51 protein-coding genes (1 of these 51 cut by a window edge) are annotated in these 57182 nt (G+C 70.6%); 36 read left to right on the top strand and 15 right to left on the bottom strand.

Features of this window, described 5'->3' with window-relative positions; all coding sequences use genetic code 11:
• Together ACH4S7_RS00760 and ACH4S7_RS00755 are read left to right on the top strand one after the other, a co-directional pair.
• On the top strand, nt 1-460 hold the 3' portion of the coding sequence (locus ACH4S7_RS00760; protein ID WP_398518876.1) for a response regulator transcription factor. The gene continues 197 nt to the left of window position 1, outside the view; the window shows 460 of its 657 coding nt (coding positions 198-657); the start codon falls outside the window, past its left edge; the stop codon is at nt 458-460.
• 269 nt (nt 461-729) lie between these two features.
• A complete protein-coding gene (locus ACH4S7_RS00755) occupies nt 730-1908 on the top strand; it encodes a sensor histidine kinase (protein ID WP_398518875.1) in 1179 nt (392 codons plus the stop codon).
• A gap of 261 nt (nt 1909-2169) precedes the next feature.
• On the opposite strand, the gene ACH4S7_RS00750 is transcribed toward ACH4S7_RS00755, so the two are convergent.
• Together ACH4S7_RS00750 and ACH4S7_RS00745 are read right to left on the bottom strand one after the other, a co-directional pair.
• Complete coding sequence (locus tag ACH4S7_RS00750; protein WP_398518874.1) at nt 2170-2826, bottom strand: MBL fold metallo-hydrolase; 657 nt, start codon at nt 2824-2826, stop codon at nt 2170-2172.
• A 180-nt stretch (nt 2827-3006) separates the two neighbouring features.
• A complete protein-coding gene (locus ACH4S7_RS00745; RefSeq protein WP_398518873.1) occupies nt 3007-3717 on the bottom strand; it encodes a maleylpyruvate isomerase family mycothiol-dependent enzyme in 711 nt (236 codons plus the stop codon).
• A gap of 242 nt (nt 3718-3959) precedes the next feature.
• Between ACH4S7_RS00745 and uvrA the strand changes: the two genes are divergently transcribed.
• Nucleotides 3960-7139 (top strand): excinuclease ABC subunit UvrA, encoded by a 3180-nt coding sequence (gene uvrA / locus ACH4S7_RS00740; RefSeq protein WP_398518872.1) that lies wholly within the window; start codon nt 3960-3962, stop codon nt 7137-7139.
• Between the two features lie 267 nt (nt 7140-7406).
• Here the strand turns inward: uvrA and ACH4S7_RS00735 are convergent, their stop codons facing one another.
• Nucleotides 7407-8312 (bottom strand): carbohydrate kinase, encoded by a 906-nt coding sequence (locus ACH4S7_RS00735; RefSeq protein ID WP_398518871.1) that lies wholly within the window; start codon nt 8310-8312, stop codon nt 7407-7409.
• 147 nt (nt 8313-8459) lie between these two features.
• Between ACH4S7_RS00735 and ACH4S7_RS00730 the strand changes: the two genes are divergently transcribed.
• Nucleotides 8460-8891 carry a Rieske (2Fe-2S) protein gene (locus ACH4S7_RS00730; protein WP_398518870.1) on the top strand — a complete coding sequence of 144 codons (432 nt, stop codon included), beginning with the start codon at nt 8460-8462 and terminating at the stop codon, nt 8889-8891.
• A 129-nt stretch (nt 8892-9020) separates the two neighbouring features.
• Here ACH4S7_RS00730 and ACH4S7_RS00725 read toward each other — a convergent pair whose 3' ends face one another.
• On the bottom strand, nt 9021-9950 hold the full coding sequence (locus ACH4S7_RS00725; RefSeq protein WP_398518869.1) for a hypothetical protein: 930 nt from the start codon (nt 9948-9950) through the stop codon (nt 9021-9023).
• A gap of 261 nt (nt 9951-10211) precedes the next feature.
• On the opposite strand from ACH4S7_RS00725, the gene ACH4S7_RS00720 reads away from it, so the two are divergent.
• The 16 genes from ACH4S7_RS00720 (at nt 10212) to ACH4S7_RS00645 (ending at nt 30559) form a co-directional block, all read left to right on the top strand.
• The gene (locus ACH4S7_RS00720) at nt 10212-10838 is read left to right on the top strand and encodes a papain-like cysteine protease family protein (RefSeq protein ID WP_398518868.1); all 627 of its coding nucleotides are present in this window, start codon (nt 10212-10214) and stop codon (nt 10836-10838) included.
• A 5-nt stretch (nt 10839-10843) separates the two neighbouring features.
• The gene (locus tag ACH4S7_RS00715; protein WP_398518867.1) at nt 10844-11695 is read left to right on the top strand and encodes a hypothetical protein; all 852 of its coding nucleotides are present in this window, start codon (nt 10844-10846) and stop codon (nt 11693-11695) included.
• A gap of 313 nt (nt 11696-12008) precedes the next feature.
• Nucleotides 12009-14294, top strand: a complete 2286-nt coding sequence (uvrC, locus tag ACH4S7_RS00710) for an excinuclease ABC subunit UvrC (protein WP_398518866.1) — start codon at nt 12009-12011, stop codon at nt 14292-14294.
• The gene (gene rapZ, locus ACH4S7_RS00705) at nt 14291-15229 is read left to right on the top strand and encodes an RNase adapter RapZ (RefSeq protein WP_398518865.1); all 939 of its coding nucleotides are present in this window, start codon (nt 14291-14293) and stop codon (nt 15227-15229) included. The genes uvrC and rapZ overlap by 4 nt, the downstream gene beginning before the upstream one ends.
• Nucleotides 15226-16257 (top strand): uridine diphosphate-N-acetylglucosamine-binding protein YvcK, encoded by a 1032-nt coding sequence (gene yvcK, locus ACH4S7_RS00700; protein WP_398518864.1) that lies wholly within the window; start codon nt 15226-15228, stop codon nt 16255-16257. Before rapZ ends, yvcK begins: the two co-directional genes overlap by 4 nt.
• Complete coding sequence (gene whiA / locus ACH4S7_RS00695; RefSeq protein ID WP_360873779.1) at nt 16248-17237, top strand: DNA-binding protein WhiA; 990 nt, start codon at nt 16248-16250, stop codon at nt 17235-17237. Before yvcK ends, whiA begins: the two co-directional genes overlap by 10 nt.
• Nucleotides 17238-17934: 697 nt before the next feature.
• Nucleotides 17935-20949: a M14 family zinc carboxypeptidase gene (locus tag ACH4S7_RS00690; RefSeq protein WP_398518863.1), complete on the top strand. Its 3015-nt coding sequence runs from the start codon at nt 17935-17937 to the stop codon at nt 20947-20949.
• A 211-nt stretch (nt 20950-21160) separates the two neighbouring features.
• Nucleotides 21161-22168, top strand: a complete 1008-nt coding sequence (gap, locus tag ACH4S7_RS00685) for a type I glyceraldehyde-3-phosphate dehydrogenase (protein WP_398518862.1) — start codon at nt 21161-21163, stop codon at nt 22166-22168.
• Nucleotides 22169-22297: 129 nt separating this feature from the next.
• Nucleotides 22298-23509, top strand: a complete 1212-nt coding sequence (locus tag ACH4S7_RS00680) for a phosphoglycerate kinase (RefSeq protein ID WP_398518861.1) — start codon at nt 22298-22300, stop codon at nt 23507-23509.
• A gap of 7 nt (nt 23510-23516) precedes the next feature.
• Nucleotides 23517-24293 carry a triose-phosphate isomerase gene (tpiA, locus tag ACH4S7_RS00675; protein ID WP_398518860.1) on the top strand — a complete coding sequence of 259 codons (777 nt, stop codon included), beginning with the start codon at nt 23517-23519 and terminating at the stop codon, nt 24291-24293.
• Between the two features lie 115 nt (nt 24294-24408).
• Nucleotides 24409-24639, top strand: coding sequence for a preprotein translocase subunit SecG (secG, locus tag ACH4S7_RS00670; RefSeq protein WP_398519977.1), 231 nt, complete (start codon nt 24409-24411; stop codon nt 24637-24639).
• A 135-nt stretch (nt 24640-24774) separates the two neighbouring features.
• Nucleotides 24775-25110 (top strand): RNA polymerase-binding protein RbpA, encoded by a 336-nt coding sequence (locus ACH4S7_RS00665; protein WP_079110552.1) that lies wholly within the window; start codon nt 24775-24777, stop codon nt 25108-25110.
• Between the two features lie 262 nt (nt 25111-25372).
• The gene (pgi, locus tag ACH4S7_RS00660) at nt 25373-27025 is read left to right on the top strand and encodes a glucose-6-phosphate isomerase (RefSeq protein ID WP_398518859.1); all 1653 of its coding nucleotides are present in this window, start codon (nt 25373-25375) and stop codon (nt 27023-27025) included.
• A 4-nt stretch (nt 27026-27029) separates the two neighbouring features.
• Nucleotides 27030-27542: a PH domain-containing protein gene (locus tag ACH4S7_RS00655; RefSeq protein WP_398519976.1), complete on the top strand. Its 513-nt coding sequence runs from the start codon at nt 27030-27032 to the stop codon at nt 27540-27542.
• Nucleotides 27543-27844: 302 nt separating this feature from the next.
• Nucleotides 27845-29299 carry a PH domain-containing protein gene (locus tag ACH4S7_RS00650; protein WP_398519975.1) on the top strand — a complete coding sequence of 485 codons (1455 nt, stop codon included), beginning with the start codon at nt 27845-27847 and terminating at the stop codon, nt 29297-29299.
• Nucleotides 29300-29650: 351 nt separating this feature from the next.
• The gene (locus ACH4S7_RS00645; RefSeq protein ID WP_398518858.1) at nt 29651-30559 is read left to right on the top strand and encodes a poly-gamma-glutamate hydrolase family protein; all 909 of its coding nucleotides are present in this window, start codon (nt 29651-29653) and stop codon (nt 30557-30559) included.
• Between the two features lie 127 nt (nt 30560-30686).
• Here ACH4S7_RS00645 and pgl read toward each other — a convergent pair whose 3' ends face one another.
• The 5 genes from pgl to tkt are packed head-to-tail and all read right to left on the bottom strand — an operon-like array spanning nt 30687 to nt 37316.
• Nucleotides 30687-31466, bottom strand: a complete 780-nt coding sequence (pgl, locus tag ACH4S7_RS00640; protein WP_398518857.1) for a 6-phosphogluconolactonase — start codon at nt 31464-31466, stop codon at nt 30687-30689.
• Entirely contained in the window at nt 31463-32539 is a 1077-nt protein-coding gene (opcA, locus tag ACH4S7_RS00635; RefSeq protein WP_398518856.1) for a glucose-6-phosphate dehydrogenase assembly protein OpcA, read from the bottom strand. Before opcA ends, pgl begins: the two co-directional genes overlap by 4 nt.
• A complete protein-coding gene (zwf, locus tag ACH4S7_RS00630) occupies nt 32536-34068 on the bottom strand; it encodes a glucose-6-phosphate dehydrogenase (protein WP_398518855.1) in 1533 nt (510 codons plus the stop codon). Before zwf ends, opcA begins: the two co-directional genes overlap by 4 nt.
• A gap of 5 nt (nt 34069-34073) precedes the next feature.
• Nucleotides 34074-35192, bottom strand: coding sequence for a transaldolase (gene tal, locus ACH4S7_RS00625; RefSeq protein ID WP_398518854.1), 1119 nt, complete (start codon nt 35190-35192; stop codon nt 34074-34076).
• Nucleotides 35193-35228: 36 nt separating this feature from the next.
• Entirely contained in the window at nt 35229-37316 is a 2088-nt protein-coding gene (gene tkt / locus ACH4S7_RS00620) for a transketolase (RefSeq protein WP_398518853.1), read from the bottom strand.
• 313 nt (nt 37317-37629) lie between these two features.
• On the opposite strand from tkt, the gene ACH4S7_RS00615 reads away from it, so the two are divergent.
• Together ACH4S7_RS00615 and ACH4S7_RS00610 are read left to right on the top strand one after the other, a co-directional pair.
• A complete protein-coding gene (locus ACH4S7_RS00615) occupies nt 37630-38571 on the top strand; it encodes a heme o synthase (protein WP_398518852.1) in 942 nt (313 codons plus the stop codon).
• Nucleotides 38572-38967: 396 nt separating this feature from the next.
• Nucleotides 38968-39279: a hypothetical protein gene (locus ACH4S7_RS00610; RefSeq protein ID WP_398518851.1), complete on the top strand. Its 312-nt coding sequence runs from the start codon at nt 38968-38970 to the stop codon at nt 39277-39279.
• Between the two features lie 118 nt (nt 39280-39397).
• Here the strand turns inward: ACH4S7_RS00610 and ACH4S7_RS00605 are convergent, their stop codons facing one another.
• From ACH4S7_RS00605 to ACH4S7_RS00595, 3 genes are all read right to left on the bottom strand, one after another.
• Entirely contained in the window at nt 39398-40366 is a 969-nt protein-coding gene (locus tag ACH4S7_RS00605) for a heme A synthase (RefSeq protein WP_398518850.1), read from the bottom strand.
• Between the two features lie 117 nt (nt 40367-40483).
• Nucleotides 40484-41251: an ABC transporter permease gene (locus ACH4S7_RS00600; RefSeq protein ID WP_398519974.1), complete on the bottom strand. Its 768-nt coding sequence runs from the start codon at nt 41249-41251 to the stop codon at nt 40484-40486.
• Between the two features lie 65 nt (nt 41252-41316).
• The gene (locus ACH4S7_RS00595) at nt 41317-42243 is read right to left on the bottom strand and encodes an ABC transporter ATP-binding protein (protein WP_398518849.1); all 927 of its coding nucleotides are present in this window, start codon (nt 42241-42243) and stop codon (nt 41317-41319) included.
• A gap of 351 nt (nt 42244-42594) precedes the next feature.
• On the opposite strand from ACH4S7_RS00595, the gene ACH4S7_RS00590 reads away from it, so the two are divergent.
• The 9 genes from ACH4S7_RS00590 (at nt 42595) to ACH4S7_RS00550 (ending at nt 52953) form a co-directional block, all read left to right on the top strand.
• A complete protein-coding gene (locus tag ACH4S7_RS00590; RefSeq protein WP_398518848.1) occupies nt 42595-46194 on the top strand; it encodes a S8 family serine peptidase in 3600 nt (1199 codons plus the stop codon).
• 141 nt (nt 46195-46335) lie between these two features.
• A complete protein-coding gene (locus ACH4S7_RS00585; protein WP_398518847.1) occupies nt 46336-47085 on the top strand; it encodes a helix-turn-helix transcriptional regulator in 750 nt (249 codons plus the stop codon).
• The gene (gene sufB / locus ACH4S7_RS00580; protein ID WP_398518846.1) at nt 47082-48503 is read left to right on the top strand and encodes a Fe-S cluster assembly protein SufB; all 1422 of its coding nucleotides are present in this window, start codon (nt 47082-47084) and stop codon (nt 48501-48503) included. Before ACH4S7_RS00585 ends, sufB begins: the two co-directional genes overlap by 4 nt.
• Before the next feature lie 96 nt (nt 48504-48599).
• A complete protein-coding gene (gene sufD, locus ACH4S7_RS00575; protein WP_398518845.1) occupies nt 48600-49781 on the top strand; it encodes a Fe-S cluster assembly protein SufD in 1182 nt (393 codons plus the stop codon).
• The gene (locus tag ACH4S7_RS00570; RefSeq protein WP_398518844.1) at nt 49778-50095 is read left to right on the top strand and encodes a non-heme iron oxygenase ferredoxin subunit; all 318 of its coding nucleotides are present in this window, start codon (nt 49778-49780) and stop codon (nt 50093-50095) included. The genes sufD and ACH4S7_RS00570 overlap by 4 nt, the downstream gene beginning before the upstream one ends.
• A 7-nt stretch (nt 50096-50102) precedes the next feature.
• On the top strand, nt 50103-50867 hold the full coding sequence (gene sufC, locus ACH4S7_RS00565; RefSeq protein WP_398518843.1) for a Fe-S cluster assembly ATPase SufC: 765 nt from the start codon (nt 50103-50105) through the stop codon (nt 50865-50867).
• Nucleotides 50864-52132, top strand: coding sequence for a cysteine desulfurase (locus ACH4S7_RS00560; protein ID WP_398518842.1), 1269 nt, complete (start codon nt 50864-50866; stop codon nt 52130-52132). The genes sufC and ACH4S7_RS00560 overlap by 4 nt, the downstream gene beginning before the upstream one ends.
• A gap of 12 nt (nt 52133-52144) precedes the next feature.
• A complete protein-coding gene (sufU, locus tag ACH4S7_RS00555) occupies nt 52145-52618 on the top strand; it encodes a Fe-S cluster assembly sulfur transfer protein SufU (protein ID WP_398518841.1) in 474 nt (157 codons plus the stop codon).
• Complete coding sequence (locus ACH4S7_RS00550; RefSeq protein ID WP_398518840.1) at nt 52615-52953, top strand: metal-sulfur cluster assembly factor; 339 nt, start codon at nt 52615-52617, stop codon at nt 52951-52953. Before sufU ends, ACH4S7_RS00550 begins: the two co-directional genes overlap by 4 nt.
• A gap of 85 nt (nt 52954-53038) precedes the next feature.
• Here ACH4S7_RS00550 and ACH4S7_RS00545 read toward each other — a convergent pair whose 3' ends face one another.
• The 3 genes from ACH4S7_RS00545 to ACH4S7_RS00535 are packed head-to-tail and all read right to left on the bottom strand — an operon-like array spanning nt 53039 to nt 53867.
• Nucleotides 53039-53377 (bottom strand): hypothetical protein, encoded by a 339-nt coding sequence (locus tag ACH4S7_RS00545; RefSeq protein WP_398518839.1) that lies wholly within the window; start codon nt 53375-53377, stop codon nt 53039-53041.
• Nucleotides 53374-53538 (bottom strand): hypothetical protein, encoded by a 165-nt coding sequence (locus ACH4S7_RS00540; RefSeq protein ID WP_398518838.1) that lies wholly within the window; start codon nt 53536-53538, stop codon nt 53374-53376. Before ACH4S7_RS00540 ends, ACH4S7_RS00545 begins: the two co-directional genes overlap by 4 nt.
• On the bottom strand, nt 53535-53867 hold the full coding sequence (locus ACH4S7_RS00535; protein ID WP_398518837.1) for a hypothetical protein: 333 nt from the start codon (nt 53865-53867) through the stop codon (nt 53535-53537). The genes ACH4S7_RS00540 and ACH4S7_RS00535 overlap by 4 nt, the downstream gene beginning before the upstream one ends.
• Before the next feature lie 151 nt (nt 53868-54018).
• On the opposite strand from ACH4S7_RS00535, the gene ACH4S7_RS00530 reads away from it, so the two are divergent.
• The 5 genes from ACH4S7_RS00530 (at nt 54019) to dapD (ending at nt 57038) form a co-directional block, all read left to right on the top strand.
• Nucleotides 54019-54843: a Scr1 family TA system antitoxin-like transcriptional regulator gene (locus tag ACH4S7_RS00530; RefSeq protein ID WP_398518836.1), complete on the top strand. Its 825-nt coding sequence runs from the start codon at nt 54019-54021 to the stop codon at nt 54841-54843.
• A 32-nt stretch (nt 54844-54875) separates the two neighbouring features.
• Complete coding sequence (locus ACH4S7_RS00525) at nt 54876-55055, top strand: DUF397 domain-containing protein (protein ID WP_398518835.1); 180 nt, start codon at nt 54876-54878, stop codon at nt 55053-55055.
• A gap of 95 nt (nt 55056-55150) precedes the next feature.
• Entirely contained in the window at nt 55151-55471 is a 321-nt protein-coding gene (locus tag ACH4S7_RS00520) for a DMT family transporter (RefSeq protein WP_398518834.1), read from the top strand.
• A complete protein-coding gene (locus ACH4S7_RS00515; RefSeq protein ID WP_398518833.1) occupies nt 55471-56010 on the top strand; it encodes a TetR/AcrR family transcriptional regulator in 540 nt (179 codons plus the stop codon). The genes ACH4S7_RS00520 and ACH4S7_RS00515 overlap by 1 nt, the downstream gene beginning before the upstream one ends.
• A 44-nt stretch (nt 56011-56054) precedes the next feature.
• The gene (gene dapD, locus ACH4S7_RS00510) at nt 56055-57038 is read left to right on the top strand and encodes a 2,3,4,5-tetrahydropyridine-2,6-dicarboxylate N-succinyltransferase (RefSeq protein ID WP_398518832.1); all 984 of its coding nucleotides are present in this window, start codon (nt 56055-56057) and stop codon (nt 57036-57038) included.
• The last annotated feature ends 144 nt before the right edge of the window (nt 57039-57182 follow it).

Below are 57182 nucleotides of genomic sequence, written 5' to 3'. Positions count from 1 at the left end.
GGCGGCGTCCGACGCCTCGGCCCGGGTGCTGATGCTCACGGCCGCCGCCGAGGTCGCCGACCGGGTCGCCGGCCTGAGCATCGGGGCCGATGACTATCTGGCCAAACCGTTCGCCTTCTCCGAACTGGCGGCCCGGGTCCAGGCGCTCGGGCGGCGCTCACGGCCCGCGGTACCGCCCGTGCTGCGCCGGCGGGGCATCACCCTGGACCCGTCCCGCCGCGAGGTGTTCCGGGACGGGCGGTACGTACCCCTGTCCCGCAAGGAGTTTGCGGTCCTCACCGAGCTGATGCGCGCCGACGGGGTGGTCGTCTCGGCCGAACAGCTCCTGGAGAAGGCGTGGGACGAGCACGCCGATCCGTTCACCGGGGCGGTCCGGCTCGCGGTACTCAAACTCCGCCGCAAGCTCGGTGATCCGGCCGTCGTGGAGACCGTGACCGGAGCGGGGTACCGGATCCGATGAGTACGGCAGCCTCGCGTCGTGACAGTCGTGACAGTCGTGACAGTCGTGACAGTCGTGACAGTCGTGACAGTCGTGACAGTCGTGACAATCGTGACAGTTGGGCCAGGTGGTCCCGTCGGTCCCGGTCGTTACCCCCGACGCCCGAACCCTCCGGATCAGCCACCACGGATACGGAGCCGGGGGGCCACGGATCGCCGCGGTCCGGCCCCCGCCTACTGCTGCGCACCCGGCTCACCATCATCTACGGGGGACTCTTCCTGGTCGCCGGGGTGGTGCTGCTCGGCGTCACCTACGTCCTCTTCAACCAGCAGCTCGTCGGTGGCGATATGAAGATCGTCGGGCGACCACCCGGCGCCGCGACCCCCGTACCGCAGACGGTCACCCCCGTACCGCAGACGGTCACGCCGCCGCCGACGACCGCCCCACGGCCGGGAAGTTCGGCCCCCACCGTGATCATGAAATCCGGTGCACAGGGCACCGAGGATTGGATGAAGGACGGACGGGAGGCGCTGCGGAACGCCGCGACGACCTCCATCCTCACGCAGGGCGGCCTCGTGCTGCTGGTGGTCGGCTGCACCGCCGCCGGATTCGGCTGGCTGGTCGCCGGCCGGGTGCTGGCGCCGCTGCACCGGGTCACGGAGACCGCCCGGCGCATCGCCGCGGCCCCCGCGGCCGGCCGTGGCCTGCACGAGCGCATCGCGCTGCGCGGCCCGGACGACGAGGTGAAGGATCTCGCCGACACCTTCGACACCATGGTCGAACGGCTGGACCGCTCCTTCGACGGCCAGCGGCGCTTCGTCGCCAACGCCTCCCACGAGCTGCGCACCCCGCTCACTCTGGGGCGGGCGCTCGTGGAGGTGGCCATGCACCGGAAGTCGGCGTCGGACGATGTGCTCCGACTCGGTGAGAATCTGCTGGAGATCAACATCCGCCATGAGCGGCTGATCAGCGGGCTGTTGCTGCTCGCGGACTCGGAGAACGAGATCGCCGACCGGCGGCCGGTCGATCTGGCGGACGTGGTGACGCATGTAGTGGCCCGGCTCATACCGGAGGCCAGGCGGGCCGCGATCGTCGTCGAGGAGGTGGCGGACGAGGCCCTGACGACCGGGGACGCGCTGCTGCTGGAGCGTCTGGTGCACAACCTCGTGGAGAACGGCATCCGGCACAACGCCTCGACAGGGGGCCTGCTGCGGGTCGTCAGCCGTACCCGGCCCGACGGCCGTGCCGAGATCGAGGTGAGCAATACCGGTGCCGCCGTGGCCCCGTACGACATTCCGGCACTCTTCGAACCGTTCCGCCGCCTGGGCGCGGACCGGCTGGTCAGCTCGGAGGGCGCGGGGCTGGGCCTCTCGATCGTCCGGGCCGTGGCCCACGCCCACGGGGGCACGGTCGCCGCCCGCCCGCGCGACGGCGGCGGACTGGTGGTCACGGCGACGCTGCCGCCGTGAGGTGGGGCCGTACGGGACCGGTGGTGCGTACGGGGCCGGTCGGGCGTACGGGACTGGTGGTGCGTACGGGATCGGTCAGGCGTACGGGGGAAGATGCGGGGGCGGGTGCCGTGCGGGGCCCGTACAGCCCGGACATGACTGCGGGCGGGGGCGCGTGCGGGCCGGAGGCGTGCGCGGCGGGGTGGGCGCCGGGGGGTACGGATGCGTACGGGGGCGTGTGCGGCGGCGCCGGGCGCCGCAGCCTCAGGGTCCGGTCCTGAGCTACCAGCCGCGGGCGCGCCACTCCGGCAGGTGCGGCCGTTCGTCGCCCAGGGTGGTGTCCCTGCCGTGCCCCGGGTAGACCCAGGTCTCGTCCGGCAGTGCGCCGAAGAGCTTCGTCTCAACATCGCCGATGAGGCTCGCGAACGCCTCCGGGTCCTGACGGGTGTTGCCCACCCCGCCCGGGAAGAGACAGTCGCCCGTGAACAGGTGGGGATGGCCGTGCGGATCGTCGAAGACCAGGGCGATCGAGCCGGGTGTGTGGCCCACGAGGCGGCGCGCGGTCAGCTCGACCCGGCCGACCCGGATGACGTCTCCGTCCTCGACCGGCACATCCGTGGGGACGAGGATGCCCTCGGCGTCGTACGCCCCCGCGTAGGTGCGGGCACCGGTCGCGCCGACCACCTCGGCGAGCGCCTGCCAGTGGTCGCCGTGCCGATGGGTGGTGACGACGGAGGCGATCGAGTCCTCGCCGATCAACTGCAGCAGGGTCGCGGGGTCGCTGGCCGCGTCGATCAGCAGTTGCTCGCCGGTGGCCCGACAGCGCAGCAGATAGGAGTTGTTATCCATCGGACCGACCGCGACCTTGGAGATCATCAGATCGGTCAGTTCGTGCACATCCGCGGGGCCGCCGACCGTTACCACTCCGCTGTACGTCATGGGGTCAGCCTATAGCGACGATGCGGGCGGGAGGGTGGCCCCCGGCAGGGCTCCGGTGACGTGATCCGACTCGTCCTGCACCGAGCGTGAGGGCCCGCCCCACCGCGGGCCCACGAGCCCCCCGGCAAGGCCGGGCGCAGGGGGAGCGAGGGGGCTCGCGCGGGCCACGGAGGCCACGACCTACAGCGGGGGAAGGGCGGGCGGGCGGGCTCCGTCGGTGGCGCCCCGGACCGTCAGGTCGGCCAGGTCCACCCCGGAGCCGCGCCCGGCGAGCCAGCCGACCAGGGCGGCCACCGGGCCGCTGACCGTCACCGGGTCGCCCGTGGCGGAGCCCGTGGACCAGCGGCCCGCTTCGTCCGCCGCGACGATCCGGGTCGGCGGGACGTCCGGATGGCCGGCGAACCGTTCGGTGAGAAAGGCGATCTCGCGCAGCACGAAATCCTGCGGCAGATCACCCAGCTCGTAGCCGATGTCGAGATCGACATGGTGCAGCTCGACCTCGACGAGGCGGCGGAAGGGGATCCGGGAGGCACTGTCGGTGACGCCGTTGCGCAGGGCGACCGTGCGGTTCCAGTCGGCGGGGAGGGCGGCCACGGACTGGAGGCGGCGGGCGCTGTCGCCGACGTCGGCGAGCTGGACGTCGAGCGGGCGCGGGGCGTCGCGCTCGATGTCCGCGTCGCGCGCCGACGCGCTCTCGTACATCGGGCGGCCTTCGAGAACATTGACGAGCGCGTCGGCGTTACGGGAGAGATGGGCGAGGACATGACCGCGGCTCCACCCCGGGAGCCGTGACGGCCCGGCGAGCCGGGCGTTGTCCAGGGCGTCGGCCGCGGAGAGCAGTCGCTCGGTGGCTTCGCGTACAGAGACCAGGTCACGCTTGGCGTCGATCATGGAGCCGACGATAGCCCCGCCACTCGATCGGGTGAAGGTGGCCGCCGGTCACCGGAAATCGAATGTGCGTGCTATAGCCTGGAGCCAGGCATCCTTGGATGTCGGGCACCTCCTCCGGGCACTTCCCCGGGCCGCCGTCCGACACCCATCGCTCTGGTGGCCCCCTAGGCTGGAAAGGTCTGGGACCGGGGCCCGTGCCCCCGCTTCTCCCCCCGACTTCTCTAGAAAGGTGCGGACCCGGCGTGGCCGACCGTCTCATCGTTCGCGGCGCTCGTGAGCACAATCTCAAGAACGTCTCGCTCGACCTCCCCCGCGACTCCCTCATCGTGTTCACGGGGCTCTCCGGGTCGGGCAAGTCCTCGCTCGCCTTCGACACGATCTTCGCCGAGGGCCAGCGCCGCTATGTGGAATCCCTGTCCTCGTACGCCCGCCAGTTCCTGGGGCAGATGGACAAGCCGGACGTCGATTTCATCGAGGGCCTCTCCCCGGCCGTCTCCATCGACCAGAAGTCGACCTCGCGCAATCCGCGCTCCACGGTCGGCACCATCACGGAGGTCTACGACTACCTCCGGCTGCTGTTCGCCCGGATCGGCAAGCCGCACTGTCCCGAGTGCGGGCGCCCCATCGCGCGCCAGTCGCCGCAGGCCATCGTCGACCGGGTGCTTGAGCTGCCCGACGGCAGCCGGTTCCAGGTGCTCTCGCCGCTGGTGCGCGAGCGCAAGGGCGAGTTCGTCGATCTCTTCGCCGACCTCCAGACCAAGGGGTACAGCCGGGCCCGCGTCGACGGCGTCACGATCCAGCTCGCCGAGCCGCCCACGCTGAAGAAGCAGGAGAAGCACACCATCGAGGTGGTCGTGGACCGCCTCACCGTCAAGGAGGGCGCCAAGCGGCGGCTGACCGATTCGGTCGAGACCGCGCTCGGACTCTCCGGCGGCATGGTCGTGCTCGACTTCGTGGACCTCCCCGAGGACGATCCCGAGCGCGAGCGGATGTTCTCGGAGCACCTGTACTGCACATACGACGATCTGTCGTTCGAGGAGCTGGAGCCCCGGTCCTTCTCGTTCAACTCCCCCTTCGGCGCGTGCCCCGACTGCACCGGCATCGGCACCCGGATGGAGGTCGACCCCGAGCTGATCGTCCCGGACGAGGGGAAGTCCCTGGCCGATGGCGCCATCCACCCGTGGTCCCACGGACACACCAAGGAGTACTTCGGGCGGCTCATCGGCGGCCTCGCCGATGCGCTGGGGTTCTCGGTCGACATGCCCTGGGGCGGACTGCCCCAGCGCGCCAAGAAGGCCCTGCTGCACGGCCACAAGACCCAGGTCGAGGTCCGCTACCGCAATCGGTACGGCAGGGAGCGGGCCTACACCACCCCCGCCTTCGAAGGCGCCGTCCAGTTCGTCCGCAGGCGGCACCAGGAGGCCGAGAGCGACACCAGCAGGGAGCGCTTCGAGGGCTATATGCGCGAGGTGCCCTGTCCGACCTGTGAGGGCACCCGGCTGAAGCCGATCGTCCTCGCGGTGACGGTCATGGAGAAGTCCATCGCCGAGGTCGCCGCGATGTCGATCAGCGACTGCGCCGAGTTCCTCGGCCGGCTGAAGCTGAACGCCCGCGACAAGAAGATCGCCGAGCGGGTCCTCAAGGAGGTCAATGAGCGGCTGCGGTTCCTGGTCGACGTCGGCCTGGACTACCTCTCGCTCAACCGCGCGGCCGGCACCCTCTCCGGCGGCGAGGCCCAGCGCATCCGGCTCGCCACCCAGATCGGCTCCGGTCTCGTCGGCGTGCTCTATGTGCTGGACGAGCCCTCCATCGGTCTGCACCAGCGCGACAACCACCGGCTGATCGAGACCCTCGTCCGACTCCGTGACATGGGCAACACCCTCATCGTCGTGGAGCACGACGAGGACACCATCAAGGTGGCCGACTGGGTCGTGGACATCGGCCCCGGCGCCGGTGAGCACGGCGGCAAGGTCGTGCACTCCGGCCCCTTGAAGGAGCTGCTGACCACCAAGGAGTCGCTGACCGGGCAGTACCTCTCCGGGAAGCGGTCCATTCCGACGCCCGAGCTGCGCCGGCCGACCGACCCGGGGCGGCGCCTCACGGTCCACGGCGCCCGGGAGAACAACCTTCGGGACATCGAGGTCTCCTTCCCGCTCGGTGTGCTCACCGCCGTCACCGGTGTCTCCGGTTCCGGTAAGTCCACGCTGGTCAACGACATCCTCTACACCCACCTCGCCCGCGAGCTGAACGGCGCGAAGTCCGTACCGGGCCGCCACACCCGGGTCGACGGCGACGATCTCGTCGACAAGGTGGTGCACGTCGACCAGTCGCCCATCGGTCGCACGCCGCGTTCCAACCCCGCGACGTACACCGGCGTCTTCGATCATGTCCGCAGGCTCTTCGCGGAGACGATGGAGGCCAAGGTCCGGGGTTACCTCCCCGGCCGGTTCTCCTTCAATGTGAAGGGCGGTCGCTGCGAGAACTGCTCCGGTGACGGCACGATCAAGATCGAGATGAACTTCCTGCCGGATGTCTACGTCCCGTGCGAGGTCTGCCACGGCGCGCGGTACAACCGGGAGACCCTGGAGGTCCACTACAAGGGCAAGTCCATCGCTGAGGTGCTGGACATGCCGATCGAGGAGGCCCTGACCTTCTTCGAGGCGGTTCCGACGATCGCCCGCCACCTCCGGACGCTCCATGAGGTCGGTCTCGGCTATGTGCGCCTCGGTCAGTCCGCGCCGACGCTCTCCGGCGGTGAGGCACAGCGGGTGAAGCTGGCGTCGGAGCTGCAGAAGCGCTCCACCGGCCGCACGGTCTATGTGCTGGACGAGCCGACGACCGGTCTGCACTTCGAGGACATCAGCAAGCTGATCACGGTCCTCTCCGGCCTGGTCGACAAGGGCAACACCGTCATCGTCATCGAGCACAACCTCGACGTCATCAAGACGGCGGACTGGGTCGTGGACATGGGCCCCGAGGGCGGCAACGGCGGCGGTCTTGTCGTCGCCGAGGGCACACCGGAGGAGGTCGCCGGGGTGCCGGCGAGCCACACCGGCAAGTTCCTGCGGGAGGTCCTGGACGCGGAGCGGATCAGCGAGGCGGGGATGTCGGGGACGCGCTCCCCGGCGAGAAAGCCCGCGGCGAAGCGGACGAAGGCTGTCGCGAAGGGTGCGGCGGCCGGTAAGGCCACCGTCGCCGCCGCTTCCGGCGCGAAGACGGCAGGAGCCAAGGCCGCGGGAGCCAAGGCCGCGGGCACCGGCGCCGCCGCGCGGAAGACGGTCACGCGGAAGGCCACCGCGCCGCGGACGGCCGCGGAGAAGGCTGTTGCCAAGAAGGCCGCCGCGAAGCCGGTCGCCAAGAAGGCGGCGGCGAAGAAGACGGTGACCGCCAAGGGCACGACGGCTCGGGCGCGCCGGGCCTGACGCCGACCGAAGGGGCACTCGCCCGCACCCCGAGGGGCGCGGGCGGGTGCCCCTCGGCGTTTCCCGGCGCGGAGGTGGTCGGATGCGGTCGGAGTGGCTGGTGGGCACCACCGGGTGGCCCCCCCACCGGCAGAGGTGGCCGGAAGGGATCCGTGGCTGCCGTGTGGGAGCGGCGCCCGAGGCCGTCGGCGGGCTCGGCTCGGCCTGGTGCGGGAGTCCCGGGCGGTTCGGGCCGCGTGCTGCTCCGCAGTGGGGCGGGGGACGGGTCTACGGATGGAGTTCGTAGGCGTACGGAGGTTCCGCACCCGCCCTGGAACAGGTGGCCGCCGCCGCCCGCGCAGCGAAGTGGAGCACCTCGCGCCAGTCCTCCGGACCCAGCTCCGGCAGCGCTTCGGGAGACAGCGCGTCGCGCGCCGCCAGACCGTGGAGCAGCGCGGCGTTCACCGTGTCGCCCGCGCCGATCGTGTCCGCGACCCGCACGGGGACGGCCGGTACGGAGACCTCCAGGCCGCCCCGGGTCCGTACGGTCAGCCCGTCCGCACCCCGGGTTAGCACCACCGCGGCGGGCCCCCGGGGCACTCCGCCCAGCCGGCCCGCGTCGTCCTCCGAGAGCTTCAGCAGCGAGACGTCCGGCAGCCAGCTCTCGAATCGTCGCCGGTAGGCGTCCGGGTCCGGGATCAGGCCGGTCCTGACGTTCGGGTCGAGCAGGGTGAACAGTCCCCGCCCGGCCTCCCTCCGCAGTAGTTCCTCGTACGCGCTCGCGCCCGGCTCCAGCACCAGGGAGAGGGTGCCGAAGGCCACCGCCCGTACTGGTTCCGGCAGTGGTGGTGGCAGTTCGAAGAGCCGGTCCGCGGTGCCCAGCGCATAGAAGCCGTAGCCCGCCGAACCGTCCGCGCCGATGGAGGCGACGGCCAGGGTCGTCGGCTCCGGGCCGCGCGCGACCAGGGAGGTGTCCACCCCGGCCGTCCGCAACCCGGCGAGCAGGGCCTCCCCGAAGCCGTCCGTGGAGATCCGGGAGCAGAAGGCGGCCCGTCCGCCGAGCCGCCCCAGCGCGACGGCCGTGTTGTAGGGACCGCCGCCGGGGCGGGGCGACAGCGGCGGCAGGGGCTCGCCGTGCCCTCCGGGGGCCAGCGGGACCAGGTCGATCAAGGACTCTCCGGCGACGACGATCACGGGCCAGAACGTAACCCATGACCGCGCCGCGCGGGAGGGAGCCCGCCATCGGGACGGCTCGTTCACGTCGGTATTGTCGGGTGGGTCGCCCATGTCCGATCCCCGTGGCGCCCCCACCCGATCGACACCCTGAACAGTGGAGTTCTCATGTCCGGCCTCTCCTCAGCCGCCCGTCGCACCGTGCTGAAAGGTGTCGCCCTCGCGGGTGCGGCCGGTCTCGGGGCCGCCGCCTGCTCGACCGACTCCAAGCTCGGCCGTGCCAAGGACCCGGTCCTGGACAAGCCCGTCGACCTCGGGGCGGCCGATGCTGTCCCGGTCGGCGGCGCCCGGCTCTACCGCGAGCAGCGTGTGGTCGTGAGCTGCCCGGCCGAGGGCGAGTACAAGGCGTTCCTGGCCCAGTGCACCCACGCGGGCTGCCCCCTGGACAAGGTCGAGGAGCTGGAGGGGAACTGCCCGTGCCACGGCAGCCGCTTCGACGTCACGACCGGGAAGGTGCTGGTGGGCCCGGCGACGGTGCCGCTCCATGAGGTTCCGATCACGGCGAAGGCCGGAAAGCTCGTCGCGGGTCCCGAAGCGTAGCCCCGGCCCGTACCGGGATCCTCGGCGCGCGATCCCCGGCCCGTACCGGGGCCCTCGGCGCGCGATCCCCGCTCCAGGCCGGGACCTCCAGGTCAGGGCTCCGTGATCGACGGCCGCCACGCCGGCCCGTCAGTCCCAGTCCCAGTCGATCCCGAGGATGCCCGGCCGAACGCCCTGCTCCACCAGATGGACCGTACGGTGCCGGCCGCTCAACGTCAGATCGGTGCGGGCGCCCCGCGGGGCGCCCGTCGTGGCCTGGGCGAACCGTCGGCACCGCACCGGCAGCGCGCCGTCGTCGAACCGCACCTGCAGTACGTACTGTCCGCCGGCGTAGGTGAAACCGCGCACGTACTCGGTGCTCGGGCCTCCGGTGCCGTCCTCGAAGCCATAGCCGAAGAGATACGTTTCCCCCGCCCGTAGCCGAGCGTCGAAGAGCAACTCGGCGACGACCACCCCGGTCTCCCCGTCCGAGCGCACCCGCCCCGTACGGCAGTTCTCCAGCGCGCTCACCCGGACCCCCGCAGGATCACAGCCGGGGTCGCCGTGGTGGATGGCGAGGTAGCGGTCCACCCCGTCGCGGTGCGCCCGTACGACATGCCGCGAGTCGCGGCCCACCAGCTCCCGGCGCACCCCGATCCGTATGCGCTCGTGGTGGCCCACGGTGTGCAGCCCGCCGTCCATCGGCGTCTCCAGATCCGCCAGCAGCCGTTCCACCGTGCCGGAGACCTCCAGCAGGGAACGGTAGGACCGCGCGGCCGGGCGGTCGACGTCGGTCCGTGCGCCCTCGCCGATGTCGAGCAGCCGGGTCAGGGAGTTCCCGGGGAGTTCGAGCACCTCCTCCAGGGCGCGTACGGCCCGCAACGACTCGGGCCGCTGGGGCCGCCGCGCGCCCTGTTGCCAGTAACTGAGGCTGGTGACACCGACCTTGATGCCGCGGTGGGCGAGATGGTGCTGGACTCGCTGGAGCGGTAGGCCGCGCAGTGCCAGGGCGGCGCGCAGCGCCAGGTGGAACGGTCCGGTGTGCAGCACCTGTGCCAGATCGGCCTCGGTGTGACCCATGGGAACCCTCCAGGGGCTTCTTGCTGTGCCGGCCCGCACGCCGGCACTCAGTGAATGTTCACGACTGGGGCCGGCCGGGTGGGCCCGCGAGGCCGGCCGGCCAGGTATGGCGGGACGGTCCTGTTCACATCGCGGCCGTGGTGTTCACAGCGCCGTGTCCCCGCATTGAACCGTGTTGACCTGCTCGCGACAAGGATCGATGCTCAAGCCCAGCGTCCGGACGCGCTCCTCCACCCCCACCATCCCTCAGGGAGGATCGCGATGCGCCCAACCAAGAGACGGCTAGCCGCCATAGCGGCCGTGCTCGCCGCCCTTGTCACCCTGCCCCTGTCGTCGGCCACCGCCGTGCCCGCCGCCGACCCCGCCGTGACCAGTGTCACCGACACCACAGCTCCCCGGGCCGCCCTCGCCTCCAAGCGGCTCAACATGACCATGCAGGCCCAGTTGAAGACCAACTGGTGCTGGGCGGCCGGTGGCAACACCATCGCCGCGTACTACGGGAAGAACTACTCCCAGAACCAGTTCTGCAACGCGTCCTTCAACCGCCAGCAGAACACCGAGTGCCCCAACAACCAGGCCACGCTCGGCAATGTACAGACCGGGCTGCGCTGGGCGGGGATCCGCCCCGGCTCGTACATCTCGAACTGGCTGGTCTACCCGGCCGTGCAGACCGAGATCAATGCGAACCGTCCCATCGAGACGCGCATCCAGTGGTCGAGCGGTGGTGGCCATATGCATGTCATCTACGGCTATGACACCGCCAACAGCTGGGTCTACTGGGGCGATCCCTGGCAGACCAGCGACCGCTACAACTGGGCCTCCCACGCGTGGTACGTCAACAACAACTCCTTCTCCTGGACCCACTCGCTCTACCGGATCGGGGCGTGACCGCGATGAGGCGAACCTCAGCAGCCCGCGGGAACACCGCCGTCCGCGCCACCGTCGCCGGCATCGGAACCTGCCTCGCGCTCGGCTTCATCGGCACGGGCACGGCCAGCGCGGCCCCCGACCCCGGCCCCACGGCGGCCGATGTGACGGCGGCCCGTGCCGCGGCCACCGCCCCCGCCACCATGGACACGCTCTCCCGCTTCTTCGCCCGGGAGGGAGCGGTCGCCAGGTCCGCGGCGGCTCCCCGCGCCCAGGGCGGGACCGTGCCCGTGCTGACGCTCACACCGGAGTTCGTGGCCGGGAAGAAGGGCGCTCCCATCGCCCGTACGGAGTTCCTCGCCACCCCGGCGGTGTCCTCCGACGGACAGAAGGCGTCCGTGTGGGCGGCCCGCCAGGGCAGCCAGTGGCAGGTGGTGAACATCGCCACCGGCGACGACGAGTTCCGGTACACCGGCCTGGGCGCCGCCAAGCTCCCCGGCGGCACGGTCTTCCGGGAACCGCAGATCGACGGCTGGTACGTCACCAAGGGGACGAAGGTGCTCCCGCTGGACGAGGACGCGACCCGCGCGATCGGTGCCAAGGGGACCACGCTCGCCGCCTACGGGACCCGGGTCCGCGCCGCCTACGCCGACAAGCTCCCCGGCACGGCGTACGCGAAGAAGGGTGTGGCCGGTGGCTACGACCAGTCCGCCGAGGCCGGCGGGGCGGCCGTGGCCGCCACGACGACCGCGTCGGAGGTCCCCGGGGAGCGGGACGACGCCGCGATCACCGTCGCCTCGGTCGCGGCCGGGGCGGGCGCGGTGCTCGCCGTCGCCCTGTGCGCCCTGACGGCGGTGCGGTTCCGCCGCCGCGCCTGATCGCGGGGCCCAGCCCGGGATCACGGGCCGTCACCCCGAGGGCACGGGATGACGGCCCACTGCCCCCGGGCCGCGGTTCTCGGGCCGCGGTTCTCGGACCGCGACCCCGGACCGCGATCCCCGACCGGGGGTCCCGCACCGTCCCGCACCGGACGCCCGCGACGGGCTCCGGCACCGGGTGGTGACGTGCCCGGGACCCCCGGTCATCGCGCCGCCGCGCCCGTCGCGCCCGCCGTCCCTCCGGACGGCGGGCGCGACCGCGTGGCGGTGGCACCCGGCCGGACTGTCGGTGCCCGCAAGTAGGGTGGGCAGTATGGCCGACCCCTCCAGCTACCGCCCCAAGCCGGGAGAGATCCCCGACTCTCCGGGGGTCTACAAATTCCGCGACGAGCACCGCCGGGTGATCTACGTCGGGAAGGCGAAGAGCCTGCGCCAGCGCCTGGCCAACTACTTCCAGGACCTGGCGAACATGCACCCGCGCACCGCCACCATGGTCACCACCGCCGCCTCGGTGGAGTGGACGGTGGTCTCCACCGAGGTCGAGGCGCTCCAGCTCGAATACTCCTGGATCAAGGAGTACGACCCCCGGTTCAACGTCAAGTACCGCGACGACAAGAGCTATCCCTACCTCGCCGTGACCTTGAACGAGGAGTTCCCGCGGGTCCAGGTGATGCGCGGCGCCAAGCGCAAGGGCGTGCGCTACTTCGGGCCGTACGGCCAGGCGTGGGCGATCCGCGAGACCGTCGATCTGATGCTCCGGGTCTTCCCCGTCCGCACCTGCTCGGCCGGGGTCCTCAAGAACCACCAGCAGAAGGGCCGCCCCTGCCTCCTCGGCTACATCGGCAAGTGCTCCGCGCCCTGTGTCGGCCGGGTCACCCCCGAGGAGCACCGCGAACTCGCCGAGGAGTTCTGCGACTTCATGGCCGGCCGCGCGGGCACCTACATCCGCCGGCTGGAGAAGCAGATGACCGCGGCGGCCGAGGAGATGGAGTACGAGCGGGCCGCCCGCCTCCGGGACGACATAGGAGCGCTCCGGCGCGCCCTGGAGAAGAACGCCGTCGTGCTCGCGGACGCCACCGACGCCGATCTGATGGCCGTCGCGGAGGACGAGCTGGAGGCCGCCGTCCAGATCTTCCACGTCCGGGGCGGACGGGTGCGCGGACAGCGCGGCTGGGTCACCGACAAGGTCGAGGCCGTCGACACGGCCGGCCTCGTCGAGCACGCCCTCCAGCAGTTGTATGGGGAGGAGAGCGGCGACTCCGTCCCCAAGGAGGTCCTCGTGCCCGCCCTCCCCGAGCAGGCGGAGACCGTCGGCCAGTGGCTGAGCGACCGCCGCGGCTCCCAGGTGTCGCTGCGCATCCCCCAGCGCGGCGACAAGAAGGACCTGATGGAGACGGTCCGCCGCAACGCCCAGCAGTCGCTCGCCCTGCACAAGACCAAGCGCGCCAGCGATCTCACCACCCGCTCGCGGGCGCTGGAGGAGATCGCCGAGGCGCTCGGCCTGGACTCGGCACCGCTGCGGATCGAGTGCTTCGACATCTCGCACCTCCAGGGTGAGGACGTCGTCGCCTCCATGGTCGTCTTCGAGGACGGGCTGCCGCGCAAGAGCGAGTACCGCCGCTTCCAGATCAAGGGCTTCGAGGGGCAGGACGACGTCCGCTCGATGCACGAGGTGGTCAGCCGGCGCTTCCGCCGCTATCTGGCGGAGAAGGACCGGACGGGGGAGTGGATCGGCGCCGACGACGCCGGCGACCCCAGTACCCCCGGCGCCCCCAGCGCCCCTGACACTCCCGGCACCCCCGGCAACACCCCCGGCAACACCCCCGGCACCCCCGAGGCTCCCCACGACGCCGCCCGCCCGCTCGCCGCGCCGACCCCGGCCCCGGTTCCGGCAGCCTCCTCCGACCCGGCCGCCGCTCCCGCCCCGGATCCCGCCGTCGCGGTCCCGCACCCCGCTGGCGCCCCGGCCGCCGCTCCGGACCCGCAGCCCGCGCCGGACCCGACAGCGGCCCCGGCGCCCTTCCCGCCCGCCGTCACCTCCTCCGCACACGCGGTCCCCGCCGATGACGACGGCCGCCCCCGCCGCTTCGCCTACCCGCCCCAGCTCGTCGTGGTCGACGGCGGCGCGCCCCAGGTCGCCGCCGCCCAGCGGGCCCTGGACGAGCTGGGCATCGACGACGTCGCGGTCTGCGGCCTGGCCAAGCGGCTGGAGGAGGTCTGGCTCCCCGGCGAGGGTGACCCGGTCGTGCTGCCCCGCTCCAGCGAGGGCCTCTATCTCCTCCAGCGGGTCCGGGACACCGCACACGACTTCGCCATCCGCTACCAGCGCTCCAAGCGGACCAAACGCATCCGCACCGGCCCCCTGGACGCCGTCCCCGGCCTCGGTGAGACCCGGAAGCAGGCGCTGATCAAGCATTTCGGCTCGGTGAAGCGGCTGCGACAGGCCACAATCGAGCAGATCTGCGAAGTACCCGGCATGGGCCGCAAGACCGCTGAGTCCGTGGTCGTGGCCCTTGCCCAGGCGGCCCCGGCCGCCCCGGCCGTGAATACGGCAACAGGAGAGATCATTGAAGAGAACGACGGGGGCAGTACGTCATGAGTGAGCACGACCGAGACGGAGCAGCAGACGTGAGTACGGGCACCACGACCGAGCCCGGCGGTGCCGCGGAGGCGGCCATCCCCGAGCTGGTCATCATCTCCGGCATGTCCGGCGCCGGGCGTAGCACGGCCGCCAAGTGTCTGGAGGACCTCGGCTGGTTCGTGGTCGACAACCTGCCCCCCGCGCTGATCCCGACCATGGTGGAGCTGGGCGCCCGCTCGCAGGGCAATGTGGCCCGGATCGCCGTGGTCGTGGACGTCCGGGGACGGCGGTTCTTCGACAACCTCCGCGAATCGCTCGCCGACCTGGACGCCAAGCAGGTCACCCGCCGCATCGTCTTCCTGGAGTCGTCCGACGACGCCCTGGTGCGCCGGTTCGAATCGGTGCGCAGGCCGCACCCGCTCCAGGGCGACGGCCGGATCGTCGACGGCATCGCCGCCGAGCGCGATCTGCTGCGGGAGCTGCGCGGCGACGCCGACCTGGTGATCGACACCTCCAGCCTCAACGTCCACGAGCTGCGCGCCAAGATGGACGCCCAGTTCGCGGGCGACGAGGAGCCCGAGCTGCGGGCCACCGTCATGTCCTTCGGCTTCAAGTACGGGCTGCCCGTCGACGCGGACCTCGTGGTCGACATGCGCTTCCTGCCCAACCCGCACTGGGTGCCCGAGCTGCGCCCCTTCAGCGGGCTCAACGAAGAGGTGTCGAACTACGTCTTCAACCAGCCCGGCGCCAAGGAGTTCCTCGACCGCTACACCGAGCTGCTCCAGCTCATCGCGGCCGGCTACCGCCGTGAGGGCAAGCGCTATGTGACCGTGGCCGTCGGGTGCACGGGCGGCAAGCACCGTTCGGTGGCCACCGCCGAGAAGCTCGCCGCCCGGCTCTCCGGCGCCGGTGTCGAGACCGTTGTCGTCCACCGGGACATGGGGCGCGAGTGACCGGACGATCCCTGCGGCTGCGGCGACTGCGCAGGTCCCTCGGGCCCACCAACCGCAAGCGCGGCGCACAGCCCAAGGTCGTCGCCCTCGGCGGCGGCATGGGCCTGTCCGCCTCGCTCGCGGCGCTGCGCCGTATCACCGGCGACCTCACCGCCGTCGTCACCGTGGCCGACGACGGGGGCTCCAGCGGCCGGCTCCGCGAGGAGCTGGGCGTGCTGCCCCCGGGGGATCTGCGCAAGGCCCTCGCCGCCCTCTGCGGTGACGACGACTGGGGCCAGACCTGGGCCCGGGTGATCCAGCACCGCTTCCAGTCCCAGGGCGATCTGCATGAGCACGCGGTCGGCAATGTGCTGATCGTGGCGCTGTGGGAACAGCTCGGCGACCATGTCCAGGCGCTGGACCTGGTCGGCCGGCTGCTCGGCGCGCACGGGCGGGTACTGCCGATGTCCGCGGTGCCGCTGGAGCTCCAGGCGCTGGTACGGGGACACGATCCGGCGCGCCCGGACGCGGTGGACACCGTACGGGGCCAGGCGACCGTCGCGCTCACCCCCGGCGAGGTCCAGTCGGTCCACCTCGTACCGCACGGCCCGCCCGCCGTTCCGGAGGCGGTTGCGGCCGTTCTTGACGCCGACTGGGTGGTTCTGGGACCCGGATCCTGGTTCTCCTCGGTGATCCCCCATCTGCTGGTGCCCGAATTGCTCGACGCGCTGGTGGAGACCAAGGCGCGCCGGGTGCTCTCACTCAATCTGGCGCCCCAGCCGGGTGAAACAGAAGGCTTCTCACCGCAGCGTCATTTGGAGGTTTTGGGACGACACGCGCCTAAACTCACCCTGGACGTGGTGTTGGCCGACGAGGCCGCTGTGCCCGACCGCTCCTTGCTCGCCGACGCCGCCAAGCGGCTCGGCGCGGCGGTCGAGCTGGCGCCCGTGGCCTCGCCCGACGGGTTTCCGAAGCATGATCCGGAGCTGTTGGCCGCCGCGTACGACCGTATTTTTCGGATGCATGGAAGGATCGGCCCATGGCGATGACGGCAGCGGTGAAGGATGAGATTTCCCGGCTTCCCGTCACCCGGACCTGCTGCAGAAAGGCGGAGGTCTCGGCGATCCTGCGATTCGCGGGCGGGCTGCACCTGGTGAGCGGGCGCATTGTGATCGAGGCGGAGCTGGACACCGGCATCGCCGCCCGGCGGTTGAAGCGGGACATCCTGGAGATCTTCGGCCATGGCTCCGAGCTGATGGTGATGGCCCCCGGAGGGCTGCGCCGGGGCTCCCGCTATGTCGTACGGGTCGTCGCCGGCGGCGACCAGCTCGCCCGCCAGACCGGTCTCGTGGACGGCCGCGGCCGGCCGATCAGGGGGCTGCCGCCGCAGGTGGTCTCCGGTGCGACCTGTGACGCGGAGGCCGCCTGGCGCGGCGCCTTCCTCGCGCACGGTTCGCTGACCGAGCCCGGCCGGTCCTCCTCGCTTGAGGTCACCTGCCCGGGACCGGAGGCGGCCCTCGCCCTGGTGGGCGCGGCGCGGCGGCTCTCCATCGCTGCGAAGGCGCGCGAGGTGCGCGGCGTCGACCGGGTGGTCGTCCGGGACGGTGACGCGATCGGCGCCCTGCTGACCCGGCTCGGTGCGCACGAGTCGGTGCTCGCCTGGGAGGAGCGGCGGATGCGGCGCGAGGTCCGCGCCACCGCGAATAGGCTCGCCAACTTCGACGACGCCAATCTGCGGCGCTCGGCCCGCGCGGCGGTGGCCGCGGGAGCCCGGGTGCAGCGGGCGCTGGAGATCCTGGGCGAGGAGGTGCCGGAGCATCTCGCCGCGGCCGGCCGGCTCCGGATGGAGCACAAGCAGGCGTCGCTGGAGGAGCTGGGCGCGCTCGCCGACCCGCCGCTGACGAAGGACGCGGTCGCGGGCCGGATCCGCCGGCTGCTGGCGATGGCGGATAAGCGGGCGCAGGACCTGGGCATTCCCGGGACGGAGTCCAACCTCACGGAGGAGATGGCGGACGGCCTGGTGGGCTGAGACCACCCGTACGACCCCCTCCGTCGCCCCGCCCGCTCTCCCTGGCCCTAGCGGCGACCCGCGCCGCCCGCGCCGACTGCTCGCGGGCCTCAGCGGTGACCTGGGGGCGCCCGCGCCGCCTGCTCGCGGGCCTCAGCGGTGACCTGGGGGCGCCCGCGCCGACCGCTCCCGGGCTTCAGTGGTGTCCCGGTCCGACCGCTCCCGGGCTTCAGCGGTGTCCCGGTGCGCCGCGCCGCCTGCTCCCGGGTCTGAGCGGCGACCGCGCCGCCCGTCCCGCCTGCTCGCGGGCCTCAGCGGGGACCTCGGACGGCCCGACCGCACCCCGGCCCGCCCGACCGCACCCCGGGCCGGGGGCCCGTGCCGCGGCCCGGGGGCCGCTCGGGCCGTCCGCCGCCAGCCGCCGGTGCGGATCATGGGGCGGGCCCCAGCAGACATCCGACCGGCACCCGACCGGCACCCGACGGGCACTCGACGGGCACTCGACCGCGCCGCGGCGCGTGCCCCACCGGACCCGCACCGACGGCGAGCCCCATGAGACCCCGGCCGGCCTCCCCGCCGGTTCCCCCACGTACTCATGCAGGTATCCGGCTCATACATCCGGCCGTTTGTATTGACATGGCCATGGGGGCTCAAGAGTCTGGCGTCTGTTCACTTTCCTGGCACTCACCAGCACGGCAGACACCAGCAAGGGGGGCTCATGAGACGCAGAGCGAGATCGATTCTCGCCACCGTCGCACTGCTGACCGGCACTCTGGCGGTCACACCACTCGCCCAGGCCGAACCCGGCGCCGCCAGCGGCGCGAGCAACGGGACCGGTGCGAGCGGCAAGTACGGCAAGCAGGGCAGCAGCGGGGACGACTCCGGTGACGGACTCTCCGTATGGCACGCGAAGGTCACCAAGGCCCAGATCCCGCTGATCATCGCGGCGGGCGTCGACGGTCATGAACTCGGTGAGCGGGTGCCCGCCGATGGCACCGCCACCATCGAACTCCACCTCACCGCGGAGCAGGCCGGTGAACTGCGCGGGCAGGGCGTCACCATCACCGAGCACACCCTCTCCGCCGCCGCCCGCCAGCGCGTCGAGGCGGCCGGCGACGGCGTCTTCCGCCCGTACGCCGGTGACAACGGCCTCCAGCGGGAGATACTCGCCACCGCCCAGGCCAATCCCCGCCTCACCAAGGCCATCAGCATCGGCAAGTCGGTCAACGGCCAGGACATCCTCGCCCTGAAGATCAGTAAGGGCGCCAAGACCATCCGCGACGGCGCCAAGCCGGCGACCCTTTACATGTCCAACCAGCACGCGCGGGAGTGGATCACCCCGGAGATGACCCGGCGGCTGATGCACCACTACCTCACGAACTACGGCAAGGACCCGCGGATCACCCGGCTGGTGGACTCCAGTGAGCTGTGGTTCGTCCTCTCCGCCAACCCGGACGGCTACGACCACACCTTCACCGGCACGGCGGAGCGCCAGTGGCGCAAGAACCTCCGGGACAACAACGCCGACGGCCGGATCACCGCCGCCGACGGTGTCGACCTCAACCGCAACTTCTCCTACAAATGGGGTTATGACAACGAGGGCTCGTCCCCCGACCCCTTCGACGAGACCTATCGGGGCACCGCGCCCGGCTCCGAGCCCGAGACCAAGGTCATCGACGCCTTCCAGAAGCGGATCGGCTTCCAGTACGGCATCAACTACCACTCCGCCGCCGAACTGCTGCTGTACGGGGTGGGCTGGCAGGTCGCCACGGCGACCCCCGATGACGTCGCGTACCGGACCATCGCCGGCACCCCGGGGAACTCCGGCATCCCCGGCTACCGCCCGCAGGTCTCCTCCGAGCTGTACATCACCAACGGTGAGGCCAACGGACACGCGTCCAACGTCAACGGGATGATGATGTACACCCCCGAGATGTCCACCTGCGCCACCGCATCCCGGGTCGATCCCAACGACGCCTGGAACGCGGCCGACTGCGCCTCGGTCTTCACCTTCCCCGACGACGAGAAGCTGATCCAGCGGGAGTTCGCCACCAACATCGCGTTCGCGCTCTCCGTGGCGGAGAGTTCGCTCACCCCCGACCGGCCGGCCTCCCCGATCGGTCTGACCTCCCCCGACTTCACCCCCGACCCCTTCACCGTCTCCTACGCACGCGGCGGTGACCAGGAGGTCTCGGTCGTCGCCCGGAAGTCCCTGCGGGACAAGGAGCTGCGCTACCGCATCAACGGCGGCCGGGTCCACGACGAGGACCTGGAGGCGTGGCGCGGCGGCAGGACCTTCGGCGGCACCGACAACATCCGCTTCGACGAGTACCGCGCCGAGGTCGAGGACGCCGAGGTCGGCGACACCGTCGAGGTCTGGTTCACCGGGCGGTCGCGGGACGGGAAACCCACCTCCAGCACGCCCTTCACCTACACGGTCGCCGAGCGGCCCCGCGCCGACACCCTGGTGATCGCCGAGGAGGGCGGTACGACCGCCGCACGGCATTCCGCCCTCTACACGGAGGCGCTCGCCGGCAACAAGAAGCGCGGCGCCGTCTGGGACGTCGCCACCCAGGGCCGCCCGCACCCGCTGGGCGTCCTCAGCCACTTCCGTACCGCCGTCTGGTACACCGGCGCGGCGGCCCCCTCCTGGTCCACCACCCAGGCCGTGCGCGCCTACGTCAATGAGGGCGGGAAGCTCGTCACCACGGGCGAGCGGGCCGGTGGCAGCGCCAACCTCGGCCGGGCGATGAGCGACGACTTCGCCCAGTACTACCTGGGCGCCTCCCTGCGGGCCTCGCTCGCCGGGGCCACCGCCTTCCAGGGCGCCGGGCGGCTCGCGGGAGCGCCGGCCGGGCTCGCCGACGCGCCCGGCAACCCGCTGGACGCGTCGGGCGCGTACACCATCACCTCGGACAGCCTGCCGCCCGACCGGTTCCCGCAGTTCCGCAGTGCGGCGGCGGGCGACTATCCGGGCGTCCGGATGCCGTTCTCCCCGTACGAGGGCCAGTGGTACGCGGCCGCCGCGCACCGCAACACCTCCTGGATGCGGCTGAGCCGCTCGCTCGACCTGACCGGGACCACCGCCGCCGACGCCCCGAAGCTGAATCTGCGGCTCAGCTTCAACACGGAGCCCGGCTACGACAACGCGGTGGTCGAGGTCCACACGGTCGGCCAGGACGACTGGACCACGCTGCCGGACGCCAACGGCGGCACCAGGACCACCGTGCCGACCGAGTGCGACGCGGGCTTCTACATCAACGCGCACCCGTTCCTCAAGCGCTATCTCACGCTGGGTGACGGCCGCTGTGTGCCCACCGGCACCACCGGCGCCTGGAACTCCTTCACCGGGGCCTCCGACGGCTGGCGGGCGGCGTCCTTCGATCTGAGCGCCTACGCGGGCAAGCGGATCGAGCTCTCCGTCTCGTACATCACCGACCCCAGTGACGGCGGTCGCGGTGTCTTCGTCGACGACACCCGGCTGGTGACGGGCGGCGGTGAGCAGGCCGCCGAGGGCTTCGAGACCTCCCTCGGCCCCTGGGCGGTGGCGGATGCCCCGCCGGGCAGTCCGGCGCCGCGCGGTGGCTGGGCACGCAGCCAGGACCTCTATCCGTCCGCCAGCGCGGTCACCACCCGGGACACCGTGCTCATCGGCTTCGGCCTCGAACACGTGTCCAATGCGGCTGACCGGCGCCGACTCCTCGGAAAGGCGTTCACGGCGCTCGGCCGCTGAGATCCGCGCCGGGAGCCGCTCCCGGCGCGGGCGACAGCGCAGGTGACGGCGGCCCGCGCCCCCTACCGGGGGGTACGGGCCGCCGTCTCGCCGTCCGGCGCCTCCGATGTCACCTCGGAGCGCCCAGAGAGGTAGGGTCGTAAGCGGTCGGGGACATCCCATACAACTCGCCGGCAGTCAAAAACCGGCGTACCAACGAGGAGATCGGTTCGTGACGATCCGCGTAGGCATCAACGGCTTTGGCCGCATCGGGCGTAACTACTTCCGCGCGCTGCTGGAGCAGGGTGCGGACATCGAGATCGTGGCTGTCAACGACCTGGGTGACACCGCGACCACCGCACACCTGCTGAAGTACGACACCATTCTGGGTCGTCTCAAGGCCGAGGTGTCCCACACCGCAGACACCATCACCGTGGACGGCCGCACCATCAAGGTGCTGTCCGAGCGCAACCCCGCCGACATCCCGTGGGGTGAGCTGGGCGTCGACGTCGTCATCGAGTCGACCGGCATCTTCACCAAGAAGGCCGACGCCGCCAAGCACCTCGCCGGCGGCGCCAAGAAGGTCCTCATCTCGGCTCCGGCCAGTGACGAGGACATCACCATCGTGATGGGCGTCAACGAGGACAAGTACGACGCGGCCAACCACCACGTCATCTCGAACGCCTCCTGCACCACCAACTGTGTGGCGCCGATGGCGAAGGTTCTCGACGAGAACTTCGGCATCGTCCGCGGTCTGATGACCACGGTCCACGCCTACACCAACGACCAGCGCATCCTCGACTTCCCGCACAAGGACCTGCGCCGCGCCCGCGCCGCCGCGGAGAACATCATTCCGACCACGACGGGTGCCGCCAAGGCCACCGCCCTGGTTCTTCCGCAGCTCAAGGGCAAGCTGGACGGCATCGCCATGCGCGTCCCGGTCCCCACCGGCTCCGCCACCGACCTGGTGGTCGAGCTCGCCCGCGAGGTCACCAAGGACGAGGTCAACGCCGCGTTCAAGAAGGCCGCCGACGGCGAGCTCAAGGGCATCGTGGTCTACACCGAGGACCAGATCGTGTCCTCGGACATCGTCAGCGACCCGGCGTCCTGCACCTTCGACGCCTCCCTGACCATGGTCCAGGGCGGCAACTCGGTCAAGATCCTCGGCTGGTACGACAACGAGTGGGGCTACTCCAACCGCCTCGTGGACCTCACGGTCTTCGTCGGCAGCCAGCTCTGACGGCTCTGCTCACCGGCACGGCCCAGATCAGCGACGAGAGCACCACGATGTGAGCGACAGGGCTCGGGCGGCGCAGCGCAGCGCGGTCCGGGCCCTGTCGCACGTCCAGTCCTCCGAGGAGTCCTGTCCATGAAGACGATCGACCAACTGCTTGCCGAAGGGGTCTCGGGCAAGCGGGTATTTGTCCGCGCCGACCTCAATGTGCCGCTCGACGGCACCACGATCACCGACGACGGCCGCATCCGCGCCGTCCTGCCGACGGTCGCCAAGCTCGCCGACGCGGGCGCCCGCGTCATCGTCGCCTCCCATCTGGGCCGCCCCAAGGGCGCCCCGGACCCGGCCTTCTCGCTCGCCCCCGCCGCCGCGCGGCTCGGGGAGCTGCTCGGTGCCGAGGTCGCGTTCGCCACCGACACCGTGGGCGAATCGGCGCGGACCGTGGTCGACGGGCTCGCCGACGGCCGGGTCGCGGTGCTGGAGAACCTCCGCTTCAACCCCGGTGAGACCAGCAAGGACGACGCCGAGCGCGCCGCCTTCGCCGACAGCCTCGCCGCCCTCGCCGATGTGTACGTCGGGGACGGCTTCGGCGCCGTCCACCGCAAGCACGCCTCGGTCTACGACCTCCCGGCCCGGCTGCCGCACGCGGCCGGCTATCTCATCGCCACCGAGGTCGGCGTCCTGAAGAAGCTCACCGACGACGTCCAGCGGCCGTACGCCGTCGTCCTCGGCGGCGCCAAGGTCTCCGACAAGCTCGGTGTCATCGACCACCTGCTGGAGAAGGCCGACCGCATCCTGATCGGCGGCGGCATGGTCTTCACCTTCCTCAAGGCCCAGGGCCACGAGACCGGCACCTCGCTGCTCCAGGAGGACCAGGTCCCGGTGGTCAAGGAGTACCTCAAGCGCGCCGAGGAGAAGGGCGTGGAGTTCGTGCTCCCCGTCGACGTCCTGGTCGCGCCGGCGTTCCCGGACATGAAGACCAAGGCCCCCGCCCACCCCGAGACCGTCGCCGCGGACGCCATCCCGGCCGGCCGGATGGGGCTGGACATCGGCCCCGAGACCCGCAAGCTGTACGCCTCGAAGCTCGCCGACACGGCCACCGTCTTCTGGAACGGCCCGATGGGCGTCTTTGAGCACCCCGACTTCGCCGAGGGCACCAAGGCCGTCGCCCAGGCGCTGCTCGACTCCCGGGCCTTCACCGTGGTCGGTGGCGGAGACTCCGCCGCCGCGGTGCGGATCCTGGGCTTCGACGAGAAGGCATTCGGCCATATTTCGACAGGCGGCGGCGCAAGCCTCGAATACCTCGAAGGCAAGACGCTGCCCGGCCTCGCCGCACTGGAGGACTGACACTTTCATGAGTACGCGCACCCCGCTGATGGCGGGCAACTGGAAGATGAACCTCAACCACCTTGAGGCCATCGCCCATGTCCAGAAGCTCGCGTTCGCCCTGGCGGACAAGGACTACGAGACCGTCGAGGTCGCCGTGCTGGCGCCCTTCACCGATCTGCGCTCCGTGCAGACCCTGGTCGACGGCGACAAGCTGAAGATCAAGTACGGCGCGCAGGACATCTCCGCGCACGACTCCGGCGCGTACACCGGGGAGATCTCCGGCGCGATGCTGGCCAAGCTGAAGTGCGCCTACGTCGCCGTGGGCCACTCCGAGCGCCGTCAGTACCACGCCGAGACGGACGAGATCTGCAACGCCAAGGTGAAGGCCGCCTTCAAGCACGGCATCACCCCGATCCTCTGCGTCGGCGAGGGCCTGGACGTCCGCAAGGCGGGCCAGCAGGTCCCGCACACGCTGGCCCAGCTCGACGGCGGGCTGAAGGACGTCCCGGCCGAGCAGGCCGAGACGATCGTGATCGCGTACGAGCCGGTCTGGGCGATCGGCACCGGCGAGGTCGCCACCCCGCAGGACGCGCAGGAGGTCTGCGCGGCGATCCGCGGGCGGCTGGCCGAGCTGTACTCCCAGGAGCTGGCCGACAAGGTCCGCATCCAGTACGGCGGCTCGGTGAAGTCCGGCAATGTCGCCGCGATCATGGAGCAGCCCGATGTGGACGGCGCTCTCGTGGGCGGCGCCGCGCTGGACACCGAGGAGTTTGTCAAGATCGTCCGATTCCGCGACCAGTGAGTATGCGGTAGCGCCGATCCGTCGTACCCTTGCGGGGGCCTGTGGCTTTGCCCAGGCCCCCGTCGTCCGTAGAAGTATCCAGAGAATTGCCAGGAAGTAGGGTTCAGCCGTGGTTATGGGGTTCTCGATCGCCCTGATCGTCTTCAGCCTGCTTCTGATGCTGCTCGTGCTGATGCACAAGGGGAAGGGTGGCGGCCTCTCCGACATGTTCGGCGGCGGTATGCAGTCGTCCGTCGGTGGTTCATCGGTCGCCGAGCGCAATCTCGACCGCATCACCGTGGTGGTCGGTCTGCTGTGGTTCGCCTGCATCATGGTGCTCGGTCTGCTGATGAAACTGGACAGCTGACTCACCGGCTTTCCCGCCTCGCGCCGGGATGTAACTCCAATCCCTGGACGAGCGTTGGGGCTTACGTAGACTGTGGCACCGCGGCGCAGCCGCTGTGAGACGCTGTACAGCACCATCACGCAGGGAGTTACGACCGTGGCAAGTGGCAACGCGATCCGGGGAAGCCGGGTCGGAGCGGGGCCGATGGGCGAGGCCGAGCGCGGCGAGTCCGCGCCACGCCTGCGCATCTCCTTCTGGTGCTCGAACGGGCACGAGACGCAGCCGAGCTTCGCCAGTGACGCACAGGTCCCTGACACGTGGGACTGCCCGCGCTGTGGGTTCCCGGCCGGTCAGGACCGGGACAGTCCACCGGACCCGCCGCGCACCGAGCCGTACAAGACGCACCTCGCCTATGTACGGGAGCGGCGCAGCGACGCGGACGGCGAGGCCATCCTCGCCGAGGCGCTCGCCAAACTCCGCGGCGAGATCTAGCGCTTACGCTCAGGCGTTCAGGCTTACGCCCGGGCAGCCAGGTCATAGGGCCCGGCGTCCAGACTTACGGTCCGGCCGGGAACATCATCGGATGGTGTTCCCGGCCGGACTTTTTTCATTCCCGCGACGGTTATGGGTCGTTGACACGCCAATTCGGCGCCGACACCGCTCGCCCCCGTATTCCGTCGCCGACTCGCCTGATCAATTAGGTTGGAGGCGGAAGGGCGGCAGGACGCACGAGAAGAAGTGAGCTGATGTCCGAGTGAACGCAACTGGCCGTACCCGGCTCAATCAGACGCCCGAGTGGATCGCGCTGGGCAAGCACCGCGAGCGGCTGGGCGGGACCCATCTGCGTGAACTGTTCGCGGCCGACGCGGGGCGCGGCGGTGCGTACACCCTGCGGGTCGGGGATCTGCTCATCGACTACTCCAAGCAGTTGGTCACCGACGAGACCCTGACCCTGCTGCGCGAGCTGGCGGTGGCGACGGACGTGACCGGCCTGCGGGACGCGATGTTCCGCGGCGAGAAGATCAACACCACCGAGGACCGGGCCGTGCTGCACACGGCCCTGCGCGCCCCCCGGGACGCGGTCGTCGAGGCCGACGGCGAGAACGTGGTGCCGGGGGTGCACGCCGTGCTCGACCGGATGGCCGCCTTCTCCGAGCGGGTCCGCTCGGGGGAGTGGACCGGTCACACCGGCAAGCCCATCAAGAACATCGTCAACATCGGTATCGGTGGCTCGGACCTCGGTCCGGCGATGGCGTACGAGGTGCTCCGCTCCTACACCGCGCGCGGGCTGACCCTCCGTTTCGTCTCCAACGTCGACGGCGCCGATCTGCACGAGGCGGTACGGGACCTGGATCCGGCTGAGACGCTGTTCGTCGTCGCCTCCAAGACCTTCACCACCATCGAGACCATCACCAACGCCACCTCCGCGCGCGAATGGCTCCTCACCGGCCTCGACGCCGGTCAGGACGCTGTCGCCCGGCACTTCGTGGCGCTCTCCACCAACGCCGAGAAGGTCACCGACTTCGGTATCGACCCGGCGAACATGTTCGAGTTCTGGGACTGGGTCGGCGGACGCTACTCGTACGACTCGGCCATCGGCCTCTCCCTGATGATCGCCATCGGACCGGAGCGCTTCCGGGAGATGCTCGACGGCTTCCATCTGGTGGACGAGCACTTCCGGACCGCCCCGGCGGAGGCCAACGCCCCGCTGCTGCTGGGCCTGCTCGGCGTGTGGTACGGAGGGTTCTTCGACGCCCAGTCGCACGCCGTGCTCCCGTACTCGCACTATCTCAGCAAGTTCACCGCCTACCTCCAGCAGCTCGACATGGAGTCCAACGGCAAGTCCGTGGACCGGGACGGCAATCCGGTGGAGTGGCAGACCGGGCCCGTGGTCTGGGGCACGCCCGGCACCAACGGACAGCACGCGTACTACCAGTTGATCCACCAGGGCACCAAGGTCATCCCCGCCGACTTCATCGGCTTCGCCCGGCCGGTCCCGGACCTGCCGGCCGGACTGGTCGCCCAGCACGATCTGCTGATGGCCAACTTCTTCGCCCAGACCCAGGCGCTCGCCTTCGGCAAGTCCCCGGAGGAGGTACGGGCGGAGGGGGTGCCCGAGGAGTTGGTGCCGCACAAGTCGTTCCGGGGCAACCACCCCACCACGACGATCCTCGCCGACGAGCTGACCCCGTCCGTGCTCGGCCAGCTCATCGCGCTCTACGAGCACAAGGTGTTCGTCCAGGGCGCGATCTGGCACATCGACTCCTTCGACCAGTGGGGTGTCGAACTGGGCAAGGTCCTCGCCAAGAAGATCGCCCCGGTACTGACCGGGGGCACCGGGGGAGCGGGGCTCGACAGTTCCACCGCCGCGCTCACCGCCGCCTACCGTGCGCTGCGTGGGCGTTGAGCTGATGGTCGCGGGGTCAGGAGGGGCGGGGGCGGTCCGGCTGAGACCGCCGCACAACACGCTGAACGAGCGGGTCGTCGGCTGGTGGCGGATGCGCTCCCTGATCGGTACCGCCGTGGTCGCGGCGGTCCTGGTCGTCGCCGGCTCCCTCATCACCCCGGCGCGTGACTGGCTGCTGGGCGCGGCGGCGGTGGTCGGCGCCGGTGGACTGCTGGAGGCCCTGATCGTGCCCGGGTGGCGGTTCCGGGTGCACCGCTGGGAGGTCACGGACGAGGCGGTGTACGTCCGTACCGGTGCGTTTTTGCAGGAGTGGCGGATCGCGCCGATGTCCCGGATCCAGACCGTGGACACGGTACGCGGGCCGCTGGAACGGTTCTTCCGGCTCGCCACGGTCACCGTCACCACGGCCTCCTCCAAGGGAGAGATCAAGATCGAGGGGCTGGACCACGAGCTGGCGGCCGAGCTGGCGGAGCGGCTGACACGGATCACCCAGGCGACGCCGGGCGACGCGACATGACGGGGGACCTGCCCGGGGCTGAGGCTGGGGCCGGGGCCGGGACCCCTGCCACGCCCGCCGATGCCGAGGCCGTGGCCGGGGCCGGGGGCCCGGCGACGCCGGCCGGAACCGGGGCCCGGTCGCCTGGTGACGGCGCGTCCGAGGCCCCCGTGACACCCGCCGAGGCCGGAGGCGGATCACAGCCGCAGCCGCCCGGCGACGGGTCACTCGGCGACCGGCCGTCCGGCGACGGGCCCGGTGTGGGCGGCGATCAGGAGTGGCGGCGGCTCGACAAGCGCGCCCTGCTCGTCACCGGCGCGCTCATGGCCTCCCTCGCGGCCGGCATCTGCCTCCCGGTGCTGCTCGGACTCTCCAGCGGTGCCTGGTTCGGTCTCGGCCCCGGCGGCGATCTCGGCCTCGGTCTCCTCCTCGGCGGCGCCGCGCTCCTCATCGTCGGCGGCGTCGCCGCCGAGTACCTCAACTGGCGCCGTACCCGCTACCGCGTCGGCGCCGAGCGCGTCGAACTCCACACCGGGATACTGCTGGTCAAACGCCGCTCGCTGGCGCGGGAACGCGTCCGCAGCGTCGATCTGACCGCCAATCCGCTGCTGCGGATACTCGACCTCGTCAAGGTCCGCATCGGCACCGGCGAACAGAGCGGCGGCGGCGAATCCACGCTGGAGCTGGACCCGGTCACCAAGGCGGAGGGCGAACGGCTGCGCCGGGAACTCCTCGGCCGCGCCGCCGCCACCCCCGACACCCACCCGGAGGGACCGCTCGCCGCCGTCGACCTGTCCTGGATCCGCTACGCCCCCCTCACCTTCGTCGCCCCGGCGCTCGGCGGCGCGGCGGCCGGCGCCGTCCTTCAGGTCAGTGAGTGGTTTGGGGCACAGGGCGAGGTCATCGGCTGGGTGGGCGACCGGTTCCAGGACACGACCGTCGTCGTGATGGTGGTGGTGCTCGCGCTCGTGGCCCTGGCCGCCGGCATGGTCGGCTCGCTCGGCCTCTGGGTCGAGATGTGGTGGAACTACCGGCTGGAGCGGGAGGCGGGCGGGACGCTGCGGGTGCGGCGCGGACTGTTCACCGCGCGCTCGCTCTCCATGGAGGAGCGCAGGCTGCGCGGGGTGGAGCTGGTCGAGCCGCTCGGTATAAGACTGTTCGGCGCGGCCCGGCTGGACGCCGTTGCCACCGGTATCGCCCACGGCGACGGGGACCAGCAGGCGGAGCTGAAGGTGCTGCTGCCGCCGGTGCCGCGCGCGGTCGCCGGTGAGCTGGCCGGACGGGTGCTGCGGGAGGCCCGCACCCCCACGGAGACGCCCCTGATCCCGCACCCGGGGGCGGCCCGCGCCCGTCGGCTCCGCGCCGCGCTCGCTGCCGCCGTCGTCCCGCTCGCGCTGCTGGGCGCCGTCGCCTGGTGGGCCCCCTCCTTCCCGCGCTACCTGGTGGCCGGGTACGCGCTGGTGGCGCTGCCGCTCGCGGTGTTCCTCGCGCTCGACGCGTACCGCAATCTGGGGCACGCCCTCAGCGGCGGATATCTGGTCGCCCGCTCCGGTGTGGGCCGCCGCACCACCGTGGCGCTCCAGCGTGCCGGGGTCATCGGCTGGGTGGTGCGCCAGTCGGTCTTCCAGCGGCGGGCCGGTGTGCTCACGCTGACCGCGACGACGGCGGCCGGAGCGGGCGCGTACTCGGTGTACGACGCCGAGGAGGGCGAGGGCCTCCACTTCGCCGCGGCGGCCGTGCCGGGGCTGCTGACGCCGTTCCTGGAGCCGGTGCCTTAGCGCCTGTCGGGGCGATCTTCGAGGACCAGCCCGCACCGTCAGATGCCTGGGCTCTCCCCAGGCCCGCGGGCCGAGGTATGGCCCCCGGGTTCTGCGGGCCGAGGCGTGGGGTCTTCCCCCGGGCCCCGCGGGCCGAGGCGTGGGCCCCAGGTGCCCGCGGGCCGAGGCGTGGGGTCTCTTCCCGGGCCCCGCGGGCCGAGGCGTGGGGCATCCCCAGGCCCCCAAGGGCCGAGGGGACGTGCCGTAGCCGTCGTCGAGGCCCGACAGGATCGTGATCCCGGACAGGCGCCCTGTCCGGGATCACACCCCCGACCGGCGGGGAGGGCCTCCGAACCCGGCGATCATAGGATCATGACCGAAACTGATCGCAGCACCGTCCTCACCGCGTTCACGGACGTCGTCGCCGGTGCCCCGGGTCGGCAGCCGTGGGCGGCCACCGCCGTCGCCCCCGTCGACCGGCACGGTAAGCGCCGGGAGTACACCTCGTACCGCCAGATCTACGCCGACCCCGTACGTGTGGAGGGCCGGGACTACCGGCGGCGGTACGGGTGGTCCGACACGGGGTCGCAGCGGCCGGTCCCCTCCCGTACCACCGTCCTGGCCCCGCACGGTGGCGGGATCGAGGCCGGGACCTCCGAGATCTGCCTCGCCGTCGCCGGATACCACCCCGGCACCCTGCGGCCCCTGGCGGGCGGGCCGCGCCACGACTACTGGATGTTCGAGGGACTCCTTGAGGAGGAGAACTCCCGGCTCCATGTCACCTCGATCGGCTGTGACGACCCGATCGCCCTCGCGATGGCCGGTGGTGGCCCGCACGCGTTGGGCGTGCACGGCTGTGACGCCGCCTCGGTGCCCGATCCGGGGCCGCGGCGCGATATCGCGGTCGTCGGAGGTCTCGACGAACGGTTCAAGGACCTGCTCAAGGAGGAGCTGGGCCGAGCGGACATCCCCTGGCGGGACGCCAACACGGTGGCGGGTCTTGAGGGGACCCACCGCCGGAACCCGTGCAACCGGACCGCCCTCGGCATGGGCGCCCAACTGGAGCTGACCGAGGAACTGCGCCGGAGCATGTTCGGGCGCTTCCTCCCCCGCGATCGGCGGCGGAACGACCAACTGCCCCGGTTCTGGGCGTTCACCGACGCGGTCCGGACGGCCATCGCCAGACGGGAGGCGGCCGAGGTGCCTGAGGTGCCTGAGATGACTGAGGCATGGGAGGCGCGGCCCGTTCCCCGACGGCCACCGGGCACACCGCACCCGTAAACCCTGACAACCCGTACGAGTAGCAGTACGCGCGGCCGTACGAGAAGGGCCCGGGACGCCGCACAGGCGTCCCGGGCCCTTCCTCCTACCTGCTTCTACCCGCTTCCCGCGTACGGGGACGCACCGGCTACGGCGACGCCGGGGGGTACAGATCGCGCGGCAGTTCCGCCGCGGCGGCCGAGTCCAGCAGCCACAGCGTGCGGCTCCGGCCGTACGCGCCCGCCGCCGGGGCCTGGATCTCGCCCGCGCCCGACAGCGCCATCGCCACCGCGTTCGCCTTGTCCGCACCGGCCGCGAGCAGCCACACCTCGCGGGCCGCCCGGATCGCCGGCAGCGTCAGTGAGACACGGGTCGGCGGCGGCTTCGGCGCACCGTGCACCCCGACCACCGTCCGCTCCGTCTCCCGCACCGCGGGCAGCTCCGGGAAGAGCGAGGCGACATGCGTGTCCGGCCCGACGCCCAGCATCAGCACATCGAACGTCGGCACCGGACCGTGGTCCTCCGGGCTCGCCGCGGCGGCGAGTTCGGCGGCGTACGCGGCTGCCGCGGCCTCCACGTCACCCCCGTACGCGTCCGAAGCGGGCATCGCACGCACCCGTGCCGGGTCCACCGGAACGCTGTCCAGCAGGGCCTCGCGGGCCTGCGTCACATTGCGCTCCGGGTCCCCTTCGGGCAGGAACCGCTCATCGCCCCACCACAGGTCGAGCCGGTGCCAGTCGATCGCGTCCCGGGCCGGTGACGACCCGAGCGCGGCCAGCAGGGCGTTGCCGTTGCGCCCGCCGGTCAGGACCACGGACGCCGAGCCGCGCGCGGCCTGGGCGTCCACGATCCTGGTGATCAGCCGGGCCGCGGCGGCCTGCGCCATCAGCTCCTTGTCGCGGTGGACGACGAGCTGCGGAGTACTCACTCGGCGGCCGCCTTCTTCGCTGATGCGTTCTTGGTGGCGGCCTTCTTGGCGGGGGACTTGCGGGCCGGCGCCTGCTCCGGGTGGGGGTGCTCCGTGTGAGCGGCGGTGTCCCGTACCGGCATCGGCCCCACGGGCTCGTCACCGGCCTCCTCGCCCAGCCGGTCCACGCCGTACCGCAGCGCCGACGCGTAGGTGTCGTCCGGGTCCAGCCGGCGCAACTCCTCCGCGATCAGCTCGGCGGTGTCCCGCCGCTTGAGCGCGACGGCCCGGTCCGGCTGGCCCTGGATGGAGAGGTTCGCCAGCGAGCCGTCCGCCCGGTCCAGGACGATCGGCCCGCAGGTGGTCTCCATCCGTACGGCGGTGAGCCCGGGACCCGTCGACAGCGCCCGCTTCACCGGCACGTTCAGTCGGTCCGCGAGCCACATCGCCAGCAGTTCCACGCTCGGGTTGAACTCCTCGCCCTCCACCTCGACGGCGGTGACCTCGCAGCTCACCTGATCCAGCGCGGCGGCGAGCATCGAGCGCCAGGGGGTGATCCGGGTCCAGGAGAGATCCGTGTCCCCGGGGGTGTAGGCGTCGGCGCGCACCGTCAGGTCGTGGATCGGCTGCTCCGCGGCGTAGGCGTCGGTCACCCGGCGCTGCGCCAGCGAACCCAGCGGGTCCTTGGCCGGGTCGAGCGGCGCGTTCACCGGCCACCAGACGACGACCGGCGCGTCGGGCAGCAGCAGCGGCAGCACCACCGACTGGGCGTGGTCGATGACCTCGCCGTACAGCCGGAGGATGACCGTTTCGCCGGTGCCCGCGGCCGCGCCCACCCGCACCTCGGCGTCCAGGCGTGCCTGGGCGCGGGCGCGCGGGGTGCGGGAGACGCGCTTGATGACCACGAGCTTGCGCGAGGGGTGCTCGCGGGACGCCTCGTTGGCGGCCTTCAGCGCGTCGTAGGCGTTCTCCTCGTCGGTGACGATGACGAGGGTGAGCACCATGCCGACGGCCGGGGTGCCGATCGCCCGGCGCCCCTGCACCAACGCCTTATTGATCTTGCTGGACGTGGTGTCCGTAAGGTCGATCTTCATGGCCGGCGCCAGCTCCGTCCGTCTCGTGCGAGCATTTCGTCCGCCTCGACCGGACCCCAGGTCCCCGACGGGTACTGGGCGGGCTTGCCGTGCGCGTCCCAGAACTCCTCGATCGGATCCAGGATCTTCCAGGACAGCTCGACCTCCTCGACCCTCGGGAAGAGGTTGGAGTCGCCGAGCAGCACATCGAGGATGAGCCGTTCGTACGCCTCCGGGCTGGACTCGGTGAAGGACTCGCCATAGGCGAAGTCCATCGACACGTCCCGTACCTCCATCGAGGTGCCCGGCACCTTGGAACCGAACCGCAGGGTCACTCCCTCGTCCGGCTGGACCCGGATGACCAGGGCGTTCTGCCCCAGCTCCTCGGTGGCCGTGTGGTCGAAGGGGGAGTGCGGGGCACGCTGGAAGACGACCGCGATCTCGGTGACCCGGCGACCCAGCCGCTTGCCGGTGCGCAGATAGAACGGCACGCCCGCCCAGCGGCGGTTGTCGATCTCCAGCTTGATGGCCGCGTAGGTGTCGGTGGTCGACGCGGGGTCGATCCCGTCCTCCTGGAGGTAGCCGACGGCCTTCTCGCCGCCCTGCCACCCCGCCGCGTACTGCCCGCGCACGGTGTCGGCGCCCAGGTCCTTCGGCAGCCGTACCGCACTCAGGACCTTGGTCTTCTCCGCCGCCAGCGCGTCCGCGTCGAAGGAGGACGGCTCCTCCATCGCGGTCAGTGCGAGTAGCTGGAGCAGATGGTTCTGGATGACGTCACGGGCGGCGCCGATGCCGTCGTAGTACCCGGCCCGGCCGCCGATGCCGATGTCCTCGGCCATGGTGATCTGGATGTGGTCGACGTACGACCGGTTCCAGATCGGCTCGAAGAGGGTGTTGGCGAACCGCAGCGCCAGGATGTTCTGGACGGTCTCCTTGCCCAGGTAGTGGTCGATGCGGAAGACCTCATGGGGCGGGAAGACCTCGTGCACCACCTGGTTGAGCTCCTGGGCGGAGGCCAGATCGTGCCCGAAGGGCTTCTCAATGACGGCGCGACGCCAGGAGCCGTCCCGCTCCTCGGCCAGTCCGTGCTTCTTGAGCTGCTGGACGACCTTGGGGAAGAACTTCGGCGGCACGGAGAGGTAGAAGGCGAAATTACCGCCCGTGCCTTGCGCCTGATCGAGTTCGACGATGGTCTTCTTGAGCGTCTCGAAGGCGTCGTCGTCGTCGAAGTCGCCCTGGACGAACCGCATCCCCTGGTTGAGCTGCTGCCAGACCTCCTCGCGGAAGGGGGTGCGGGCATGGGCCTTGACGGCGTCGTGCACCTCCTGCGCGAAGTCCTCGTCCTGCCACTCCCGGCGGGCGAAGCCGACCAGGGAGAACCCCGGCGGCAGCAGTCCGCGATTGGCCAGGTCGTAGATGGCGGGCATCAGCTTCTTGCGGGACAAGTCGCCGGTGACACCGAAGATGACCAGGCCCGACGGCCCCGCGATGCGCGGGAGCCGTCGGTCTGCGGCGTCACGAAGCGGATTGGCTTCGCCGGTACCGGACAAGGTGGTCAGCCCTCCGAAGGAGCGAGGCGCTTCAACTCGGCCTCCGTCGACTTGAGCAGGTCGTTCCAGGCGTCGGCGAACTTCTCGACACCCTCGTCCTCCAGCAGCCCGACGACCTCGTCGTAGGAGATGCCGAGCTTCTCGACGGCCGCCAGCTCGGCCCGCGACTGGTCGTAGGTGCCGCGCACGGTGTCACCGGTGATCTGCCCGTGGTCACCAGTGGCGTCCAGAGTGGCCTCCGGCATGGTGTTCACCGTGCCCGGGGCGACCAGCTCGTCCACGTACAGCGTGTCCTTGTACGCCTTGTCCTTCACACCGGTCGAGGCCCACAGCGGACGCTGCTTGTTGGCGCGCGCCCGGTCCAGCGGCGCCCAGCGGTCCGAGCCGAAGACCTCCTCGTACGCCTCGTACGCCAGTCGGGCGTTGGCCAGGCCGGCCTTGCCGCGCGCGGCCTTGGCCTCCGGGGTGCCCAGCGCGTCGATGCGCTTGTCGATCTCGGTGTCCACCCGGGAGACGAAGAACGACGCCACCGAATGGATCTTCGAGAGGTCGAGCCCGCGCGCGTTCGCCTTCTCCAGACCGGCGAGGTAGGCGTCCATCACCTCGCGGTAGCGCTCCAGCGAGAAGATCAGCGTCACATTGACGCTGATGCCGCGACCAATGGTCTCGGTGATCGCCGGCAGACCCGCCTTGGTGGCCGGGATCTTGATCAGGGTGTTGGGGCGGTCCACCAGCCAGGCGAGCTGCTTCGCCTCGGCGACCGTCGCCAGGGTGTTGTGGGCCAGCCGCGGGTCCACCTCGATGGAGACCCGGCCGTCCTGGCCGTCGGTCGCGTCGAAGACCGGCCGCAGGATGTCGGCGGCGTCCCGGACGTCCGCCGTCGTGATCATGCGGATGGCTTCCTCGACGGTCACCTTGCGCGCGGCCAGCTCCGTGAGCTGCTGCTCGTAGCCGTCGCCGCCGCTGATCGCCTTCTGGAAGATCGACGGGTTGGTGGTCACACCGACCACATGCCGCTGGTCGATCAGCTCGGCGAGGTCACCGGAGGTGATCCGCTTGCGCGAGAGGTCGTCGAGCCAGATCGCGACACCTTCGTCGGAGAGGCGCTTGAGTGCGTCTGTCATGAGGATTGCAACTCCTGTTTAGTTCGTATACCGGCGTCAGCGCGCGGCGGCTTCGAGAGATTCCCGCGCGGCGGCGGCGACCGCGTCGGCGGTGAAGCCGAACTCGCGGAACAGGACCTTGCCGTCGGCCGAAGCGCCGAAGTGCTCCAGCGAGACGATGCGGCCCGCGTCACCGACGAAGCGGTGCCAGGTGAGACCGATACCGGCCTCGACCGCCACCCGCGCCTTCACCGAAGGCGGCAGCACGGACTCCCGGTACCCCTGGTCCTGCTCGTCGAACCACTCCACCGACGGCATCGACACCACTCGGGTGGGCACGCCATCGGCCTGGAGCTGCTCACGCGCCTCCACCGCGAGCTGCACCTCGGAGCCGGTACCGATCAGCACGACCTGCGGCTCACCGCCTTCCGCCTCGAACAGGACGTAACCGCCGCGAGCGGCGTTCTCGTTCCGCTCGTACGTCGGCACACCCTGACGGGTCAGCGCCAGACCGTGCGGGGCGCCGACCCCGAACTCCTTCGTGTACCGCTTGAGGATCTCGCGCCAGGCGATGGCGGTCTCGTTGGCATCCGCCGGACGGACCACGTTCAGACCCGGAATGGCGCGCAGCGAGGCCAGGTGCTCCACCGGCTGGTGCGTCGGGCCGTCCTCGCCGAGACCGACCGAGTCATGCGTCCAGACGTACGTCACCGGCAGGTGCATCAGCGCGGAGAGCCGCACCGCGTTGCGCATGTAGTCGGAGAACACGAGGAACGTGCCGCCGTAGATACGGGTGTTCCCGTGCAGCGCGATGCCGTTCATCTCGGCGGCCATCGAGTGCTCGCGGATGCCGAAGTGGATCGTACGGCCGTACGGGTCGGCCTCCGGCAGCGGATTGCCCTCGGGCAGGAACGACGACGTCTTGTCGATGGTGGTGTTGTTCGAGCCCGCGAGGTCGGCGGAGCCGCCCCACAGCTCGGGCACGATCGCGCCCAGCGCCTGGAGGACCTTGCCGGACGCGGCCCGGGTGGCGACACCCTTGCCGGTCTCGAACTCCGGCAGGTGGTCCTCCCAGCCGGCCGGCAGCTCGCCCGCTCGGATCCGGTCGAACTCGGCGGCGCGCTCCGGGTTGGCCGTGCGCCAGGCGGCGAACGTCTTCTCCCACTCGCCCCGGGTCTCCCGGCCGCGGTCCAGCGCGGCACGGGTGTGCGCGATGACCGCGTCGGAGACCTCGAAGGACTGCTCGGGGTCGAAGCCGAGGACCCGCTTGGTGGCCGCGACCTCTTCATCGCCCAGCGCCGAGCCGTGCGCGGCCTCGGTGTTCTGCGCGTGCGGGGCGGGCCAGGCGATGATCGAACGGGCCGCGATGAACGAGGGGCGCTCGGTCTCGGCCTGCGCCGCGCGCAGCGCCTGGTAGAGGGCGGCGGGGTCGAGGTCGCCGTTGGGCGCCTGCGCCACGCGCTGGACGTGCCAGCCGTACGCCTCGTACCGCTTGAGAGTGTCCTCGGAGACCGCGGTCTCGGTGTCGCCCTCGATGGAGATGTGGTTGTCGTCCCACAGCAGTACGAGGTTGCCGAGCTTCTGGTGCCCGGCCATCGAGGACGCCTCGGCGGAGATGCCCTCCTGGAGGCAGCCGTCACCGGCGATGGCCCAGATGGTGTGGTCGAACGGCGAGGTGCCCGGGGCGGCGTCCGGGTCGAACAGACCGCGCTCGTAGCGGGCGGCCATCGCCATGCCCACGGCGTTGGCGACGCCCTGGCCGAGCGGTCCGGTCGTCGTCTCCACGCCGGTGGTGTGGCCGTACTCCGGGTGGCCGGGAGTCTTCGAGCCCCAGGTCCGGAACGCCTTCAGATCATCCAGCTCAAGGCCGTACCCGGCCAGGTAGAGCTGGGTGTACAGGGTCAGCGACGAGTGACCGGCGGAGAGGACGAACCGGTCCCGGCCGGTCCAGTCCGCGTCGGCGGGGTCGTGTCGCATCACCTTCTGGAACAGGACGTACGCGGCGGGCGCGAGGCTCATGGCCGTACCGGGGTGGCCGTTGCCGACCTTCTGTACGGAATCCATGGCCAGGACGCGGGCGGTATCGACAGCCCGCTGGTCCAGATCGGTCCACTCAAGGTCTGTGGTGGTCGGCTTGGTGCTCACCCTGGTTCAGGGCTCCTCTCCACATGTTTCCCCATGTGTGCTCCACATGGCGTCTCCCGGTGACGACGGAAGCACCGGGCGCTGCCGAGCCTACCCGCGACCTGGCACTCAGCAGGTGCCGAGCGCTTCGGCCCCCGACCCGCCGGGGGACCGCGCAATATTCGCGGGAGTGCAGCTCAACACGACCCCACCCCCGTGCGGGGCGAAGGATCGGCAGCCTCTAGAGTGGCGTGGTAAGCGCGAGTGTTTACCGGGCCTTCATGTATGTCCACATGCGTCCGGCGCTCGCTGGGAGTCTCTGTCAGGGGTGTGCGTGACGGCCGTCGAATCCCGTCCAGCGGGGGTGCTCGGCACGAGCCCCGGCAGCCAGCCGTTCGGGGCCCGGGTCAGGGCCTTCGTGGCACTGACCAAGCCGCGGATCATCGAGCTGCTGCTCATCACCACCGTGCCGGTCATGTTCCTCGCCGCGCAAGGGGTACCGGATCTCTGGCTGGTTCTGGTGACCTGCCTCGGCGGTTACCTCTCGGCGGGTGGCGCCAACGCGCTGAACATGTACCTCGACCGCGATATCGACGCGCTGATGGACCGTACGTCGCAGCGCCCGCTGGTCACCGGAATGGTGTCGCCGCGTGAGGCCCTCGTCTTCGGGATCACCCTCGCGGTCGTCTCCACCCTCTGGTTCGGCCTGCTGGTCAACTGGCTCTCCGCCTGGCTCTCGCTCGGCGCGCTCCTCTTCTACGTGGTCGTCTACACGATGATCCTGAAGCGGCGCACCTCGCAGAACATCGTCTGGGGCGGCATCGCGGGCTGTATGCCCGTCCTGATCGGCTGGTCCGCGGTCACCAACTCGATGTCCTGGGCCGCCGTCATCCTCTTCCTCGTCATCTTCTTCTGGACGCCGCCGCACTACTGGCCGCTGTCGATGAAGGTGAAGGACGACTACGCCCGCGTGGGTGTGCCGATGCTCCCGGTGGTCGCCTCCAACCGAGTGGTGGCCCGCCAGATCGTCCTCTACAGCTGGGTGATGGTCGCGGTCTCGCTGCTGCTCACCCCGCTCGGGTACACCGGCTGGTTCTACACGACGGTGGCGCTGGCGACGGGCGGCTGGTGGCTCTGGGAGGCGCACGCGCTCCAGGCTCGCGCGAAGTCGGGGGCGACGGGGGCGAAGCTGAAGGAGATGCGGCTGTTCCACTGGTCGATCACCTACGTCTCGCTCCTCTTCGTCGCGGTCGCGGTCGACCCCTTCGTGAGCTGACGCCCCTCCGGGGTGGGGGCTCCGGTCCTTGCGGCTCCCTCGCGCATCAGGGTCCGTCCTCAATCGCCGGACGGGCTAGAACTAGCCTCGCCGGCGATTGAGGCGCGGGGTTCGGGGCGGAGCCCCGCGAAGCGGCCGAGACCCACGGGGAGCCTGGCAACGGGCGAGCGGCTTCGGTCCAGGGCCCATGCCGTTCCCGCCGCCTCGCGCTGAGGGGTCCGTCCTCAAACGCCGGACGGGCTTAATTTCCAGCCCGTCCGGTGGGCGGAGTCGCTAAAACCAGCCTCGCCGGCGATTGAGGCGCGGGGTTCGGGGCGGAGCCCCGGGAGGGGCTGAGGTGCAGGACACTGCCGGAGGGCATGGTCACCGTCCGGTACCCGCAAGTAGCATCGCTCCATGCAGATGACCCCGCGCAAGACGGCCAAGCTCGCCAAGGAGATCCGCACCTTCGCGAAGGCGCACGGCGGAGCCGAGGGCCAGCTCGCCTACATCGGTCAGGCCGGCACCCGGATCGTGCTCGTCGGTGACGACGGAGCCTGGGGTGATCTCGTCGCCCCCACCCATGACATCGCGACCGCCGCCGCCGAGCAGGCCGGTCTCACGCTCCATGAGTCGTTCGACGGGGAGTTCGCTGCGAAGGTCCGTACGGGCCCCTACGAGTGGACCCGGATGGCCGGTATCCAGGTCGGCGGTCCCTCGAACGGCTGACGCGGAACGCCGTCACGGCACACAGCCGCCCCCCGGCGTACGGGAGTACGCCGGGGGGCGGTGTCATGTCGTCAGCGTCAGCGCTACGAGAGCCTCAGCGCTACGAGAGGCAGACCCTTCAGACTTTCGACAGCTCCGGGTCGGGCTGCGTGGGCACCGGGGTCGTGGCCCACGGGCGTTCCCGCAGGCTCAGCGCCAGCCGGATGACCGCGATCCACATCAGCGAGGAGCCGAGCATATGGACGCCGACCAGGATCTCGGGGACGCCCGTGAAGTACTGGAGATAGCCCACCGCACCCTGCGCCAGCAGCACGATCAGCAGATCCCGGGAGCGCGCGCGGACGTCCTTCGGCGCGTCCACCACCCGTAGCACCAGCCACATCGCGAGCGCGAGCGCGCAGACGACCCAGGCGGAGATCGCGTGCACCTGGGCCGCGGCGACCCAGTCCCACGGCATCCGCGGCACATCGCTGCTGTCACCGGCGTGCTTGCCCGAGCCGGTCACCGCCGTGCCCAGCGTGATCAGCACCACGCTCGTGCCGACGATCGCCCAGGACAGCTTGCGGACCGGTCGCGGCACCCGGGGGCGCGCCGGGGCGTCGCCCTCGCCGGCCCGGTGCCAGGTGATCACGGCCACGGTGATCAGCGCGTTCGCGGCGAGGAAGTGCCCGGCCACGGTCCACGGGTTGAGGCCCGCCCAGACGGTGATCCCGCCGAGCACGGCGTTGCTCACCACGATCCAGAACTGCGCCCAGCCCAGCCGGAGCAGTCCGCGGCGCAGCGGCTTGGTGGAGCGCACCGCGATGATGGCCCAGCCGACCGCCGCCGACAGGACGTACGTCAGCATCCGGTTGCCGAACTCGATCGCCCCGTGCAACCCCTGTTCGGGAGTGGCGAACAGGGAGTCGTCGGTGCACTTGGGCCAGGTGTCGCAGCCGAGACCGGATCCGGTCAGCCGGACCGCGCCGCCCGTGACGATGATGAACACACTCATCACGACGGCGGAGAGCGTGGCCCGCCGGAGCGTCCCGGGTTTGGGCGTCCAGCGCTGGGCGATGAAGGCGAGGGGGGTTTGCACGGGAACCATCGTAGGACGATGCCTTGTGCATGTTTTCACTAGGGTCCGATCGGGGGCCCCGGTGTCGCGGAAAACCACCGTACGGCCAGGTCCCAGAGGCTGGTCCGGTCCCGGGTAAGCCCCGGACTACTCCCAGCGGAAGAGCCGGCCCGCCGCGCCGAGTCCGAGCACCGCCCAGACGGCGAGCACGCCGAGATTCCCCCAGGGCAGCGAGTCCCCGTGCTGCAACACGTCACGCAGTCCGTCCGAGAGCGCCGAGATCGGCAGCAGCGCGAGCGCCGACGCGACCCCGTCGGGGAACCGGTCCAGCGGCACGATCACCCCGCCGCCCACCAGCAGCAGCAGGAAGACCAGATTGGCGGCGGCCAGGGTGGCCTCGGCGCGCAGCGTGCCGGCCATCAGCAGTCCGAGGCCGCTGAAGGCGGCGGTGCCGAGCGCCAGCAGCAGGAGCACGGAGAACGGGTCCCCGCCGGGCGACCAGCCCAGCGCGAACGCGATCGACGTCAGCAGCGCGATCTGCAGCATCTCCGTGACCAGCACGGAGAGCGTCTTGGCGCACATCAGGGCCCAGCGGGGGAGCGGGGACGCGCCGAGTCGTTTGAGGACTCCGTACCGCCGCTCGAAACCGGTGGCGATGGCCTGCCCGGTGAAGGCGGTGGACATCACGGCGAGCGCGAGCACGCCGGGGGTGAGGAAGTCGACCGGCTCGCCGCTCCCGGTGTCGACGACATCGACCGTCGAGAACAGGACGAGGAGGAGGGAGGGGATGACGACGGTGAGCAGCAACTGCTCACCGTTGCGCAGCAGCATCCTGGTCTCGAACGCGGTCTGCGCCGCGATCATGCGGCCCAGCGGCGCGGCGCCCGGCCTCGGTGTGTACGTACCGGCGCTCACGCCCGCCACTCCTGACTCCGCTGTTTCCGGGGACCGCTGCCGGCCGAGCCCGTGGTGGTTCTGGGTCACGCCCGCAGTTCCTTCCCCGTCAGCTCCAAAAAGACGTCCTCCAGCGTGTGCCGCTCCACCGAGATGCCGGACGGCATCACACCGTGCTGCGCGCACCAGGAGGTGACCGTGGCGAGCAACTGGGGGTCCACCTGACCCGCTATCCGGTACGCCCCCGGGGTCAGCTCGGCCGCCTCGGTGCCGTCCGGGAGGGCCTTGAGCAGGGAGGCGACGTCGAGTCCGGGGCGACCGGTGAAGCGGAGGGTGTTCTCGGCGCCGCCCCGGCAGAGCTGTTCGGGGGTGCCCCGGGCGATGACCCGGCCCGCGTCGATGATGGCGACACCGTCCGCGAGTTCCTCGGCCTCATCCATGAAGTGCGTGGTCAGGATGGTGGTGACGCCGTCCGCGCGCAGCTCGCGCACCAGTTGCCAGGTGGCGTGGCGGGCCTGTGGGTCGAGGCCGGCGGTGGGTTCGTCCAGGAAGATCAGTTCGGGGCGGCCGACGACGGCCATCGCGAGCGCGAGCCGCTGCTGCTGGCCGCCGGAGAGTCGCCGGTAGGTCGTCCGGCCGCAGCCGCCGAGGCCGAGCCGTTCGATCAGCGCGTCCACGTCGAGGGGGTGGGCGTGCAGCTTCGCCATATGGCGCAGCATCTCTTCGGCGCGGGCCCCGGAGTAGACGCCGCCGGACTGGAGCATCACCCCGATCCGGGCGCGCAGTTTCGGGGCGTCGGCGACCGGGTCGAGGCCGAGGACCCGTACCGTGCCCGCGTCGGCGCGGCGGTAGCCCTCACAGATCTCGATCGTGGTGGTCTTGCCGGCACCGTTGGGACCGAGGACGGCGGTCACCCGGCCCTGCGGGACGTCGAGGTCGAGGCCGTTCACGGCCGTCTTCGATCCGTACCGCTTGACCAGGCCCTGGATCTGGACGACGGACTCGCTAAGCATGTCGGAAGTCTAGGCGGGCGCGCGGAAGGCTCTGAGCGCGCCCCCGCGACCCCGTACCCCCCGGGGCGGGCGCACGGAGCGCTCCGAGTGCGGCCCCCGGCGGCCCGTACCCCGGGCGGGCGCGCGGGTGACGTCCGAGCGCGCCCCACACCCCGTACCCCCGGCGCACAGGACGCCCCCCGCGCCCGCCCGCGACCCCCTGCCGGACCGCTGTGACCGCTGCGCCGGAAAAGGCCAGAACTGGCACCTGATGCGTTCTTCACATGGACCTGTCAAGTCCTTCACGATGCGAGGGCCGGCACGAACGCCCTCCAGGTGCCGGTACGAACCCCACCCAGTTAGGAGAGTTCGTTGGCTGGACGCAGACCGGAACGGCGCGGGGCCCTCGCCGCCCTGACCGCCGTGGCCCTGGCACTTCCCCTCGCTCTCGGCGCCACCCCCGCCCAGGCATTACCGACCCAGGCGTTACCCGACCCCGGCGCGGGAGCGTCGGCGGCACCCTCCCCGTACCGGGCCAAGGCGGAGGCTCCGGTCCGCGCCCGGCTCGACGCCGGTGACAGGGCGACCTTCTGGGTCGCCCTGTCGCATGAGGCGGACACCTCCGCCGTCCGGCAGCAGCGGACCAGGACGGACCGGGCCCGTTTGCTGCTGCGCACCAAGCAGGAGCACGCCCAGCGCACCCAGGCCCCGCTGAAGGCGCTGCTCGACGCGGCGGGTGCGGAGTACGAATCCTTCTGGATCACCAACACCCTCAAGGTCACCACGGACGCGGCCGTCGCCCGGACCATCGCGGCGCGCCCCGAGGTCGCCGCGCTGGAGGCGGACGACCCGATCCCGGTCCCCGACCCGCTGCCGGGCCGCGCCGAACCGCGCACCGACGCCGTCGAGTGGAACATCGACCGGGTCAACGCCCCGAAGGTGTGGTCCGAGTTCGGCGCGCGCGGCGAGGGCGTCGTCGTCGCGAACATCGACACCGGGGTCCAGCTCGACCATCCGGCCGTGAAGGCCAAATACCGCGGCCTGCGCTCCGACGGCGGCTACGACCACGCCTACAACTGGTTCGATCCGGCCAAGGTGTGCACGGTCGCCGGCCCCTGTGACAACAACGGCCACGGCACCCACACCATGGGCACGATGGTCGGCGACGACGGCGCGGGCAATCAGATCGGGGTCGCCCCCGGCGCCCGCTGGATCGCCGCCAAGGGCTGCGAGTCCTCCTCGTGCAGCCGGGACTCCCTGCTCCGCTCCGGGCAGTGGATCGTCGCCCCCACCGACGCGGCCGGCGCCAATCCGCGTCCCGATCTCGCCCCCGACATCGTGAACAACTCATGGGGCAGCGGCGTCTTCGACGCCTGGTACAAGACGGTCGTCCAGTCCTGGCGGGACGCGGGCATCTTCCCCGCGTTCTCCAACGGGAACAACGGCCCGAGCTGCAATTCGGCGGGATCGCCGGGCAGCTACGCGAACTCGTACGCGTCCGGCGCCTTCGACATCAACAACGCCATCGCCTCCTTCTCCTCGCGCGGTACCGGCGAGGCCGGCACCCTGAAGCCCAACCTGGCAGCGCCCGGGGTCAACATCCGCTCCGCCTGGACGGGCGGCGGCTACAACGCGATCTCCGGCACCTCGATGGCCTCGCCCCACACCGCCGCCACCGTGGCCCTGCTCTGGTCGGCCGCCCCCGCGCTGCGCGGCGATATCGCCGCCACCGAGAAGCTCCTCGACGCGTCCGCCGTGGACGTGGACAACACCACCTGCGGTGGCACGGCCGCCGACAACAACGTCTTCGGCGAGGGCCGGCTCGACGCGCACGCGGCCGTCACCGCCGCCCCGCGCGGCCCGCTCGGCGCGGTCGGCGGCACGGTCACCTCGGGCACCAGCCCGGTCGCCGACGCCGAGCTGCGGTTCGACGGCCCGATGCGCTCGACCGTGAGCAGCGGCGCCAACGGCACCTACGCCCTGCCGAAGCTGATGGTCGGCGAGTACCGGGTCACCGTCAGCAAATTCGGCTATGTCACGGCCACCGGGGCCGTGACCGTGGTCGAGGGCGCCAGCACGGTCAAGGACTTCGCGCTGGACGAGGCGGCGTCCGCCGATGTCACCGGCCGGATCACCGGCCACTCCGGCGCCGAGGCGAATGCCGTGGTCACCGCCCAGGGCACGCCGGTCAGCACCAGGTCGGCCGCCGACGGCGGCTATGCGCTGCGCCTTCCGGTGGGCACGTACGACCTCGCTGTGACCCCCGCCCACCGATGCGCGTCGGCGACCAGCGTCCGGGTCGAGGTCACCGCCGCGACCGTCCGGGACATCGCCCTGCCGGACCGTACGGACACCTTCGGGACCGCTTGCTCGGTCGGCGCCGCGGCCTTCCCCGAGGGGGCCACGAAGCTGGCGTTCTCCAGCGAGTTCTTCGGCACCTCCGCCTTCGCGCTGCCCTTCCCGGTGGCCCTCTACGGCCGGACGTACCGCACGGCGACCGCCTCGGTCGACGGCGTGCTCTCCTTCGGTGCGTCCTCCACCTCCGGCGTCAACGGCTCCCTGCCCACCACCGGTACGCCGAACGGCGCGCTCTACCCCTTCTGGGACAACCTCACCGTGGACGCGGCGGCCGGGGTGTACTGGTCCGCCACCGGAACCGCCCCGCACCGGAAGATCGTCGTCGAGTGGCGCAACGCGCTCATCGGAGCGACCACCGCCGAGCGGATCTCCTTCGCGGCGGTGCTGAGCGAGGACGGCACCGCGTCCTTCCACTACAAGGACGTCTCCGGCGCCGGCTTCGAGAACGGCTCGTCCGCGACCATCGGCGCGGAGAACGCCACCGGCACCGACGCCCTCCTCTACTCGTACAACGAGGCCACGGTCCGGGACGGCGCGAGCATCCACCTCCGTACGACGAAGAGCGCGATCGTCGCCGGTACGGTCACCGACGCCAATGACGGCAAGGCGGTGGCCGGCGCGAGCGTCGCCGTCACCGCTGGTGGTGCCGGAGTCGGGAGCGACACCGTCACGGCCGACGGCGGCTACCTCGCACAGGTGCCCGCCCCCGCCGACTACGACCTCACGCTGTCCGCGCCCGCCTACGCACCGGTGAGCGGGCGGCAGGGGCTGAAGCCGGGGGAGACCGGGGTCCTCGATGCCGCGCTGACCACCGGCCGGGTCGCAGCCGACACCAGCCGGCTGACCGTGATCGCTCCCGCGGGGCAGCAGCGTGCCCGCGCGATCACGCTCGTGAACACCGGCTCCGCCACCCCCTTCACCGTCGCGGAGAAGGACGGCAAGGGCTGGATCACTGCGGCCCCCGGCAGCGGTGAGCTGGCGGCGGGCGGTTCCCAGGAGGTGCGGCTGAGCATCGACACCACCGGGGCGGCCCCCGGCTCGGTGCTCACCGGCACGCTGGCGGTCACCTCCCGCAGCGGCCGGGCGCCGGTGATCGACATTCCGGTCTCCGTCGTCGTCCCCGCCTATCAGCGGGCGGTCGACAGCGGCGCGACCCGGTCCGTCGTGGACCCGCTCGGCGACACCTGGACCGCCGACCAGGCGTACACCGTCGGGGGGCACGGCTATCTGGGCAGCTCGACCCGGCAGTCCATCTCACGGCCGGTCGTGGGCGTCCCGGCGACGAGCGACCCGGTGCTCTACCGGACCGCCCGGCAGGGCATGTACGAGTACCGGTTCGACGCGCTGCCCCCGGGGACCTACCGGGTGGAGCTGGGTTTCGCCGAGCCGGCCACCAACCGGCCGACCCAGCGGGTCTTCGACGTGATGGCGGAGGGGATCCAGTTCGTCCCCAATCTGGACCTGGCCCTGGAGGCCGGGGTACGGACCGCCCATGACCGGTCCTTCACCGTCACGGTCACCGACGGGCAGCTCAATCTGCGGTTCGTGGCCAATTCCGGGAAAACTCTGGTGAACTCGATCAAGGTCACAGAGCGGCCTGATCTGACCGGCTGATATTGGTAAAATCCCTGCTCAGGGCCTGTTCTCCGGTCGGGGAACAGGCCCTGTGTTAGGTAACCCTAAGTGACGAAGCGCACCGGAAGTACGGCCGGACGGCGGTTGTCACCCTCGAAGGAATTACGCAACAATGGTGTTGTGAAAAACGTCGGCGAGGCTCCGCAGGAGGAACTCGCGACCGGTTCGCGCACGGATCATTCGACACGCAACCGCGTCGCGCGCTCTGTCCTGGACCATGGCCCGTCCACCGTGGCGGCTCTGGCGGTCCGGCTCGGACTCACCCACGCGGCGGTCCGCCGCCACCTCGACACTCTCGTCGCGGAGAACATCGTAGAACCCCGTGAGCAGCGGATCTACGGCGCCCGCACCCGGGGCAGGCCCGCCAAGGTCTTCGCCCTCACATCCTGCGGCCGGGACGCCTTCGACCAGTCGTACGACGCACTGGCCATGGACGCCCTCCGCTGGATCGAGCGCGCGGCGGGCGGTGGAGCGGCCGGCGAGGCCGCCGTCGCCGCCTTCGCGCGCGACCGGATGGAGGCCCAGGCCGAGCCCTACCGGGCGGCCGTCGAAGCCGCGGCCCCCGAGCAGCGCACGGCGGCCCTGGCGAAAGCCCTGAGCGCCGACGGGTACGCTGCTATGGCGCGCAGCGCCCCCGGCCCTCAGCAGGGTGAGCAGCTCTGTCAGCACCACTGCCCGGTCGCCCACGTCGCCGAGCAGTACCCACAGCTCTGCGAGGCGGAGACCGAGGTCTTCTCGCGTCTGCTCGGGACCCATGTCCAGCGTCTGGCCACCATCGCCCACGGCGACGGCGTGTGCACGACGTTCATTCCGCGTAGCACCACCACACCATCAGCATCCGCAAGCACGGCCGGGAGGAACCCCGCATGACTCTCCCCACGGAGACCGCTCACCCCGAACTGGAGGGGCTGGGCACGTACGAATTCGGCTGGGCCGACTCCGACGCGGCAGGCGCCACCGCCAAGCGCGGTCTCTCCGAGGCCGTCGTCCGCGACATCTCGGCGAAGAAGAACGAGCCGGAGTGGATGCTGAAGCTGCGCCTCAAGGGGCTGCGGCTGTTCGACCGGAAGCCCATGCCGAACTGGGGCTCCGACCTGTCGGGCATCGACTTCGACAACATCAAGTACTTCGTGCGCTCCACGGAGAAGCAGGCGGCGTCCTGGGAGGACCTGCCCGAGGACATCAAGAACACCTACGACAAGCTGGGCATCCCGGAGGCGGAGAAGCAGCGTCTCGTCGCCGGTGTCGCCGCCCAGTACGAGTCCGAGGTCGTCTACCACCAGATCCGTGAGGACCTGGAGGAGCAGGGCGTCATCTTCCTCGACACGGACACCGCGCTGAAGGAGCACCCCGAGCTCTTCCAGGAGTACTTCGGCACGATCATCCCGGTCGGCGACAACAAGTTCGCCTCGCTGAACACGGCCGTCTGGTCCGGTGGCTCGTTCATCTACGTGCCCAAGGGTGTCCACGTCGACATCCCGCTCCAGGCGTACTTCCGTATCAACACGGAGAACATGGGCCAGTTCGAGCGGACGCTGATCATCGTCGACGAGGACGCCTACGTCCACTACGTCGAGGGTTGTACCGCGCCGATCTATTCCTCGGACTCGCTGCACAGCGCCGTGGTCGAGATCATCGTCAAGAAGGGCGGCCGCTGCCGCTACACGACGATCCAGAACTGGTCGAACAACGTCTACAACCTGGTCACCAAGCGGGCCGTGGCCTACGAGGGCGCGACCATGGAGTGGGTCGACGGCAACATCGGCTCCAAGGTGACCATGAAGTACCCGGCCGTCTACCTGATGGGCGAGCACGCCAAGGGCGAGACGCTCTCCATCGCGTTCGCGGGCGAGGGCCAGCACCAGGACGCCGGCGCCAAGATGGTCCACATGGCCCCGAACACCTCCTCCAACATCGTCTCCAAGTCGGTGGCGCGAGGCGGCGGCCGTACCTCCTACCGCGGTCTGATCGAGATCGGCGAGGGCTCCCCGGGCTCGAAGTCCAATGTGCTCTGTGACGCGCTGCTGGTCGACACGATCTCCCGCTCGGACACCTACCCGTACGTCGACGTCCGCGAGGACGACGTCTCCATGGGCCACGAGGCCACCGTCTCCAAGGTCTCCGAGGACCAGCTCTTCTACCTGATGAGCCGCGGTATGACGGAGTTCGAGGCGATGGCGATGATCGTGCGCGGCTTCGTCGAGCCCATCGCCAAGGAACTGCCGATGGAGTACGCGCTGGAACTGAACCGGCTGATCGAGCTGCAGATGGAGGGTTCGGTCGGCTAGCCCGGCCGCTCCCAGCGGGGCGGGCGCCGGACGCGCCCGCCCTCGCGGCGAACGATTTTCCTGACCCAGAGGCAGAGAGAGAGCACGACGACAGCCATGGCTGAGGCTCAGAACATCCCGGCGGGGTCCACCACCGCCGGCTCGATCGCGGTGGCCGCCGAGTCGACCGTCGCCACCCGCATGAGTGCGCCCCCGTCGTTCGACGTGGCGGACTTCCCGGTTCCGCACGGCCGCGAGGAGGAGTGGCGCTTCACTCCCCTGGAGCGGCTCGCCGGACTCCACGACGGCACCGCCGTCGCCACCGGAGGCGTCAAGGTCACCATCGACGCGCCCACCGGAGTGACCGTCGAGACCGTCGGCCGGGACGACGCCCGCCTCGGTCGGGCCGGCACCCCCGTGGACCGGGTCGCCGCCCAGGCGTACTCCTCCTTCGAGACCGCCTCGGTCGTCACCGTGCCCAAGGAGACCGTGCTCACCGAGCCGATCCGGATCGCCGTGCACGGCGAGGGCGGGGTGGCCTTCGGCCACCAGGTGATCGAGCTGGGCGCGTTCGCCGAGGCCGTCGTGGTCATCGACCACACCGGTGACGCGGTCTTCGCCGCCAACGCCGACTTCGTACTCGGCGACGGCGCCAAGCTCACCGTCGTCTCCGTGCAGGACTGGGACGACAAAACCGTCCACGTCGCCCAGCAGAACGCGCTGATCGGCCGGGACGCCTCCTTCAAGTCCGTGATCGTCACCTTCGGCGGCGATCTGGTCCGGCTGCACCCCCGCGTCGCCTACGCGGCCACCGGTGGCGAGGCCGAGCTGTTCGGCCTCTACTTCACCGACAAGGGCCAGCACCAGGAGCACCGCCTCCTCGTCGACCACAACACCCCGCACAACAAGTCCAACGCGGTCTACAAGGGCGCGCTCCAGGGCCAGGACGCGCACGCGGTCTGGATCGGGGACGTCCTCATCCGGGTGGCCGCCGAGGGCACCGACACCTACGAGATGAACCGCAACCTGGTCCTCACGGACGGCGCGCGGGTCGACTCCGTGCCCAACCTGGAGATCGAGACCGGCGAGATCGTCGGCGCGGGTCACGCATCGGCCACCGGGCGCTTCGACGACGAGCAGCTCTTCTACCTGATGGCGCGCGGCATCCCGGAGCAGGACGCCCGCCGTCTCGTCGTCCGCGGCTTCTTCGCCGAGCTGGTCCAGCAGATCGGACTGCCCGACGTCGAGGAGCGGCTGCTCGCCACGATCGAGGAAGAGCTGGAGGCGTCCGTCGCATGAGCTTCGTCCGTGCCTGTGGCCTGAGCGAGCTGGAGGACGACACCCCCCTGCGGGTGGAGCTCGACGGCACCCCGGTCTCGGTCGTCCGTACCGAGGGCGAGGTCTTCGCGATCCACGACATCTGCTCCCATGCGAATGTCTCGCTGTCGGAGGGCGAGGTGGAGGACTGTCAGATCGAGTGCTGGCTGCACGGTTCCAGCTTCGACCTCCGCACCGGGAAGCCGTCCGGACTGCCCGCGACGCGCCCCGTCCCCGTATACCCCGTAAAGATCCAAGGGGACGATGTGCTCGTCTCCATCACCCAGGAGTCCTGAGTCACCCATGGCAACGCTTGAAATCCGCGACCTGCACGTCTCCGTCGAGGCCGAGAACGGCCCCCGGGAGATCCTCAAGGGCGTCGACCTGACCGTGAAGCAGGGCGAGACCCACGCCATCATGGGCCCCAACGGCTCCGGCAAGTCCACCCTGGCGTACTCGCTCGCCGGTCACCCCAAGTACACGATCACCGGCGGTCAGGTGACCCTGGACGGTGAGGACGTGCTGGAGATGAGCGTGGACGAACGCGCCCGCGCCGGTCTCTTCCTCGCGATGCAGTACCCGGTCGAGGTCCCCGGTGTCTCGGTCTCCAACTTCCTGCGCACCTCCGCCACCGCCATCCGCGGCGAGGCGCCGAAGCTGCGCACCTGGGTGAAGGAGGTCAAGGCGACCATGGAGCGGCTCTCCATGGACCCGGCCTTCGCCGAGCGCAATGTCAACGAGGGCTTCTCCGGCGGCGAGAAGAAGCGTCACGAGATCCTTCAGCTGGAGCTGCTCAAGCCGAAGATCGCGATCCTGGACGAGACCGACTCCGGCCTCGACGTCGACGCCCTGCGCGTCGTCTCCGAGGGCGTCAACCGCGTCCGCGAGTCGGGCGAGGTCGGCACCCTGCTGATCACGCACTACACGCGCATTCTCCGGTACATCAAGCCCGACCACGTCCACGTCTTCGCCAACGGACGGATCGCCGAGTCCGGCGGTCCCGAGCTGGCGGACAAGTTGGAGGCGGAGGGCTACGAGGCTTATGTGAAGGGTGGCGCTTCCTCGTGACCTACCCCCGCCAGGGGCTCCCCGGCCTCCTCGACACCGAGGCGATCCGCAAGGATTTCCCGATCCTCGACCGGGTGATCCACGACGGCAAGAAGCTCGTCTATCTGGACAGCGCGGCCAGCTCGCAGAAGCCGCGTCAGGTCATCGACGCGATGAGCGAGTACTACGAGCAGCACCACGCCAATGTGCACCGTGGTGTCCACGTCCTCGCCGAAGAGGCCACCGCGCTGTACGAGGGCGCACGCACGAAGGTCGCGGAGTTCATCAACGCGCCCAGCCGTGACGAGGTGATCTTCACCAAGAACGCCTCGGAGTCGCTGAACCTGGTGGCGAACATGCTCGGCTGGGCCGATGAGCCCTACCGGGTCGACCACGAGACCGAGATCGTCATCACCGAGATGGAGCACCACTCCAACATCGTGCCGTGGCAGCTGCTCGCGCAGCGCACCGGCGCGAAGCTGAAGTGGTTCGGTCTCACCGACGACGGCCGCCTCGACCTGTCCAACATCGAGGAGATCATCACCGAGAAGACGAAGATCGTCTCCTTTGTGCTGGTCTCCAACATCCTGGGCACCGTCAACCCGGTCGAGGCGATCGTCCGCCGCGCCCACGAGGTCGGCGCCCTGGTCCTGATCGACGCCTCGCAGGCGGCGCCGCACGCCCCGATGGACGTTCAGGCGCTCCAGGCGGACTTCGTGGCCTTCACCGGCCACAAGATGTGCGGTCCGACGGGCATCGGTGTGCTGTGGGGCCGGCAGGAGCTGCTGGAGGACCTGCCGCCGTTCCTCGGCGGCGGCGAGATGATCGAGACCGTGTCGATGCACTCCTCCACGTACGCGCCCGCGCCGCACAAGTTCGAGGCCGGTACGCCGCCGATCGCCGGGGCCGTCGGTCTCGGCGCGGCCGTGGACTACCTGAACTCCATCGGCATGGAGAAGATCGCGGCTCATGAGCACGCGATCACCGAGTACGCGGTGAAGCGCCTTCTTGAGGTGCCCGACCTGCGGATCATCGGCCCGACGTCGGCGGAGGACCGCGGTGCCGCGATCTCCTTCACGCTGGGTGACATCCACCCCCACGACGTGGGCCAGGTGCTGGACGAAGAGGGCATCGCGGTCCGGGTCGGCCACCACTGCGCCCGGCCGGTCTGCCTGCGCTACGGAATTCCCGCGACCACGCGAGCGTCGTTCTATCTGTACTCCACGCCCGCCGAGGTCGACGCGCTCGTCGACGGGCTGGAGCACGTCCGTAATTTCTTCGGGTAGAGCGGAGCCCTTGTGAAGCTTGATTCGATGTACCAGGAAGTCATCCTCGACCACTACAAGCACCCGCACGGCCGGGGGCTTCGGGACGGCGACGCCGAGGTACACCATGTCAATCCGACCTGCGGTGACGAGATCACCCTGCGCGTGAAGTACAACGGATCGCGCATCGAGGACGTGTCGTACGAGGGCCAGGGCTGTTCCATCAGCCAGGCCAGCGCGTCCGTCCTCAACGATCTGCTGGTCGGTAAGGAGCTGGCCGAGGCGCAGAAGATCCAGGCGACATTCCTGGAGCTGATGCAGTCCAAGGGCCAGCTCGTCCCGGACGACGCGATGGAGGAGGTGCTGGAGGACGCGGTCGCGTTCGCCGGTGTCTCCAAATATCCGGCGCGGGTGAAGTGCGCGCTGTTGAGCTGGATGGCGTGGAAGGACGCGACCGCGCAGGCTCTGGGTGACGGCGCGGAGAGCTCCGAGAGGAAATCGGTATGACGGAGAACGCAGGGGCCGCGCTGAAGCCGGCCTCCGAGGACGAGGTCCGCGAGGCGCTGTACGACGTGGTCGACCCCGAGCTGGGGATCGACGTGGTCAACCTGGGCCTGATCTACGGCATCCACGTCGACGACTCGAACGTGGCGACGCTGGACATGACGCTGACGTCGGCGGCGTGCCCGCTGACGGACGTGATCGAGGACCAGGCGAAGTCGGCCGTGGACGGCATCGTCAACGAGCTGAAGATCAACTGGGTCTGGATGCCGCCGTGGGGCCCGGACAAGATCACCGACGATGGGCGCGATCAGCTCAGGGCGCTGGGCTTCAACGTCTGACCCCTGGCCGCGTCGTGCCGACGCGGACCGGGTGTGAACGGCCAGGGCCACCGGGGGACCGGTGGCCCTGGCCGTTTCCGTACCTTCAGGGTCCGGTCTCGCCCGCGTCGAAGGAACAGCCGCCCGGGTGACCCTCGAAGTGGGTGCACGCCTCGCTGCCCGATGGGCTGATCCGGGGGCGGTCCGGCCGGATGACCACGGCGGTGGCGACCCGGCAGCCGTCGGGCCAGGTCGCCCACATCTCGCCCTGGCCGGCGTCGTCGAGCTGCCACACCAGATCGGTGTGATCGCCCGTGTGCGGATCGAGCCTGCACCGGAGATCGCGCGTCGCGTCGGTGATATCGCCGTTCCCGATCGCCCGCATGGCGCTGTCGAGAGCGTGAGGCACCCGCGCGAAGGCGCCGCAGAGCGGTTTCTCGATCACTCCGCCACCTCCTCCGTCTGTACCGGGCGGTCGCCGTGGTGGGGGTGTCGCCGGAGCAGTACCCGGCAGTCGACGGCTGCCGATTCGTCTCCGGCCCTGGTGGCCGCGTCCAGTTCCGTACGGAGCCGCTCGCACTCCGCGCACTCGTCCGGCGCCGTCACAGGCCCATCTCCGACAGGGAAGCGCAGTGGGGGTGCGCCTCGATCTCCTCCGAGCACGCGAGGACACTGGCCAGATCGCCGGTACCGCGACAGTTCTCCCGGTGCCGCGCCAGCGACCGGCAGAAGGTGCACCCGTCGACCGGCACGGCCTCCAGGCGCGGCGGTACGGGAGGCGGTTGGTCCCGGCGCTCGACCAGGCCGGAGTGGACGGCCTTGAGCAACACGGGGGTGGCGGCGCCCCACTCTTCGCGCGGCAGCCCATGAGCCTGTATGCGCGCGTCCAGCTCGGCGGTGGTGTGTTGGTTCTGGTACGGGAGATCAGCACTCATGGTCGGGAGCCAGTCCTTTCGGTTGACCTGGTTCCTCTGCGTGACCAGATGAGCACAAGTAGTCCTAGGCTGTTGAGCATTGAGCTTTGGAATTCAACGATTCGAAGCACCGTTCGAAGGCGCTGCAAGGGCAAACTTGGAGGTCAGCGCAGTGGATGACGATGACGCGCGAGAGCCGTTGACTCCGGTTGAGGTTTTCGGTGTTGACGTACGAGAGATGCGTCAGGCACGCAAGATGTCGCTCCGGGGGCTGGCCACCGCCACGGGATACTCGGCTGCATACGTGTCCAAGGTGGAGAACGCCAAGCTGGTGCCCAGCGCTCGGTTCGCCGAGGGGTGTGATCGTGCGTTTGGAACCGGAGCGGTGATGGCCCGCCAGCGGCAAGTGGCCGTCGCCGGTGATCATCCGTCGTGGTTCGTTCCGTATCTCCAGCGTGAGCGTAGGGCAACGCGAATCCTCAACTACTCGACGCTTTATGTGATGGGGTTGCTTCAGACTCCGGAATATGCCCGTGCGCTTTACCGGATGGGGGCCGCGCGCTTCTCCGCGTCAACAGTCGAAGCCAAAGTGGCTGAGCGGGCAGCGCGCCGAGACATCCTTGATCGGTTGGATCCGGCGCCGCCTGTGCTGTGGGTGGTGCTCCATGAATCGTGCCTACGGGTCGTGGTCGGCGGGCCCGGGGTCATGATGCGGCAGATTGAACGCTTGCTGGAGGATGCCGAACGGCCGAACGTGAGCGTTCAGCTCTTACCTTTCAGCGTCGTGCCCGCCTCCGACTCCCCATTTACATTGCTGGCAACTACGGGCACGCCTACGGTGCTACATGCGGATGGTCCGCAAGGCGGGCGACCACAGGAGACGCCAGCGCTCACCTCATCGGCATGTGAGATCTACGATCGCCTACGCGCAGAAGCGCTAGGACACAGTGAATCCGTCACGCGAATTCGTAAGATTCTGGAGGAGTACGCGCCATGACCTGCCTTCACAGCCCTTGCCTAATGGATTGGATGAAGTCGAGCTATAGCGCCCCGAATGGTGGCGAATGCATTGAGTGGGCTCCTGGCCACGCGTCCGTGTACGGCCTCGTGCCGGTCCGGGACAGCAAGGCTCCGGGCGGCCCGATACTCACGCTCACCCCCGCCGCGTTCGTCGGACTCGTGGAGTTCGCCAAGCGCGCGACCGCCTAGTTCCCGTCGGAAGCCCCGCCCCCGTGCACTATCCGGGGGCGGGGCTTCTCGCTGGATGCGTACGCCCGTACGCATCGTTGTGTACTCTCGTACACATGGGATATGGACTGCTCGCCGCGGCCATCGCGGCGGAGGTGGCCGCGACGACGGCCATGAAGTACAGCGAGGGCTTCAGCCGGCTCTGGCCCTCGGTGTTCACCGTCGTGGGCTATGTCATCGCGTTCTCGCTGCTGGCCCAGACGCTGAAGACGCTCTCCGTCGGCACCGCCTACGCCATCTGGGCGGGTGTCGGGACCGCCGCCGTCGCCGGGATCGGGATGATCTTCCTGGGGGAGGCGGCGAGTCTGGCGAAGTTCGCCGGGATCGCGCTCATCATCGCCGGGGTGGTCGTGCTCAACACCGGGGGAGCCCACTGATGGCGCGGCGCTACGACCCCGAGCGGCGGCAGCGCATCATCGACGCCGCGCTGCGGGTCGTCGGGCGGGACGGTATCGGCGGGCTCAGTCATCGCACCGCCGCCGCCGAGGCCGATGTGCCGCTCGGCTCCACCACGTACCACTTCGCCTCGCTGGACGAGCTGCTCATCGCCGCGCTGCGGCAGGCCAATGAGACCTTCGCGGCGGCGGTACGGGACAGTCGCGCGCTCGCCGACCCGGACAGCGATCTCGCGGCCGATCTGGCGCGGATCATGGGGGAGTGGCTCGCGGCCGAGCGCGTCCGGGTCGAGCTGGAGTACGAGCTGTATCTCGCCGCGCTGCGGCGCCCCGTACTGCGGCCCGTCGCCGCCGAATGGACCGAGGGCGTCGTGGCGGCCCTCTCCCGCCGTACCGATCCCGTCACCGCGCGGGCGCTGGTCGCCGTCATGGACGGCATCTGCCTCCAGGTACTCCTCACGGACGCCGCGTACGACCAGGAGTACGCGCGGGACGTCATCGGCCGGGTGCTCGGGACATGAGATCGGTTCGCCCGGGTGGCCGGGCGGGCGTTAGGTTTCCTCCCATGACCGAAACACCTCGCACCACCGGCGCCGTCGCCGCCGGGCTCGCCACCCTCGCCGCCGATGGCACCGTCCTCGACACCTGGTTCCCCGCTCCGGAGCTGCTCACCGAGCCCGGCCCGGCCGGGACCGAGCGGCTCACCGCCGAGCGCGCCGCCGAACTCCTCGGTGAAGGAGCCGTCAGGGCGATCGGGCCGGACGCCCGTCGCGGCGTCGAGGTCGTCGCCGTCCGTACGGTCATCTCCTCGCTGGGCGAGAAGCCGCTCGACGCGCACGACGCGTACCTCCGTCTGCACCTCCTCTCGCACCGGCTCGTCCAGCCGCACGGCCAGAGCCTCGACGGCCTCTTCGGCCTGCTCGCCAATGTCGCCTGGACCTCGCTCGGCCCCGTCGCCGTGGACGACATCGAGAAGGTCCGTCTCAACGCCCGTGCCGAGGGACTGCACCTCCAGGTCACGAGCATCGACAAGTTCCCGCGCATGACGGACTACGTGCTCCCCAAGGGCGTACGGGTCGCCGACGCCGACCGGGTGCGGCTCGGCGCGCACCTCGCCGAGGGCACCACCGTCATGCACGAGGGCTTCGTCAACTTCAACGCCGGCACCCTCGGCACCTCCATGGTCGAGGGGCGGATCTCGGCGGGTGTCGTCGTCGGCGACGGCTCCGACATCGGCGGCGGCGCCTCCACCATGGGGACGCTGTCCGGTGGCGGCAACGTCATCATCTCCATCGGTGAGCGCTGCCTGGTGGGTGCCGAGGCGGGCGTCGGTATCGCCCTCGGTGACGAGTGCGTGGTGGAGGCCGGTCTGTACGTCACGGCCGGTACGCGGATCACCATGCCCGACGGTGAGATCGTGAAGGCGCGCGACCTCTCCGGGGCGAGCAACATCCTGTTCCGGCGCAACTCCGTGACGGGCGCCGTGGAGGCGCGGCCCAACAACGCGGTGTGGGGCGGGCTGAACGAGGTGCTGCACAGCCACAACTAGTCCTTGAGGCAGGGCCCGGTTCCTCGTTCTTCGGGGGGCCGGGCCCTGTTGTATGCGGGGTTCCGGCCTGTCTGCGGCGCTCCAGGGCTCGGAAAAATATGAGCTTAAAGCCAAAATTTGGTTAAAAGGTTCTTTTAAGGCCAA

The sequence above is a fragment of the Streptomyces sp. NPDC020965 genome (genome assembly GCF_044333555.1).
Taxonomy (GTDB): Bacteria; Actinomycetota; Actinomycetes; order Streptomycetales; family Streptomycetaceae; genus Streptomyces.
This window is presented reverse-complemented; position numbering and strand designations above follow the sequence as displayed.

Coding starts and splice junctions, on each gene's coding strand:
- sufC (WP_398518843.1), top strand. CDS start 50,103: ATGGCAACGCTTGAAATCCGCGACCTGCACGTCTCCGTCGAGGCCGAG.
- ACH4S7_RS00690 (WP_398518863.1), top strand. CDS start 17,935: ATGAGACGCAGAGCGAGATCGATTCTCGCCACCGTCGCACTGCTGACC.
- ACH4S7_RS00720 (WP_398518868.1), top strand. CDS start 10,212: ATGCGCCCAACCAAGAGACGGCTAGCCGCCATAGCGGCCGTGCTCGCC.
- ACH4S7_RS00515 (WP_398518833.1), top strand. CDS start 55,471: ATGGCGCGGCGCTACGACCCCGAGCGGCGGCAGCGCATCATCGACGCC.
- ACH4S7_RS00520 (WP_398518834.1), top strand. CDS start 55,151: ATGGGATATGGACTGCTCGCCGCGGCCATCGCGGCGGAGGTGGCCGCG.
- ACH4S7_RS00535 (WP_398518837.1), bottom strand. CDS start 53,867: ATGAGTGCTGATCTCCCGTACCAGAACCAACACACCACCGCCGAGCTG.
- rapZ (WP_398518865.1), top strand. CDS start 14,291: ATGAGTGAGCACGACCGAGACGGAGCAGCAGACGTGAGTACGGGCACC.
- ACH4S7_RS00725 (WP_398518869.1), bottom strand. CDS start 9,950: ATGGGTCACACCGAGGCCGATCTGGCACAGGTGCTGCACACCGGACCG.
- dapD (WP_398518832.1), top strand. CDS start 56,055: ATGACCGAAACACCTCGCACCACCGGCGCCGTCGCCGCCGGGCTCGCC.
- ACH4S7_RS00595 (WP_398518849.1), bottom strand. CDS start 42,243: ATGCTTAGCGAGTCCGTCGTCCAGATCCAGGGCCTGGTCAAGCGGTAC.
- ACH4S7_RS00745 (WP_398518873.1), bottom strand. CDS start 3,717: ATGATCGACGCCAAGCGTGACCTGGTCTCTGTACGCGAAGCCACCGAG.
- sufB (WP_398518846.1), top strand. CDS start 47,082: ATGACTCTCCCCACGGAGACCGCTCACCCCGAACTGGAGGGGCTGGGC.
- whiA (WP_360873779.1), top strand. CDS start 16,248: ATGGCGATGACGGCAGCGGTGAAGGATGAGATTTCCCGGCTTCCCGTC.
- ACH4S7_RS00715 (WP_398518867.1), top strand. CDS start 10,844: ATGAGGCGAACCTCAGCAGCCCGCGGGAACACCGCCGTCCGCGCCACC.
- opcA (WP_398518856.1), bottom strand. CDS start 32,539: ATGAAGATCGACCTTACGGACACCACGTCCAGCAAGATCAATAAGGCG.
- ACH4S7_RS00525 (WP_398518835.1), top strand. CDS start 54,876: ATGAAGTCGAGCTATAGCGCCCCGAATGGTGGCGAATGCATTGAGTGG.
- ACH4S7_RS00570 (WP_398518844.1), top strand. CDS start 49,778: ATGAGCTTCGTCCGTGCCTGTGGCCTGAGCGAGCTGGAGGACGACACC.
- ACH4S7_RS00680 (WP_398518861.1), top strand. CDS start 22,298: ATGAAGACGATCGACCAACTGCTTGCCGAAGGGGTCTCGGGCAAGCGG.
- ACH4S7_RS00645 (WP_398518858.1), top strand. CDS start 29,651: ATGACCGAAACTGATCGCAGCACCGTCCTCACCGCGTTCACGGACGTC.
- tal (WP_398518854.1), bottom strand. CDS start 35,192: ATGACAGACGCACTCAAGCGCCTCTCCGACGAAGGTGTCGCGATCTGG.
- ACH4S7_RS00605 (WP_398518850.1), bottom strand. CDS start 40,366: ATGGTTCCCGTGCAAACCCCCCTCGCCTTCATCGCCCAGCGCTGGACG.
- tpiA (WP_398518860.1), top strand. CDS start 23,517: ATGAGTACGCGCACCCCGCTGATGGCGGGCAACTGGAAGATGAACCTC.
- ACH4S7_RS00750 (WP_398518874.1), bottom strand. CDS start 2,826: ATGACGTACAGCGGAGTGGTAACGGTCGGCGGCCCCGCGGATGTGCAC.
- secG (WP_398519977.1), top strand. CDS start 24,409: ATGGGGTTCTCGATCGCCCTGATCGTCTTCAGCCTGCTTCTGATGCTG.
- ACH4S7_RS00610 (WP_398518851.1), top strand. CDS start 38,968: ATGCAGATGACCCCGCGCAAGACGGCCAAGCTCGCCAAGGAGATCCGC.
- ACH4S7_RS00650 (WP_398519975.1), top strand. CDS start 27,845: ATGGCCTCCCTCGCGGCCGGCATCTGCCTCCCGGTGCTGCTCGGACTC.
- sufD (WP_398518845.1), top strand. CDS start 48,600: ATGGCTGAGGCTCAGAACATCCCGGCGGGGTCCACCACCGCCGGCTCG.
- ACH4S7_RS00730 (WP_398518870.1), top strand. CDS start 8,460: ATGTCCGGCCTCTCCTCAGCCGCCCGTCGCACCGTGCTGAAAGGTGTC.
- ACH4S7_RS00550 (WP_398518840.1), top strand. CDS start 52,615: ATGACGGAGAACGCAGGGGCCGCGCTGAAGCCGGCCTCCGAGGACGAG.
- ACH4S7_RS00655 (WP_398519976.1), top strand. CDS start 27,030: ATGGTCGCGGGGTCAGGAGGGGCGGGGGCGGTCCGGCTGAGACCGCCG.
- uvrC (WP_398518866.1), top strand. CDS start 12,009: ATGGCCGACCCCTCCAGCTACCGCCCCAAGCCGGGAGAGATCCCCGAC.